The following is a 57,671-nucleotide window of genomic DNA, read 5'->3' on the forward strand; positions in this document are numbered from 1 at the left end:
CCGGAGGGGCGAGGGGATTGCTCAGTGCTCGCATTAATTTGTGGGGATCCCTCAGCCCATAGGGAGAGGGAACCGATCGAGCACGTAGGCCCGGTAAGCGCAGCGCCACCGGGCAATTACAGCGCTACTGATTCTCTATCAACAACGCTTCCAGCAGATCCAGATCGTGCAGCAGCTTTTGCAGCGTCTCGTTGCTGATCTGCCGCGTCGCGCGCAGGTGATACAGCTCGGCACGCTCGGAGCGCAGCGCCGCCAGGCGGAAACGGCGCTCGAGGTTCTCTTCCTGCAACGAACTTTCCACATCGTTACGTCCGTCAGCACGGCGACGCAAATTACCGATCACGCGTGAACTGACTTCCTTCAGCAGCTGGTTATCAATGTTCTCTTCGGCATCGGCGGCCAGACGCTCCTCCATCTTCTCGATGGCGACAATCGCTACTTCCGCCGTCGCCGCACGGGCAATCCGCTCTTCCTTATGCTGCTGCGAGGTGTCACCCGCATCAATATGCTGCAGCAGAATCGGCAGCATAATTACGCCGACAAACAGGGAGAAGAGGATCACGCCCGCCGCCAGGAACACCAGCTCGTAGCGCGCCGGGAAGACGTCGCCCGTCGGCAGAAGCAGAGGAATGGAGAGCACACCAGCAAGGGTGATCGCCCCGCGAACGCCCGCGAAAGAGGCAATCAGCAGCTCGCGCGTGGTCCAGGAGCCGAACTCCATCGGCTTTTTGGTCAGGAAGCGAACGCTGAACTTCTTCATCGTCCACAGCCAGCCGAAACGCACCAGCATCAGCGAAAGGTAGATGAGTACGATATCGGTAAACAGCATCCAGACTTCAACGTTTGGATCCGCTTCGGCCGCTATCAGCGAAGATTCCATAATGCCCGGCAGTTGCAGGCCCAACAGCAGGAACACCATGCCGTTAAAGACAAACTCGAGCATCGCCCAGGTACTGTTCGCGCGCAGACGCATCGCCAGTGGCGCCCGGCGCATCACGCCGGAGCGGGTGATGGTCATCCCCGCAGCTACCGCCGCCAGAATGCCCGACACGCCGATATGTTCGGCAATCAGGTAAGAGGCGAACGGCAGCAGGAACAGCAGGACGATCTGCGTCGCCGGTTCATCGCCGCCCCAGCGGCTGAGGAAGCGCAGCGAACGACCGTACAGCCAGCTTACAACAAAGCCTGCGAGGATACCGCCAATAGCCACCTTGAAGAATTCGAGGGTTGCACCGCCGACGGTAAAGACCATGGTGCCCATGGCTACCGCCACGGCAAACTTCAGGGCGACCAGGCCGGAAGCGTCGTTCATCAGCGCCTCGCCCTGCAAAATGCCCATGATTTTCTTAGGAATGCGCCCTTCGCCCACAATGCCGGACAGCGCCACGGCGTCGGTCGGCGACAGCACGGCAGCCAGCGCAAAGGCGGGTATAAGCGGGATCCCCGGTACGGCCCAGTAGATCAGGAAACCAATCCCGACCACGGTAACGACCACCAGCGCCAGCGCCAGACCGAAGATCTCTCGCCCGTGCTCAAGAAATTCGCGCGTCGGCGTTTTCCAGCCATCGGCAAACAGCAGCGGCGGGATAAACAGCACGAGGAACAGTTCCGGATCGAACTCCACGTGCAGACCGAACGTCGGCCACGCCAGCAGCGCGCCGATAGCTATTTGCATTAAAGGCAGGGGGACCTGGAAGGGCAGTACGCGTGTAACCACCCCGGATAATGAGACCACAAGGGTCATGATGAGTATTGTGAAGAAAATTTCCATGCGTTCCCTGTTTGCTGTGTTTCTTTTTAAGCCAAACCTGAGGCGTCGTGCCTCTTATTCTATCCTCTCCAGAGTAACGTAAAAGACAACGGGATGAGTCCTGAAAATAAAAACGGGCGGCCTGAGCCACCCGTTTTCGCATCAATGGATAACTTAAATTGCCCAGCCGCCCGCGTAGAACGCCACCAGCGCAACGGCGATGACAACGGTACCGATGTTCAGCTTGCGCCACTCACCGGAGACCAGACGCCCAATCACCAGCGAGGCGAAACCGATCATAATGCCGGTCACGATGTTACAGGTCAGCACGATAAAGACCGCGGTGATCAGACCGGACATGGCATCAACAAAGTCAGCAAAGTCGATTTTCGCCACGTTGCTCAGCATCAGCAGGCCGACGTACATCAGCGCAGGTGCGGTCGCGTAAGCTGGCACCAGATAAGAGAGCGGAGAGAGGAACAGGATCAGCAGGAACAGTACGCCAACGGTAATAGCCGTCAGGCCGGTTTTGCCGCCTGCCGCCGTACCCGCTGCGGACTCAATGTACACTGCCGCTGGCGCTGCACCCACCAGGCCAGAGAAAACGCTGCTCAGGGAGTCGGTGGTCAGCGCTTTGCCGCCGTCAATGATCTGGCCGTCTTTGTCCAGCAGGTTAGCCTGCCCCGCCACCGCGCGGATGGTCCCGGTGGCGTCAAACACCGCGGTCATTACCAGCGCCAGCACGCTTGGCAGGATCACCGGGTTCAGCGCGCCCACAATATCCAGGCTGCCAATCAGGGAGTTACCGTTGTCATCGCTCAGCGACGGCATGGCGAAAATCCCGGAGAAATGAACGGACGGGTCGAAGATCAGACCGACGATGGACACGCCGATAATGGTCAGCAGAATGCCGCCCGGCACTTTCAGTTTTTCCAGGCCAATGATCACCGCCAGACCCACCAGCGACATAATTACCGGGAAGCTCGCGAAGTTACCCAGCGCAACCGGCAGGCCGTCCAGCGGGTTCTTGATGACCAGACCCACGCCGTTGGCGGCAATCAGCAGCAGGAACAGGCCGATGCCGATACCGGTGCCGTGCGCCACGCCCTGCGGCAGGTTGCGCAAAATCCAGCTACGGATGCCGGTAGCAGAGATCACGGTGAACAGTACACCCATCAGGAACACCGCGCCGAGCGCTACCGGGACGCTGATATGCTGGCCCAGCACCAGGCTGAAGGCGGTAAACGCGGTCAGGGAGATGGCGCACCCGATCGCCAGCGGCAGGTTCGCCCACAGGCCCATCACAATCGAACCCACACCCGCAACCAGGCAGGTGGCAACGAAGACCGCCGCTGGCGGGAAACCGGCTTTGCCGAGCATGCCCGGCACCACGATGACGGAGTACACCATCGCCAGAAACGTCGTCAGACCGGCAACAACTTCCTGGCGCACGGTGCTGCCGCGAGCAGAAATTTTAAACATGGCGTCAAGTGAACCGCCGGTACGCGCAGATGGCGTAGACATAGAAAACATCCCCTGAAAATTTTTATTGAAAGTCCGTAAGCGTGGTGGAGACTCCACTGCCAGCGAAACGTCAAATCCTTGTGCTGCGTTTGCGACGAAAGGGGCGTCACAAAAAAAGCAAACGTTTAGCTCCGCGCTTACAAAACGGGTGGTCAAATGTAGGCAAACGATTATCTAGCCTAATACCCGCCCTTTTCAACTGAACTTTCTCGTTTTTCGCTAAAATTGCCTCATGACGATGAAGAATTAAGCAGAGGATGCGCAAACGTTATCGTCCATGCGCAATTTCGTTACATTTCATCCCCCGCCGGGTATCGTCAGCGGGCCGCCTTTCGCAAGCGTTGTCTGCCAGCCCGGACGTGCCTCCACTCTCTGTTTCCACGCCGCTATGTGGTCGAGATTGTCGATGCCGCCTCTCGCCAGCAGGGCGAAGAGGGGAAAACTCATCTGGATGTCCGCCATGGTCAGCGTGTCGCCGGCAAACCAGCTGTTTTCGGCAAGATGATCGTTAATAAAGCGCGCATGCGTTTCCAGCTGGCGGTTGAGATACGCTTTTTGCACCCCCTGCCCCAGCGCCTTACCCAGCGTGCGCAGGCCAAACGGGACGGGGGGTTTGCCGAGGCTGTTAAATACCAGCTTCATTAACAGCAGCGGCATCAAAGATCCTTCGGCGTAATGCAGCCAGAAGCGATACTGCACTTTATGAGCGGGATCTAACGGTTTGAATCGTGACGCCGAATCGTACGTTTCCTGAAGATATTCCAGAATCGCGCCTGATTCAGCCAGAACCAGTCCGTTATCTTCCAGTACCGGGGATTTTCCCAGCGGATGCACTTTTTTGAGCGCGTCTGGTGCGAGCATGGTTTTTTCGCGCTGGTAGCGCACAATCTCATATGTCAGACCCAGCTCTTCCAGCGCCCAGAGGACGCGATGGGAACGAGACTGGTTAAGGTGGTGGACCGTTAGCATGATGTTCTCCGGTGATTCATACTTTTTAACTATAGAAAACTGAACAACTTCACGAAAAAAATTCGGCTAAAATCTCATCATCTCCGGTGGCAAAAACGGCGGCCGGGCATAGAATTAAAGTGTCAGTACAAACCGGAACCTCCTCCATAAGCTCGACACGAGGAGTACTGATGTCGGGGGAAACCCTCCCGTGAGCCAGCGGGATAGAGAGAAAGACAAAGACCGGAAAAAACTAAAGCGCCCTTAGTGGCGCTTTAGTTCTTTATGCTTGTTGCCGGGTGGCGGCTGCGCCTTACCCGGCAAACACCTTTCAATCCTCCTCCAGCAACCGCGCCCCTGTTCCCTGCTCGCCCAGCCTGTCACCCGGGTTACGCAGCGGACAATCACTACGTGATAAACACCCGCAACCAATGCAGCCATCCAGTTCATCGCGCAGGGCCACCAGCGTGTGAATACGACGATCCAGTTCTTCTCGCCACTGGGACGACAGCTGCTTCCACTCTTTCGCGCTCAGCGAGTGCCCTTCCGGCAATACGCCGAACGCGTCGCCGATGGTAGCCAGGGGGATGCCGATACGTTGCGCAATTTTGATAATCGCCACGTAGCGGAGCACATCGCGGGTATAGCGCCGCTGGTTTCCGGCGTTACGGATACTTTTTATTAACCCTTTGCTTTCATAGAAGTGGAGCGCCGACACCGCCACGCCGCTTCGTTTCGCCACTTCACCTGGGGTTAACAGCGCTTTGATGCGCGGTAATCTCTTTTCCATAAAACCTCTTTACCTCAAGTTAACTTGAGGAATTATACTCCCCCGCAGAGAAAACGACGAATCAACTAGGACAGATGTCTCCACAGAGGGGTAACCTTATGTCGCATCAGCAAATTATTCAGACGCTTATTGAATGGATTGATGAACATATCGACCAGCCGTTGAACATTGATGTGGTCGCTAAGAAGTCGGGCTATTCGAAATGGTATTTACAGAGAATGTTCCGCACCGTAATGCATCAAACGCTGGGTGACTACATTCGCCAGCGCAGGCTCCTGCTGGCGGCGCAGGCGTTACGCTCAACGCAGCGGCCCATTTTTGATATCGCAATGGATCTGGGCTATGTGTCGCAGCAGACCTTTTCCCGCGTCTTCCGCCGCGAGTTTGACCGTACGCCGAGCGACTACCGCCATCAGCTCAATTAATGCGTGTTAACGCAAGGGTTGCTGCTGCCAGGCCATAAATGCCTGGGGCGGCATCGCTTTCGCGAAGTGCCATCCCTGACAATACTGCACGCCACGCTTCAGCAGCCAGCTCACCTGCTCCCCCGTCTCGACCCCTTCCGCAATGGTTTTCAGCCGCAGGCTTTGCGCCATCTCAATGATGTGCTCGGCAATCAGGTGGCTGGTGCTGTTGGTGGTTAAGGTATCGATAAAAGATTTGTCGATTTTCAGGATATCGACGTTCAGCGAATAGAGGTTATGCAGGTTAGAGTAGCCGGTTCCGAAATCATCAATCGCCACTTCATACCCCGCCTGGCGAAACGCCTGAATGACCGGCGTGGTTTTCGGCACGTCAATAAACCCCCGCTCCGTCACCTCAATTTTTATTTGCTGCGCGCGAACCGAGTAAAAGCGGGCTTTGTCGGAGATCAGGGCGATAAGACGCGAAGAGTGAAAATCCGACGCCGACAGGTTAATCGAGACATACAGATCGGGGTGAGCGGCAAGAAAATGCCCCAGATCGGTGAACACCTCCTCCACGACGTAATCCGTAATGCGCTCAATCATCCCCTCTTTTTCGGCCAGGGGAATAAATTCCGCCGGGCTCATAACCTGACCGTTGAATCCTGGCCAGCGCAACAACGCCTCTGCTCCCACGCACTGGTTATTTTTTATATCAATAATGGGCTGATAATGGACGCACAGCTGGCGTTTGTTTAGCGCCCGGTGCAGAAGTCGGCCAGGCGAATTGAATTCACGGTGTGTTCGCGACCACACCAGCAAAATAATAATGCTGCAAATCATCCCCAGCGGTAGCGTCAGAGTAGCCTGATGATAAAGCGTTTTATAAAAACGGGCATTGGACGTTGAAACAATAGCCGCAATGGGACGCTGCTCAGATTTCACGATCGTATAAAAACGGTCGCCTTTCTGAAAAGTCGTTTCCTGATGTCGGAGCATCGAATGCAATAAAGAAATATTGGCTTTCTGACTCACAGAAAAGAATGCATTGCTGACGGTGTCATACACTCCCCACGACAGGGAACGATCGTCTGACATCACCTCACTGTACGAAAGCGGGTTGACCACTGCGACATAATTTCCGCGCTGCATATATATCATTTTATAACCATTAAAAAATGGCGTATCGCGAAAATAATAGATAGCAACGTCGGGTTTACGTGTGTAATTGGCAGCGGGGATGATGTAAGGATGATCCGGCGTAAAAAGGGTCGAGCAGAGAAAGTCCTGGCCTTCAGCATAAATTAAATCGGCAACAAAAAGGCGACCGCGGGAAACGTTCAACATATATTGACGATGCTCCGGCGTACACACTTTACCCTGATATTTTTCCGCGTCTTCCCGGGCCATATCAACCTGTTGAATAACCCGTTCAGTTTTGTTTAAAGCAAGTTCAGCAAACGTGCGCAGCTGAGCGCTGATTTCCGACACGGCTCTAAGCTGGGCAAACCATAGCGCAAGCATCACCGGCAGCATAACTACCATGATAATCCCGACCGCTTTGAGCATTTTGCGCCGCGCGCTACGATTCATTTCCCGCTCTGTATCCCTGCATGTTGTACGCCTGTAGCAATGAAGACCGGCTGCTTTGATAAACAGGTGATTACGTTGCATGAATCATGGGAAGTTAGCAACTGACTTTTGGTATTAAAAATCCTAAAATTCGTGATGCCGATAATATTTTCCCGTAAGCCAAACTAAAAGTATTCATTTCGTTTCTGATAAGGATAATAATTACCCGCGACAGGTGTGGAAAATTCGTTGGCTGAAATAGCCTGCTCTTTGTTCTTATACTGATTTATAAATAATCAGACGCCAGAACCGTTTTTCCTCTTCCCGTACGCTTGGCGTCATATAATGCCTTATCAGCACGCATCAGTATGGCAGAAGTATCCCGTTGCCCCTGACAGACTTCAACCACCCCGGCGCTGAAAGAGAGTACCAGCGTTTTATCGCCCACACGCAGCGGTTTTGAGATCAGCGCGGCACGCAGCCGGGAAGAGAGCAACGTAGCGGCCATACCATCCGTACGCGCCAGCAGAAGAACAAACTCTTCGCCCCCTACCCGTCCCAGTGCTGACCCGGCCGGGCTCACTTCGCGAATACGGTCGCAAAAGTGAATCAATGCCGCATCGCCAACCTGATGTCCCCACCGATCGTTGATCTGCTTGAAATAATCGAGGTCGAACATCAGGAGACAGAAATGGCTACTGACATCCTGCGGCGAACTGGCTGCCAGCGCCACTTTGAGCCGCTGTAAAATTGTCGAGCGATTCAGACAGCCCGTCAGATCGTCCGTGGTGGCTTTGACGGTCAGCTGCTGTTCTGCTTTTTTACGTTCGGTGATATCGAGGCCAATATTGAGAATGGAGTTATCCGGTAAAAGGATGTTTGACCAGAGGATGGTTAACGGCGTCCCGTCTTTACGCACCGGGTGCCATTCGTACATATCCTTAAGTGGTGCGAAACGAACCGACTCCTGCACGCGCTGTCGCTCCTCGGGATCCGGGTAAAACAGGGCCAGCGGATCGGGGTGCTCGCCGATTTCAGTCATACTCCAGCCAAAGACTTTTTCGCATTCGGCGTTCCACAATACACACCGGTTATGTCTGTCAAAGGCGTTCATCAATACCGGAGCACGTTCAAATAAAGTTTTATATTGCGTGACGACGCGCTGCATCTCTTGCGCTGTTTTTTCCCGCACGATGATGTCATCAAAATAATCTTTTAGCTTCTCGACCAATACCACCACGATATTTTTCAATATCGGCAACGAGGTCAGTTTTTCATTAAAAGCCAAAAAGAAATAACCACTGCACTGTCTGCCATGCGCTGAGAGTTTACACAGCACGCCGCTTTGCAGCCGCGCATAGCCCGGGTGCTGAGGGGAAAATACCGCCCGGCCAATATGCTCTTTCCAGTAGATAACGCGCCAGGCGCGGTGATGCCGCTGCAACAGGGTGCTGGCAAGAAAATCCGCCACGTTGAAGGCGTGACACGTCACGTCGCCGGCACAAACCACGCGCGGCCCGTCTGCGGATTCGACACTGACCCACGAGAGATTTGCCCCCAGTGCGCTGTTGATGATTTCCAGCATTTCAACCGGCGAACACTGCGCGTTGAGTTGTGGCATCAGCTTCGCCAGGGCGTGCAGAGCCTGCATGCTGTCGTTAATAATCTCGCGTCTTTTTTCTTTCATTATCTTTTCGCAGGTCATTAATCGAGAGAGCAACCGCAATAACTCATATCTGAATAAAAGAATAAGACCACGAAATCAAAGAGTATGCTGAGTGTTAAAAAAAAATAAAAATCCAAATAATTCAATGTGATGAATTATTTTTGCGGGTACATTTATTGTTCCACACAAGCATAATCCATAGACATACTGCTGTAAACGCTATACAGCCGAGGGTGTTTTGCAAAGGTTTTGCTATCTGAATGAATTAAAAATAAAAATTCCGGCTTAGCGCCGATCTGAACGAGGACGATATATTTTACCCGGTTATAAACCCACTTTTACCTCATACGATACTGGCGAATAAAACAGCAAATGTGATATAGTTCACACATCTTATGTAACGAGAAACATTGTTTCATTCCAGTTCGTCTGTTTTGTCGAGGATGGGTTTTATGGCAACCATTACCACCAGCATGGTGCTCCTGCGCTGGCCGTTGTTGAGCGCGGTTTTGATGTTCCTGGCCAGCACGTTAAACATTCAGTTCCGAAAGTCCGACTACGCAGGTCTTGCTGTGATTAGCACCCTGTTAGGGTTGGGTGCCGCATGCTGGTTCGCGACAGGTTTGCTCGGCATTACGCTGGTGGATATGGCCGCCGTCTGGGAAAACATTAAAGTGGTGATGGTTGAAGCCATGAGCCACACTCCGCCAGACTGGCCGATGGTGATTACCTGATAGCCTGTTATAAAAAACCCAGACATTGTCTGGGTTTTTTGTGTTTCACGCGTCTGGATATCAGAACGGGATATCGTCGTCGAAGTCCATTGGCGGTTCGTTAGACGGTGCCGGAGCAGACTGCTGCTGCGGACGAGACTGCGCGCCGCCGCTGAACTGATTGCCGCCCTGAGGCTGTTGAGGCTGACCCCAACCGCCCTGCTGCTGGCCGCCACCTGCCGGTGCGCCACCGCCCTGACGACCACCCAGCATCTGCATGGTGCCGCCTACGTTGACCACCACTTCCGTGGTGTATTTTTCCTGACCGGATTGATCGGTCCATTTGCGGGTACGCAGCTGGCCTTCGATATAGACCTGAGAACCCTTACGCAGATACTCACCGGCCACTTCAGCCAGTTTGCCAAACAGCACAACGCGGTGCCATTCGGTCTGCTCTTTCATTTCACCGGTCGCTTTATCACGCCAGGATTCGGAAGTAGCCAGCGTAATGTTGGCAACTGCGCCACCACTCGGCATGTAGCGTACTTCCGGGTCCTGGCCCAGATTACCGACGAGAATCACCTTGTTTACGCCTCTGCTGGCCATGTTCGTGTCTCCTGAATACGTTTCTTAATAGTGTAAACGCGCGAGTGTACCATTTCCATGCGACACTTTGATAGTTGCGTAGCATGTTCCAGAGTTCTCTAGCGGACTCGACATTGTTACACAGTGAATCAGAAAATGCATTCCAATACTGTATATTCAAACAGGTCATTTTGTGTCATAATTAGCCGTTTCTGACAGCCGTTTGTCCTTCAAACAAATCAGGCAATCCGTGTTCCAACCGGGAAAGGTGAATGGATAAGATCGAAGTTCGGGGCGCCCGCACCCACAATCTCAAGAATATCAACCTCATAATCCCTCGCGACAAACTCATCGTCGTGACCGGGCTTTCGGGGTCTGGCAAATCCTCACTGGCTTTCGACACTTTGTATGCCGAAGGACAGCGTCGTTACGTTGAATCGCTCTCGGCGTACGCGCGTCAGTTCCTGTCGCTGATGGAAAAACCGGATGTCGACCACATTGAAGGGTTGTCTCCTGCTATCTCCATTGAGCAGAAATCCACATCGCATAACCCGCGTTCTACGGTCGGTACCATTACCGAAATCCATGACTACCTGCGTCTGCTGTATGCGCGCGTGGGCGAGCCGCGTTGTCCGGATCATGACGTTCCGCTGGCGGCCCAGACCGTCAGCCAGATGGTGGATAACGTGCTGTCTCAGCCGGAAGGCAAACGCCTGATGCTGCTGGCGCCAATCATTAAAGAGCGTAAGGGTGAACACACCAAAACGCTGGAAAACCTGGCAAGCCAGGGCTATATCCGCGCCCGTATCGATGGCGAAGTGTGTGACCTGTCCGATCCGCCAAAGCTGGAGCTGCAAAAGAAACACACCATCGAAGTGGTGATTGACCGCTTTAAGGTACGTGAAGATCTGGCGACGCGTCTGGCGGAATCCTTTGAAACGGCGCTGGAACTGTCGGGCGGCACGGCGGTGGTGTCAGACATGGACGATGCGAAAGCGGAAGAGCTGCTCTTCTCCGCCAACTTCGCCTGCCCGATTTGCGGCTACAGCATGCGCGAGCTGGAACCGCGGCTGTTCTCGTTCAACAACCCAGCGGGCGCGTGCCCGACCTGTGACGGCCTCGGCGTTCAGCAATATTTCGACCCGGACCGCGTGATCCAGAACCCGGAGCTGTCGCTGGCGGGTGGCGCCATTCGCGGCTGGGATAAGCGTAATTTTTACTACTTCCAGATGCTGAAATCGCTGGCAGAGCACTATAAGTTCGACGTTGAAGCCCCGTGGGCCAGCCTCAGCGCGAACGTACATAAAGTGATCCTGTTCGGTTCCGGCAAAGAGAACATCGAGTTCAAGTACATGAACGATCGCGGTGACACTTCCGTGCGTCGCCACCCGTTCGAAGGGGTGCTGCACAACATGGAGCGCCGCTACAAAGAGACCGAATCCAGCGCGGTGCGTGAGGAGCTGGCGAAGTTCATCAGCAACCGCTCCTGCGCCACCTGCGAGGGTACACGTCTGCGTCGCGAAGCGCGTCACGTGTTTGTTGAAAACACGGCGCTGCCGACCATCTCAGACATGAGCATCGGTCACGCAATGGACTTCTTCAACAACCTGAAGCTCTCCGGCCAGCGCGCAAAAATCGCTGAAAAAGTGCTGAAAGAGATCGGCGATCGCCTCAAGTTCCTCGTGAACGTCGGCCTGAACTACCTGACGCTTTCCCGATCGGCTGAAACGCTCTCCGGCGGTGAAGCCCAGCGTATCCGTCTGGCGAGCCAGATTGGCGCGGGCTTAGTCGGCGTGATGTACGTACTGGATGAGCCGTCTATCGGCCTGCACCAGCGCGACAACGAACGCCTGCTCGGCACGCTGGTTCACCTGCGTAACCTTGGCAACACGGTGATTGTGGTTGAGCACGACGAAGACGCCATTCGCGCCGCAGACCACGTGATCGACATCGGCCCGGGCGCTGGCGTGCACGGCGGACAGGTGGTGGCAGAAGGGACGCTGAAAGACATTATGGCGGTGCCCGAGTCGCTGACCGGCCAGTACATGAGCGGCAAGCGCAAAATTGAAGTGCCAAAACAACGCGTGGCGGCGAACCCGGAAAAAGTGCTGAAGCTAACCGGGGCGCGCGGCAACAACCTGAAAGACGTGACCCTGACGCTGCCTGTCGGGCTGTTTACCTGCATCACCGGCGTGTCCGGTTCCGGTAAATCGACGCTGATCAACGATACACTGTTCCCGATTGCGCAGACGGCGCTGAACGGCGCGACGCTGGCCGAGCCTGCACCGTACCGCGACATTCAGGGGCTGGAGCATTTCGACAAGGTTATCGATATCGATCAGAGCCCGATTGGCCGCACCCCACGTTCCAACCCGGCGACCTATACTGGCGTCTTTACGCCCGTCCGTGAACTCTTCGCGGGTGTACCGGAAGCGCGTTCGCGCGGCTACACGCCAGGACGTTTCAGCTTTAACGTGCGCGGCGGCCGCTGTGAAGCGTGCCAGGGCGACGGCGTAATCAAGGTTGAGATGCACTTCCTGCCGGATATCTACGTGCCGTGCGACCAGTGTAAAGGCAAGCGCTATAACCGCGAAACGCTGGAGATTAAGTACAAAGGCAAGACCATCCACGAAGTGCTGGATATGACTATCGAAGAGGCGCGCGAGTTCTTTGACGCCGTCCCTGCGCTGGCGCGTAAGCTGCAAACCCTGATGGATGTTGGTCTGACCTATATCCGTCTGGGGCAGTCAGCGACAACGCTGTCCGGTGGTGAAGCGCAGCGCGTGAAGCTGGCGCGTGAGCTGTCCAAACGCGGAACCGGTCAGACGCTGTATATTCTGGACGAGCCGACCACCGGCCTGCATTTTGCGGATATCCAGCAGCTGCTGGACGTGCTGCACCAGCTGCGCGATCAGGGCAACACCATCGTGGTGATTGAGCACAACCTGGACGTGATTAAAACCGCGGACTGGATTGTCGATCTCGGCCCGGAAGGCGGCAGCGGCGGCGGTGAAATCCTCGTCTCCGGTACGCCAGAGACTGTTGCAGAGTGCGAAGCCTCGCACACCGCGCGCTTCCTTAAACCGTTGCTGTAATCGTTACACGGAGAGCTGCTGTCGGATCGTTTCCGGCAGCAGTTCTACCGCCTGTTGATACGACGCATCTACCAGGTAGTAAATTTGCGAATCTGGCAGCGAGCCGTCGAGAAACACCGTACTCCAGTGTGCTTTATTCAGATGCTTGCTTGGCCTGACATCATCGTGCTGCTGGCGCAGTAAGTCGGCCAGTTCAGGACTGGTTTTCAGCGATGCCGCAGGACGTCCCTCCACCTCTTTTACCATCGCGAACAACACATCACCCACTTTGATCTGCGTGGCTTTCCAGTCGCTGTGAACGCTCTGTTCTGCGCCCGGCTTGCTCATGCAGTACTGAAGTATCTCCGAAATTGTCATCTTTATTCCCCTTGTAGCGTTGCGATAATTTTACGCGAACCACCGTGAATGCGATGTTCTCCCAGCCAGATCCCCTGCCACGTTCCCAGCAGTAGCCGTCCGTTGTGGACCGGCAGCATCAACGAGACGCCCAGCAAAGAGGATTTGATGTGCGAAGGCATATCATCCGCCCCCTCGTAATCATGGTCATACGGGGCGTTATCCGGGACGGTTTTCAGAAAATGCCGCTCCATGTCAGACCGGACGGTGGGATCGCAATTTTCATTGAGCGTGAGAGAAGCAGACGTGTGCTGAAGCAGCAGATGCAGCAAACCCGTTTTGACGCGCGACAGGTCGCGGATTTGCCCGATGACTTCGTCCGTCACCAGGTGAAATCCGCGTGGTTTTGCGCTTAAGGTCAGGGTCTGTTGATACCACATGTGCTGCTCCGTGTTGAAAGATGAATCTTTCTAAGTGTGCAGCAAGAAAGCGAAAGGTAAAACCCGCGCGGAGAGATTTGCTTAAAAAAGCATTCACCCCGCCGTTAATGCATCAGTATTCGGAGTTAACGATCACCTCTTCACCAAATTTTCCGGCCATTGGCAGCGGCCGGTAGGTGGAGTTCGAGGCGCGTAACACCCGGATGCCTCTGGCTCCCACATCGTGCGCCGCGGTGATGTCGTTATCTGAATCACCGTAGAACACCTTGATATTTTTCTTTTCCAGCCACTGGGTTTTGGTGTTTTGCCCTTCCTGGTCCCCGGCAAAAATGACCGGATTCATGCTGGCCGCCGGGATCAGAAAATCATCCTGTAGCGTTTTCGAGACGGTTTCGGTTTTGGTCTGGCTACGTCCTGTCACGAAGTAAATGCTGTCGCCGCGCTTTACGTGCATGGCGATCAGCGCGCGGGCAACCTCTTTCGGGATACTGAACTCATCCCAGCCGTTGTTCATCTTTTCCCAGAATTCCGGGTTTTTCAGATAGGCTTCGCTGTCCGGGGAGTACGTTTTTTTGCCGCGCCAGAAACCGGGGCTGGAGAAGAGAACGGTATCGTCAATATCGAAGCCCACGGCCATCGGCGGGCGACCCGTCAGGCTGTTTTCGATTTGTGCCACTGAAACCCAGTGAATGGGGGCCTGTTCGGCAAGAATGGCGGCGGTGGTGCCGGTATAAAGCGGCGTGGGTGCAGAAGCCCGCGCAACAACGGTACTATTAAGCGAGAACAATAAGCAGGCGGCGCTGAGCGCCAGTGTGATCTTGCGCATGTTTTCCCCTGAATATTCAGTTTGTTATCTTTTTATTTTGAGCGGATGGTCAAAAACTATCCGACCATAACCCCAGCGGGAGGGGAAGAAAAGGAGTTTTTACTTATGAAGCTGAATAAAAAGAAGACGATCACAAAGCGCAGAAGAAACGTGTAGACCCGGTAAGCGAAGCACCGCCGGGCAATGACTGGCACCGGCGCGAACAAAAAAGCCGGGTGGCGGCTGCGCCTTACCCGGCCTACATATAGCATGCAAGTAAGTGAATACTTACATTACGGATGCAAACGCCTGCGCCACGCGCTGGACGTTGCCAGCATTCAGCCCCGCCACGCACATACGGCCGCTGGCGATCAGGTAGACGCCGAACTCTTCCCGCAGGCGATCGACCTGCGCCGCGCTCAGTCCGGTATAGCTGAACATCCCGCGCTGCTTGAGAAGATAATCAAAGTTATGTCCAGGCACGGCCTCTTTCAGAACGTTAACCAGCTCCTGACGCATCGACAGGATGCGCTCACGCATCGCTTCCACTTCCGCAAGCCAGGTGGCTTTCAGTGTTTCGTCACCGAGAACTGTCGCCACCACCTGCGCACCAAAGTTCGGCGGGCTGGAGTAGATACGGCGGACCGTCGCTTTCAGCTGACCGAGTACGCGTCCCGCGGCTTCGGCGTCTTCACACACCACGGACAGACCGCCGACGCGCTCGCCGTAGAGGGAGAAGATTTTTGAGAAAGAGTTGCTGACCAGCGCAGGCAGACCCGCGCTGGCAATCGCACGAATGGCGTAGGCGTCCTCCTCCATGCCCGCCCCAAAGCCCTGATAGGCGATGTCGAGGAACGGGATCAGGTTACGCGCCTTCAGTACCTCGATCACCGCATCCCACTGGGCATTGGTGAGGTCCGCACCGGTCGGGTTATGGCAGCACGGATGCAGCAATACGATACTGCGCTCCGGCAGGGTGTTCAGTTTTTCCAGCAGCGCATCAACGCGTACGCCGTTGGTTTCGCTGTCGAACCATGGATAGGTCGCAACCTTAAAGCCCGCGCCTTCAAAGATGGCCACGTGGTTTTCCCACGTCGGGTCGCTGACCCACACGCCGGAATCCGGGAAGTACTTTTTCAGGAAATCTGCGCCTACCTTCAGCGCACCCGAGCCACCCAGCGTCTGGATAGTCGCCACGCGCTTTTGCGCGAGCACCGCGTGATCCGCACCAAACAGCAGCGGCGCAATGGTATTACGGTAGGTATTTAACCCTTCCATCGGCAGATAAAGCGAAGCCCCGTGCGGGGTTGCGTTAAGACGCGCTTCGGCTTCGGCAACGGCTTTCAGTTGAGGAATGATGCCGTCCTCGTTGTAATAAAGACCGATGCTGAGGTTCACTTTGTCGCTGCGAGGATCTTCTTTGAAACGCTCCATCAAGGAGAGGATAGGGTCGCCGGCGTAGGCGTCTACTTTCTGAAACACGCGATGTTCTCCGGATTATTATGAGGCAGGATTTTCAACAATAAACCGGAAGCAGGAGAAGGTCGAGAAGGTTATGAAAACCGTTTCTGGATATGCCCACGAATTTGTTCGATACGTTCAGACGTCGACCCTGTGACGCGTAAATACGGGATATTTCGGCGCGCCAGTTCAGCGATATACCACGACTGCTGCCTGCGGCGAAACGCCGCGCCTTGCCTGGTACCGTCCTGTACAAAGGGAAATTCATCGCCGCACAGTACAACCAGCGAGTAGTCCCGCCCGGCTAAGTCGTACAGCGCCTGAGGCGCCGAGCCATACTGGTCGAGGGTATAAAACAGCGTGGTTAAGGGCGACGTATCACAAATCAGATAAGGCGCCGTGCTGGCTGCGTCCTCACGCCGCACCTGCTCGCGCGCAATATGCAGGAGATCGTCGCATTCCAGTACTCCGTTCTTTTCTTCCCAGTATTCGCGCCCGAACTCAGCGACATAGGGCGCGTTAAGCGCTGCTGCCAACGCCCGGGAAAGCGTGCTTTTGCCCGTCGACTCGCCGCCCAATAAGCAAATTCGAAAGACAAAACTCCGGTAAACCTCCGCCGAGAGCATCTCGCGGTAGCGATGAACATCAGAGCGAATAAGCGTTCCTGAGGGCGCATCAGGGCCCTCCGGGCGCTGAAGCCGCACGTGCGTGACCGGTTTGCCAAAACGCTGGCTTAATACGCGGGCAAAGCCATCGCCGTAATCCTCCGCAGTGAATACGGCGTCCGGTCGGCAGTGAAAGAAGCGTTCGCACAGGGTAGCCACGTAGTGTCGGTGGCGATCGGCATCTGCGTCGTTGGGCGGCGGCGGTTCAATATCATGGCCCGCCGCGATCTCTGGCGAAAACACCAGGTGACGACACCGCGGGAAACGCGTCTGTAGCCAATGAAGGCGCTTTTCGGGTTCGCACCCCGGCATTTCCGGTAGCGAATAGCTGATGATAAACACCGTCTCGCACCGGGCAAGCGCAGCGTTGATAAGCAATTCATGTCCTGCGTGTAAGGGCGCGAACTTGCCGACAATCAGACCCTCTGCGTAAGGTTTCATCGCGCGCGGATCTCCTTACGCCATTGATATAAACCGTGCCAGGCGTTAAACCAGAACACCAGATACAGAACCGCGGTCAAATGCAGGCCCCTCATCGCATACAGCGGCACGGCAAGGGTATTGACGGCAAGCCAGACGTACCAGTTCTCCAGGCGTCGGCCCATAAGCATGAACTGCGCCAGGATGCTGAAAGTTAAAATGATGGAGTCCAGCCAGGGCGCCCAGGCGTTGGTATACCGATGCAATAAAAGCCCGTACAGCGCCGCTACTGCCACGGCACAGGCCAGCAGAAGGAGAAAATGTCTGGGGTGGGTTCGCCGCACCGGCAATACCTCTCCGCGGTTTCCTTTCAGCCAGTGCACCCAACCCGTTATGCTCGTGATAATGAAAAAGAGCTGTAGGGTAACATCGGCATAGAGCTGCACTGAATAGAAGACCCAGGCGTATAGCCCGCTGCCGAGAATACCGATCCACCACGTGTTGATATTGTTTCTGGCCGCCAGCCAGACAGAGAGCGCATAGGCCAGACAAGCAGCCATTTCAGATGGTGACATATCCCTTCCCGGATACTGTGATTAGTCGACGTATTTCATCGCTACCCTTGAGGTTAGGCGCGTGATAAGTTCGTAAGCACTCACTTTTGTTATTTCAGCAATACGCTCTACCGGCAGGCCTTCGCCCCACATCACCGCATCGTCACCCGCTTTATCCTGCGCGTCGGGTCCCAGATCGACACAAACCATGTCCATCGCCACACGGCCGACAATCTTCACTTCGCGACCATTGACCAGTACCGGCGTACCCGTTGGCGCGGCGCGCGGATAGCCGTCGCCGTAGCCCATCGCTACCACGCCAAGCCGCGTGTCGCGCTCACTCGTCCAGGTGCCGCCATAACCTACCGGCTCGCCTGCTTTGTGCTCACGCACGGCAATCAGCTTTGAAACCAGCGACATCACCGGCTTAAAGCCGAAGTCCGGTCCCCAGGGTTTGTTCTCAAGCGGGGAAACGCCATACAGGATAATCCCCGGACGCGCCCAGTCGAAGTGCGACTGCGGCCACAGCAGAAGGCCGCCAGACGCCGCAATGGAGCGCATCCCCGGTTTGCCTTCGCAGAAGGTGGTGAAGATATCAAGCTGCTGTTCCGTTGCGCCGCATTCAGGCTCATCGGCGCGGGCAAAGTGGCTGACGATATTCACCGGCTGACGCACGTTCTGGCACTGGCACAGCCGCTGATAAAACGCTTCGGCATTCTCCGGGCGCACGCCCAGGCGGTGCATGCCCGTGTCGAGCTTCATCCACACGGTGACCGGCTCGCTCAGTTCGGCCGTTTCCAGCGCGGCCAGCTGTTCTTCGTTATGCACCGCCGTGTGCAGGTGCTGATCGGCAATGGTCGGCAGGTCCGAGGCTTCAAAAAAGCCTTCGAGGAGCAGAATCGGTTGCGTAATTCCACCTGCGCGCAGGCGGAGAGCTTCTTCGAGACGGGCGACGCCAAAAGCGTCGGCATCGGGGAGCGTTCGCGCGGTCTCAAGAAGACCGTGTCCGTAAGCGTTCGCTTTCACGACTGCAACGAGCTTACTGGCGGGCGCCAGTTCTCGCAGACGTTGCAGGTTGTGTCGCAGAGCGCGGCGGTTAATCACAACAGTTGCCGCTTGCATTTGAATTCCTTAGAAATTACTCATCATCATATTGAGGACCGGCATAGTTGTCGAAACGCGACCACTGGCCGTTAAAGGTCAGACGTACCGTACCGATGGGGCCGTTACGTTGCTTACCAATAATAATTTCGGCGATCCCTTTCAGATCGCTGTTCTCGTGATAAACCTCATCACGGTAGATGAACATGATTAAGTCGGCATCCTGCTCGATGGAGCCGGATTCACGCAGGTCGGAGTTGACCGGGCGCTTGTCTGCACGTTGTTCCAGAGAACGGTTTAGCTGCGACAGCGCCACCACCGGCACGTGCAGCTCTTTGGCTAACGCTTTGAGTGAGCGGGAAATTTCGGCAATCTCCAGCGTACGGTTGTCGGAAAGCGACGGAACGCGCATCAGCTGAAGGTAGTCGATCATGATGAGACCGATACCACCGTGTTCACGGGCGATACGGCGCGCGCGGGAGCGCACTTCCGTCGGCGTCAGGCCGGAGGAATCATCAATATAGATGTTCCGTTTTTCCAGCAAAATCCCCATGGTGCCGGAGATCCGCGCCCAGTCCTCATCGTCGAGCTGACCGGTACGGATGCGGGTCTGATCCACGCGCGACAGGGATGCCAGAGAACGCATCATGATCTGTTCTGAGGGCATTTCAAGACTGAAGATAAGAACCGGTTTATCCTGCAACATCGCCGCGTTTTCGACGAGGTTCATCGCAAATGTCGTTTTACCCATCGACGGACGCGCCGCGACGATAATCAAATCCGATGGCTGAAGACCTGCCGTTTTCTTGTTGAGATCGTCATAACCGGTGTTCACCCCCGTCACGCCATCGTGCGGCTGCTGGAAAAGCTGCTCAATACGCGCAACGGTGGCGTCGAGCACATCGGCGATGTTTTTCGGGCCTTCGTCTTTGTTCGCACGGCTTTCGGCGATTTTAAAGACGCGGGACTCGGCAAGATCAAGTAGATCTTCGCTGGTGCGCCCCTGGGGATCGAAACCGGCCTCGGCGATCTCATTCGCCACCGAGATCATCTCGCGGACAACGGCACGTTCACGGACGATATCAGCGTAAGCGCTGATGTTCGCGGCACTTGGCGTGTTTTTTGACAGTTCTGCCAGATAGGCAAACCCGCCGACACTGTCGAGCTGTCCCAGACGCTCCAGCGATTCTGCGAGTGTAATCAGGTCGATCGGGCTGCCCGACTCCTGCAAACGCGCCATTTCAGTAAAGATGTGGCGGTGCGGGCGGGTATAGAAGTCTTCCGCAACAACGCGCTCGGCGACGTCGTCCCAACGTTCGTTATCCAGCATTAAACCGCCCAACACCGACTGTTCCGCTTCAATCGAGTGCGGCGGGACTTTTAACCCGGCGACCTGATAATCACGTTCACGGGGTTCAGTCTGTTTGTTGAAGGGTTTGTTTCCTGCCATAGTGAATGGAGTTACCGAGATAAAGAGTGGGTCGAAAGATTACCATAATTTTCTAACGGAGGGAGCATGGCAACACGCATTGAGTTCCAGAAACATGGCGGGCCAGACGTACTGCAAGCCGTGGAGTTTACCCCCACGGCACCTGGCGAGAACGAAATCCAGGTTGAAAACAAAGCGATCGGCATTAACTACATCGATACCTATATTCGCGGCGGTCTCTATCCGCCTCCGTCGATGCCGAGCGGACTGGGCACCGAGGCGGCCGGTATCGTCAGCAAGGTGGGCAGCGCGGTTAAGCACATTAAGGAAGGCGATCGCGTGGTGTACGCGCAGTCGGCGCTGGGCGCTTACAGCTCCATCCATAACGTTCCGGCCGAGAAAGCGGCGCTTCTGCCAAATGCGATCGGCTTCGAGCAGGCTGCCGCCTCATTCCTGAAAGGGCTGACGGTCTATTATCTGCTGCGCAAAACCTACGAAATTAAGCCTGACGAGCAATTCCTGTTTCACGCAGCCGCAGGTGGCGTAGGGCTGATTGCCTGCCAGTGGGCGAAAGCCCTGGGGGCGAAGCTGATCGGCACCACAGGCAGCGCGCAAAAAGCGCAGCGCGCGCTGGACGCGGGCGCATGGCAGGTGATCAACTACCGGGAAGAGAGCATCGTTGAGCGGCTGAAAGAGATCACTGGCGGCAAAAAGGTACGCGTGGTGTATGACTCGGTGGGGAAAGACACCTGGGAATCTTCGCTGGACTGCCTGCAACGTCGCGGGCTGATGGTGAGCTTCGGTAACGCCTCCGGGGCTGTCACCGGCGTGAACCTGGGCATTCTGAATCAGAAAGGGTCGCTGTATGTCACCCGCCCTTCCCTGCAAGGTTACATCACTAATCGGGAAGAACTTGAGGAAGCCAGCAACGAGCTGTTCTCGCTGATCGCCAGCGGGGTGATCAAAGTGGATGTGGCAGAAGCGCAGAAATATCCGCTGACCGATGCGCAACGTGCGCATGAGGTGCTGGAGAGCCGGGCAACCCAGGGCTCAAGTCTGTTAATTCCCTGAGCCATAAAAAGAAATTGGGCTTCCCATGGGAAGCCCTTTCTTTTTTTTAGTTCGGCTGTATGTAGGGTACAGCTCGATGAATTCTTTAGCGGCAGCCATAGTGACAGATTCGATAAGTAAATCCTATTCTGTTCTAAAGATTGCTGCCGGAAAAGTTGCAGGTATGTGACGTACCCCTCAATACCTTAGTAACGGAAGCGGTTATTACGCTGATAAGTCGGCAGTTTTGGTGATTTAATCGCCCGTATGGCCCATACCACCGCAATCGCCAGAAGTAACCACGGCAAGAGTTTAATCGTCAGGGCAAATAATCCGCCGACAAACATCACCACCGTGGCCACAACGAGCGCGGCCAGAATACCGAGCAGCGACACGCCCGTGACCATCAGCATGATAAAGAAGCCAATCACAAAAAGTAGTTCCAGCATGGTGCTCTCCCACGAGTTCCCGAATGATGCTGCGATCATTACAAGAATCATGCCAAAAATAAGTTGTTGTTCTGAAAGCAAAACGCCCCGCAATGTGTTGCAGGGCGTGGCGTATTTGACCATCTTTTAGCGAAATTTAACGTTTATCCGCAACCAGACGCAGCGCGTGTTCCAGTACCTCAATATCCGCACCGGCTTTATGCGCGTTCTCGCTGAGATAACGACGCCACTGGCGCGCGCCAGGAATGCCCTGGAACAGGCCAAGCATATGGCGGGTAATGTGGCCCAGATACGTACCATGACTCAGCTCGCGCTCAATGTACGGATACATGGCGCGCACTACGGCCACGGGATCGGTGTCAGCACCCTCAACGCCAAAGATTTCCCGGTCAACCGTCGCCAGAATGCCCGGATTCTGATACGCCTCGCGTCCGACCATCACGCCATCCATATGTTCGAGGTGCGCTTTGGCCTCGTCCAGCGACTTAATACCGCCATTGATCGACATGGTCAGGTGTGGGAAGTCGCGTTTCAGCTGGTACACGCGCGGGTAGTCCAGCGGCGGGATCTCGCGGTTTTCTTTCGGGCTGAGGCCTGAGAGCCAGGCTTTACGGGCGTGGATGATAAACATCTCGCATTCACCCTTCCCTGATACCGTGTTGATGAAATCACACAGAAACTCATAGCTGTCCTGGTCGTCTATGCCGATACGGGTTTTGACCGTGACCGGGATAGAGACGACGTCGCGCATCGCTTTGATGCAGTCCGCCACCAGGTGCGCATTTCCCATCAGACACGCGCCGAACATGCCGTTTTGCACACGGTCGGACGGACAACCGACGTTGAGGTTAATCTCGTCATAGCCGCGTTCTTCGGCCAGCTTCGCGCACTGCGCCAGCGCAGCCGGATCGCTGCCACCGAGTTGCAGCGCAACCGGATGCTCCTCTTCGCTGTACGCCAGATAGTCGCCTTTGCCGTGAATAATTGCGCCGGTAGTGACCATTTCGGTGTATAGCAGCGTATGGCGGGAGAGCTGACGCAGGAAATAGCGGCAGTGTCTGTCCGTCCAGTCGAGCATTGGCGCAATGGAGAAACGATGTGCAGGGAAAGCGGTCTGAAATTCTGACGACATGGCGAACTTTTAAGCATCTGGTGGAAAAGGGGCGCTACTATAGCACAAAGAAAAGCCGGAGGCGCAGCGCCTCCGGTGTACTTTAGAACGTCATGCTCAACTGTGCCCCTGCGCCCCAGGTCTCGTCTTCGCCATAAAGCCCCATCAGGTCAACGTGGACGGAGTTGAACGGCGCGAAACCGACACCGCCGGTAAAGACGTTGCTGTCGTTCCCTTTCATATCCGCACGATAACCGGCGCGTACTGCCAGCCAGCTCAGCGGCGTGACTTCGGCACCGACGCCAACGTACTGGGAGGTGTCTTCGCTTTTAAAGCCCTTGGTTTCGGTCAGATCGCCATCTGCGGTCAGCGTGACCAGATCGTTGTGCCAGGCGGCCCCGGCAGTGACCAGCGGACGGATCTGATAGGTGTCTTTATAACTCACCACCTCTCCCGTGCGCCCGTTGCGAATGCGGATATCTTTGGTATCGATATCGCGCGACATCAGGTTTTGCCCGCTCACGCCGACCGTCCAGTTTTCACCGAAATCAGCAGCAATACCGGCATCGACGTTGAAGCCAGTGTCGTCGGTACGGTAGCGGCTGTCGTTCCACTTATTACTGTCGTAATCGTAGATTGAGGTAGTGTAGTTATAGAGCCAGGTTTTTTGCAGCTTCGGCGTGACGCCAACGGAAACCGGAACGCCGCCAAGATCGAACTGACGGGCTACCGCAATACCGTAGTCGGACACAATCGCCGCCCGACCAGACGCCGTAGAGTTAAGGTTTTTGGTGATCTGATCGGAACCGTTTAGCGCGGCATCCAGCGCCACACCGGCAGCCACCGCATCGCTTCGTTGTATACCGCGCAGATAATCAATGTCCTGCTGATCGATTGAAGAGCTGACGCGGCCATGTGCATAGCCTTTTGCCATAAAGGCCACGGAAAGTACATCGTTAGGGATACTGACGGCAATCCCCGCCCCTGCGGTGGCGTGTGCGGTTTTGCCTTTCAGGTAGTCCAGCTCATCAGCGAGATCTTTCGCTGCGCCCTGGAACTGATTGATCGAACCTAATGGATTCGTGATGATATCAATGGGGGTCAGACTATCAACCACGTCCTTGTAATGATTGATTTTATCGTTAATGGTATCAATCTCGTCCTGAAGATTGTCTTCATCGGTCACCTGCACGCCAACGGACGGCAAAATGACCGTCACATCATCCTCGGGCTTAGATTTTGCCAGTAACGCGGGGTTGATTAACGCCCCGCTGCCATAGCTGCCTGCTGCCACGCCCGTGCCGCCCATTGCGTCACTACGCGCTTCCGTCCAGGTATTGGCTGCTCCCGCCTGATTTGCCATAAAAAAGGAGACAGCGATGCTAACCATCGAAAATTTAAAATGTTTTTTCACAGTGTGCTCGTAAATAGTTTGTTATTAGTTAACCCTGTCTGTTATCACCCAAACAGGAACGAACTATTGCTGTGAATAAGTACAAAAAGACCCGCTATTTCCCTAAGTTAAATTCCATCCCGGCCTGTTCTAATGTGTGACGACCATCAATATTTATAGAAGAGGAAATTATTTTCGCCCAGGTTTTCCATCGTGCGGGCCAAAAAACTGAGGCGGATGGTCTACCCAGTGGTCTTCGCGCGTCACGGCATACACCGGATTGAGGGGATAGTAGATGCGGTTATGTTTTTTATTAGCCTCACCCACCACCAGTAAGCGCACCTCTTCATCGGTGTTGTTGATAAAGGTATGGCACCCCCCCGTGCCGGCAGGAAATCCCACGCTGTCTCCGGGTTCAAGCTTCCACAGATAACCATTGATCCAGGCCTCAGGGTAACCCTCCAGAACGTAAACAAACTCCTCTTCGTCGCTTTCCGCATGCGGATAAGAAGTACGGCGTCCGGGCGGCAGCCGTTCATGGTGAATACCAATGCGGCCGAGACCCAGCTTGCGGGCCAGCGGCGCGCCAATAGAAAACCGTTCATTGCTGTCCGGATACGTTGCGTCATCGGCGCCTTCCACGTCCCGCCAGTGCCGAATACAGTCAGGTCTTTTCATCATGCGATCTCCCGATTTGCGATGCGTCAGGTATAGCACAGCCCGGCGGATCTCGGTGTTTTTAGCAGAACATGATAAAGTGAGGGTTTTCTACCCTTTTCACATCCGAGGTGCCCGATGGACAAGTCCACAAAAGAGCTGTTAGCGCAAGCTGAAAAGCTGTGCGCGCAACGCAATGTGCGCCTGACCCCGCAGCGCCTTGAGGTACTGCGTCTGATGAGCCTGCAACAGGGTGCCATCAGCGCTTACGATCTGCTCGACCTGCTGCGTGAAAGCGAGCCGCAGGCAAAACCGCCGACCGTCTATCGGGCGCTGGATTTTCTGCTGGAGCAAGGGTTTGTGCATAAAGTGGAATCAACAAACAGCTATGTGCTGTGCCATCTTTTTGACCAGCCTACTCACACGTCCGCCATGTTTATCTGCGATCGCTGTGGCGTGGTGAAGGAAGAGTGTGCGGAAGGTGTGGAAGATATTATGCATACGCTGGCAGCCAGAATGGGCTTTGCGCTGCGCCATAACGTGATCGAAGCCCACGGCTTATGTTCTGCCTGCGTGGAGGTGGAGTCATGCCGTCATCAGGATGCCTGTCAGCACGATCACTCTATCCTGGTGAAGAAAAAGCCGCGTTAAGGCCAAAGAAAAAGGCGGCTCATGGCCGCCCTTTGGGGATAGTGCCGGTTACCAGCGGTAGTCGTTACGGGTTTCCCAGTCTTTGACTTCGTTTTCCGCCTGATCTTTTTCGTAACCGTAGCGCTCCTGGATTTTACCTACCAGCTGATCGCGCTTACCTTCAATGACGGTCATATCGTCATCTGTCAGCTTACCCCACTGTTCTTTCGCTTTACCTTTGAATTGCTTCCAGTTGCCGCCGATTTCGTCTTTATTCATAATCGTGTCCTCGTGTTAAGCGTCTATGAGTGTCGTCCGCTTCGTTCTATTCTGCTGGACGTGATTATTATTGTAGTTAAGGATTCGGCATTTATTTTTATATTCGGAATCTTTAACCGTTACGATATATCGTGCGGGGCTGGAAACCAGGTATTGTTTCGCCAGTGACGACGCCAGATAACGGCCAGCGAAAGGCCACGCAGTGAGAGAAACACCGCCAGCGCGAGCCACAGACCATGATTGCCGAGATACGGCAAGGTCAGCAGCGTCAGGCCGAACCCCGCCGCAGCGACGGCCATGCTGTTGCGCATCTCCGCCCCTCGCGTCGCACCAATAAACATGCCGTCCAGCAAATAGCACCACACACCCACCACCGGTAATACTACCTGCCAGAGGATGTAGCGATCGGCCAGCTCACGTAGCGCGGGCAACGAGGTGAGAAGCGCGACAATATGCCCACCAAAACAGGCGTAAACCAGAGCAAAGACCAGCGCCACCAGACCCGCCTGACGACAGGCAGCACGCCAGACTTCGCGTAACTGGCCGCTTTCACGCGCGCCATAAGCCTGCCCTGAATGCGCCTCGACGGCGTAAGCAAAACCATCCAGCGCGTAAGCGGTAAAGGTCAGTAACGTCATGAGCACTGCGTTGACGGCGACGATCTCAGGCCCAAGACGCGCACCAAAAACGGTTAATGCGCCGAAGCAGAGTTGCAGCAGGAGCGAACGGAGCATGATGTCGCGATTAAGCGCCAGCAGCTTACGCATATTGCCGCGCCAGGCCGATTTCAGCAGATCCAGGGTGATACCGCGCATCGCCAGCACGCGCCAGACCATCCCCAAACCGATCAGCAGCGTCCCGTACTCGGCAATTGCCGTAGCCAGCGCCGCGCCCCGGACGTTCATGTGCAGTCCCATCACCAGCCAGAGATCGAGGACAATATTGAAAAGGTTACCCACCACCAGCAGGATCACCGGCGCGCGGGCATACTGCACGCCCAGCAGCCAGCCCAGAAGGACCAGGTTTGCCAGTGAAGCGGGCGCGCTGAGCCAGCGAATTTCGAGGAACCGCCGGGCTTGTTCCAGTACGGCATCGCTGCCGCCTACAATATGGAGCGCAAGATCAATCAGCGGCGTACGCAACAGAACGATTAACGCGCCAGCACCGAACGCCAGAATGAGCGGCTGAACCAGCGCACGCGCCAGACGCAGGGGATCTTTTGCACCATACGCCTGGGCCGTAAGGCCTGTCGTACTCATGCGCAGAAAAAGTAGCAGCATAAAGAGGAAGCTGGTCGCCGTTGCGCCAATCGCGACGCCGCCCAGGTAAATCGGCGAATCGAGATGCCCGATAACTGCCGTATCCACCAGCCCCAGCAGAGGAACGGTAATATTGGAAAAAATCATCGGTAGCGCAAGACGCCACAACGCCTTATCGGCAGAAGTTAGCAATGCCATGGAAATTACCGGAATCAGAAAACAGGCCAGGCTGTAGAGGAACTACAGCCTGTCAGGAAGAGATTACAGCCATTCACCGTTGCGGATAACGCCGACCGCCAGCCCTTCAATAGAGAAGCTCTGCTCGCGGAGATCCACCACAATCGGGGAGAATTCATTGTTTTCAGGCAGAAGCTGCACGGTATTGCCTTGTTTTTTCAGGCGCTTAACCGTCACTTCATCATCAATGCGCGCCACCACGACTTGCCCGTTACGCACGTCCTGCGTTTTGTGTACCGCCAGCAGATCGCCATCCAGAATACCGATATCTTTCATGGACATTCCGCTAACGCGCAGCAGGAAATCGGCGCTCGGCTTGAACATGCCTGGGTCAACCTGATAGTGCCCTTCGATGTGCTGCTGCGCCAGCAGAGGTTCACCTGCGGCTACGCGACCCACCAGCGGAATACCGCTCTCTTCTTCCACCAGCAGACGGATGCCGCGTGAGGCGCCGGAAACAATCTCAATCACGCCCTTACGCGCAAGCGCCTTAAGGTGCTCTTCGGCAGCATTAGGAGAACGGAAGCCCAGACGCTGCGCAATTTCTGCACGCGTGGGTGGCATACCCGTCTGGCCGATATGATCCCGAATGAGATCAAACACCTCTTGCTGCCTGGTCGTTAACGCTTTCATACCGCCCCCTGGGTGTATATACAGTTATGCTGTGAGTATATACAGTCAAAGGCGATTTTGGAACCAAAAACTGCACAAAAAACCAGGGACTTAATTATTCCTCGAGGCTCATCGGAAATGCGACCAAAGTAGCGTGACCCATGTGATCGCCGCCGTGATAATCGACAGCAGTACGGCAGCGGAACCCATGTCTTTCGCCCGGCCAGACAGTTCATGGAATTCCGACCCGATTCGGTCAACAACGGCCTCAATAGCGCTATTCAGAATTTCCACTATCATCACCAGAAGGACAGATCCGATGAGCAGTACGCGGGTGATAGCATCAACATCAAGGAAGCAGGCGATGACAACGGCAACGATTGCGGCAACCGCTTCCTGGCGGAAAGCGGCTTCATTAACCCATGCGGCGCGGAAACCTTTCCATGAATAACCGGCAGCTTTAATGATTCGAGTTAACCCAGTGGTATTATTGGCCATTAAAAGAACCTTTTATGATAAATAGCGTCAGTAACTAAAGCCGCAGCGCGTTTTGCTGCGACCTGAAGTATGACGGGTAACAACAGAAATTTTGCGCGCTTTCTGTTATCCTTGCGCCGCAATTGCATTATTAACCAGAGGCTTTACATCGTTTATGTCCGGCTGGCCACGAATTTACTACAAATTACTTAATTTACCATTAAGCGTACTGGTAAAAAGTAAGTCTATCCCAGCAGAACCTGCGCTGGAATTAGGGCTCGATACGTCGCGCCCTATTATGTACGTTTTGCCTTATAACTCGAAGGCAGACCTGCTAACGCTTCGCGCTCAATGTCTGGCGCACGATTTACCTGACCCGCTTGAACCGCTGGAAGTCGACGGTACGCTGCTGCCGCGCTACGTGTTCATCCATGGCGGACCGCGCGTGTTCACCTATTACACGCCGAAAGAAGAGTCCATTAAGCTGTTCCATGATTACCTCGATCTGCACCGCAGCAACCCCGATCTGGACGTGCAGATGGTGCCGGTGTCGGTGATGTTTGGCCGTCGTCCGGGGCGTGAAAAAGGGGAAGAGAACCCGCCGCTGCGTATGCTCAACGGCATTCAGAAATTCTTCGCCGTCTCATGGCTGGGACGCGACAGCTTTGTTCGCTTCTCGCCTTCCGTTTCACTGCGCCGCATGGCGGATGAACACGGTACTGACAAAATCATTGCGCAAAAGCTGGCGCGCGTTGCGCGTATGCACTTTGCACGTCAGCGTCTGGCGGCCGTTGGGCCACGTCTCCCGGCGCGTCAGGATCTGTTTAACAAGCTGCTGGCTTCCAAAGCGATTGCCCGTGCCGTAGAAGACGAAGCGCGCAGCAAGAAGATTTCGCACGAGAAAGCGCAGCAGAACGCAATCGCGCTGATGGAAGAGATCGCCGCGAACTTCTCCTACGAGATGATTCGTCTCTCTGACCGTATCCTCGGTTTCACGTGGAACCGCCTCTATCAGGGGATTAACGTCCACAACGCCGAGCGCGTGCGTCAGTTAGCGCATGACGGCCACGAGATTGTCTATGTGCCCTGCCACCGCAGCCACATGGACTACCTGCTGCTCTCTTACGTGCTCTATCACCAGGGCCTGGTGCCGCCGCATATTGCTGCCGGTATCAACCTGAACTTCTGGCCAGCTGGTCCGATTTTCCGCCGTCTGGGTGCGTTCTTCATTCGTCGTACCTTCAAGGGTAACAAGCTCTACTCCACCGTCTTCAGGGAGTATCTGGGCGAGCTGTTCAGCCGCGGTTATTCCGTGGAGTACTTTGTTGAAGGCGGTCGCTCCCGTACCGGTCGTCTGCTCGATCCGAAGACCGGCACGCTGTCGATGACCATTCAGGCCATGCTGCGTGGCGGTACGCGTCCTATCACGCTGGTGCCTATTTACATCGGTTATGAACACGTGATGGAAGTGGGCACCTACGCGAAAGAGCTGCGCGGTGCGACCAAAGAGAAAGAGAGTCTGCCGCAGATGCTGCGTGGTCTGAGTAAATTGCGCAACCTCGGTCAGGGCTACGTGAACTTTGGCGAGCCCCTGCCCCTGATGACATATCTGAACCATCATGTTCCGGAGTGGCGCGAGTCTATTGATCCTATCGAAGCGGTACGTCCGGCCTGGCTGACGCCAACGGTCAACGGCATTGCATCCGAGCTGATGGTACGCATCAACAATGCTGGTGCGGCAAACGCCATGAACCTGTGTTGTACCGCGCTTCTGGCCTCTCGCCAGCGTTCACTGACCCGTGAACAGCTGACCGAGCAGATTGATTGCTATCTGGATATCATGCGCAACGTGCCGTATTCCGTGGATTCGACCGTGCCGTCTGCCACCGCCAGCGAATTGATCGATCACGCGTTGCAGATGAACAAGTTCGAAGTCGAGAAAGATACGATTGGTGACATCATCATTCTGCCGCGCGAGCAGGCCGTGCTGATGACCTACTACCGTAATAACATCACGCACATGCTGATGCTGCCGTCACTGATGGCAGCCATTATTACCCAGCACCGCCGTATTTCGCGTCAGGAGCTGCTGCGCCATATTCAGGCCATCTATCCGATGCTGAAAGCGGAGCTGTTCCTGCGCTGGAGTAACGATGAGCTGGCGGCAGAGCTCGATAAAATGTCCGCAGAGATGCGTCGTCAGGGGCTGATTACCATCAGTGATGACGAACTGCATATCAATCCGTCACGTTCCCGAACCTTGCAGCTCCTGGCTTCCGGTGCGCGTGAGACGTTGCAGCGCTACGCCATTACCTTCTGGTTATTGAGTGCTAACCCGTCAATCAACCGCGGTACGCTGGAAAAAGAGAGTCGGACACTGGCCCAGCGCCTGTCCGTTCTGCATGGCATTAACGCCCCGGAATTCTTCGACAAAGCGGTATTCAGCTCCCTGGTGCTGACGCTGCGCGACGAAGGTTACATTAGCGATACGGGCGATGCTGAGCCGGAAGAGACGATGAAGGTTTACCAGATGCTGGCAGAGCTGATTACCGCGGATGTGCGTTTAACGATTGAGAGTTCAACGCAGGGCGAGTGATGTTAAAGCCGGGTGGCGCTAACGCTTACCCGGCCTACATGTTCTGCTAAATCGTCGGCCGGGTAAGGCGAAGCCGCCACCCGGTTTTTTTATGACCAGTAACTCATCGCTAGCCCCATAAACAGCACCAGCCCGACGTAGTTATTATTCAGAAACGCTTTAAAGCAGGCTTCACGCTCGCGCTTCGCGATCAGCTTCTGCTGATACGCAAACAGCAGACCCGCCACCAGCACGGACCAGTAAAACTCCCAGTTCAGCCCGTTCAGGCTACCAATCGCCACCATCAGCGCCAGCACCGACACCTGCAATATGCCGATGATCAGTTTGTCGTGACGGCCAAACAGGATCGCCGTCGATTTGATGCCAATCTTGAGATCGTCATCGCGATCGACCATCGCGTATTGGGTATCGTACGCAACGGCCCAGAGAATATTCGCCAGGAACATCAGCCAGCAACTGAGCGGAACGGACTCGCTGACCGCGGCAAACGCCATGGGAATCGACCAGCCAAATGCCGCACCCAATACCACCTGCGGCAGATGGGTGTATCGCTTCATAAATGGGTAGACCCAGGCCAGCGCCAGAGCAGCGACGGACAGCAGAATGGTCATGGTGTTAAGGGTTAACACCAGCATGAAAGAGAGAAGCACCAGCACCACAAACAGGATGCGCGCCTCTTTCCCGGTCACCTGACCGCTCGGCAAAGGACGATTCGCGGTGCGCTTAACATGTCCATCAAATTTCCGGTCAGCATAGTCGTTGACCACACAGCCCGCAGCGCGCATCAGCCAGACACCCGCCACAAACACCGCCAGGATCCACAGCGGCGGTACGCCCGGCGTGGCAACCCACAGCGCCCATAAGGTCGGCCACAGCAGCAGCAGCGCGCCAATGGGTTTATCAGTACGCATCAGGCGGTGATAGGCCAGCAGCTTATTCTGCGTCAGACTCCACTCCATTTTTTCTCCCTCTTAATACAACGGCGATGCAGGCAAAAAGAGTTCCGTCAGTATTAACGGCTTGCCACTCAAACGAAGGCGGGAACGTCGCCCCCACAAATCGGCATCGCAACCAATTTCAATAAAATCACGGGTCAGTTCAGACGAGGTGAACAGATAGCGCCCCAGCGGCGTTTTGCCGAGGCGTTGCAGTGCCAGCTCCGGCCCGGAAAGTGTAGACTCAGGAACCACCGTTCGCCCGGCAAGCCACGGCTCGCCATCCGCACAGAGTAAAATTTCACGCAGCCAGTAGCGTTCTTCCTGCGGCAGCAGCGGCAGCTCGCTGGCAATCTCCGCAGGCGAGACAAACCCTTCCTGAATCATCGTCACCGTGACCGTTTTACCCTGTTGCTCAAAACGTTTTGTCATGGAATCTTCCAGCAGCAGCCAGTCCAGCTGTTCCGGGTCAAGCGCAGGGATGTGGTCGAAATAGCGTAGCGCACGCAGCTGCGTTAGCGCGGGGTGTGACATGCCAGACTCTCCGATACATAACGTAAAAGCATTGTATCGCAGATTGGCAAAATGAGGACGGACAAACAGAATTTAACGATCACTATCGCAACAAAGGTGCAACTTAGCCAAAAAAAGTGCGCCCGCGAAGGCGCACCAAACGACTAACAAAATCAGCACTGTGGGGAGACGGTTACCCCTTGCCTTTTACACTGCTGATAAAGGTGGAACGGGCAGTGGTTGAACCTAAACGCTCGGCTTCATCAAGCAGTTTCAGCGCTTTATCGACATCGCCGTTTTTAACTGCCTGCTTGATGGCGTTGTTAAAGTAAGTTTCAGTATCGTTAAGCACCGGCTCGGCTTTTTTCGCCGGGGCCGGGGCTGCGGCTGGTGCTGCGGCTGGCGCGGCATACACAGGCGCGGCAGTATTACCCACCGTTACCGGACCCGGGCCAGATGAGCCAAACAGTGGGCCTACGAGTACGCTGGAGCTGCTGTTGGTTTTCACCTTCAGCTTAAGCAGGCCGTCGGTGGTATGGCGCGCAATCGGATCGGGAATATCGGGAATGGCGTTACCAACCCCTTTGGCATAGGCTTTTGCCGGATCGAGCAGAGTGGTGGTTTGCTGCAAATCTTTTTCAGTGGTGAAGACCAGTACGTAGAGCTTTTGCTGCCCGAGCGCCGGGGTCAGACGCATTACCCCTTCCAGGCGGTCCGCGCTCATTACACCCGGCTCTTGATAGGTAAAATAGCTGCTGGGGAAATAGGCGGAAGGCGTCATGTTCTGATCGAGGATCAGAACGTTCGGCGCAAAAATGCTGGTCTGTTTGTTAACTTCACTGGATAAAGTCAACGTTAGCTCACCGATATTAGCCGGTACGCTATAGGCGGCTACCGGCCCGGTAATGCCAGCCACATTGAGCTGTTGGCCACCCGTCGCAAGCTGTGTGCTCTGCGTTTTGGACTGATCCACCGGCGTCCAGGTTAATTGCTGTAGAGCGGCTGTCGGAATGGCAGGCGCTGCGCTGGTATTCTGCGGTACATAATTGACGTCAGCGAGCGTAACGCCAGGCACACAGGCCAGCAGACCCGCTGTCAGGCACAGCGCGACGAGATTTTTCTTCATTTTCATTGTTATCACCTCAGAAAGCGTAAGCACTGCGGTGGCCAGGCAATAGCGCGCAGTACCTCAGGAATTGAGGGGCTCTCGCCCCCCAGATTACATCGTCAGATCAGGATGCGGTTACCACCAGATTTCCATCTGGGCGCCGAAGGAGAACTCATCGTCATCGCCGCGGCTGGTAGAGAATCGACCGTTACCGGTGGAGTCAGAGATCGCGTAACGGGTGGCATCGCCGTTACCGTTCTTCGCGTAGCCCCATTTCTCATCCCACTTCGCGTAGGTTGCGAAGACACGGATGGCCGGACGAGACCAGATGCTGTCGCCAGCCTGCCACTGTTGCGCCAGGGTGATTTTGTACTGGCTGTTGCGATCGCCGGTTTCCTGGGATTTGACGTTGTCGTAGCCCACTTCCAGCAGGGTGCTCATGATTGGCGTCCATTTGTACATCGGACGTACACCCACGGTCCACCAGTCACTCCCCTGGTTATCATCCATGTCGAGTTTCTGGTACATACCGACATACATCAGGTCCCACTTGTCGGCCAGGGTGATTGCACCGTGGTCCAGGATGCGCCAGAGGCTGCCGTTGTTGTTAATCACATCGTTGGCGTAATTGGTCGTCGTGCCATCAGGATTCGTGATGGTAAAGCTGGAAGAACCATAGGAACCCTGGCTCAGACCTTTACCCTGCGTGGTCATTGAGTCCATCGCATACTGCAGCACAAACTTGTTGTAGCCTTTCAGCATGCTCTGGGTATGTTCAGCGGTGAACATCCAGCCATCTTTCGACGCGCCGTCGGCAAGATCATAGCCGTCGGTCGTGTTCGCGCGGCCATAATCCACACCCAGTTCCAGCACGCCGTCCGGGTTAGTTTCCAGGCCCGCTAAACGCACGTCAAATACGTCGTTCGCGGTATCTTTGGTACGGTCATAGATGTTCTGGCTGCTGAAGGCATAAGAACCGCCAGCTTCCTGGGAACGCGTCGCTGCCAGAGACAGTTTACCGAAGCCCAGATCGATGTTTTCAATACCGGCACCAGGACCAGAGATATCCCAGTAGTAGAAGTCGATCATGTGTACGTCATGACGCTGATAGAAGCGCTTACCGGCCCAGATGGTAGAGCCAGGCAGCCATTCAATCAGGTTTTTACCCTGCACGTTAGCTTCACGGAACGCCGGATCGGTACCTTCCCAGTCATTCTGCTGTGCCACGGAGTACGCTACGTTGGTGTCGAAATAGAAGCTCTTGTCGCCTTCTTTCCACACTTCCTGGCCCAGTTTCAGTTCGGCGTAGGTTTCACATTCGTTACCGAGACGGTATTTACTTTGTGCGCCTGTTGCCTGGAAACATTGTTGTTCACCGCCACTACCCGTCCAGCCGATACCAGAACGAGCATAACCATGGAAATCCACTGCCAGTGCCTGAGCAGACATTACGCCCGCTGCGACGGCAACTGCCAAAGGAAGTTTGCGCAGAGTAATCATTATTCTATCTCCTGAGATCATTGCTTTTCTTTGTAATTGGAATGCTTAAACGCCTGGCTCTTTGTGCAACCGACGACATGCAGTGCCATCCTCACGGAACAGATGGCAACGCTCTGGCGGCAAACCGATAGCGAATGTGGCACCCTCTTCTACCAACACCACGTCATTCTGGCGGTAGACCAGGTTCTGACGGATGGCGGGGATCTGGATATGAATCTGTGTTTCGTGACCAAGCTGTTCGACGACCTGAACTTCACCTTCCAGCGTCACATCAGCGATGTGGCTCGGCAGTAAATGCTCAGGGCGGATACCGAGGGACATATTGGCCCCCACCTGTACATTGGCGCTGTCGACCGGCAGCCAGACTTGCTGACGGTTTGGCAGCTCCACCTGTACCTGTTCGATTGCCGTCGCGGTCACTTTTACGGGCAGGAAGTTCATCTTTGGCGAGCCAATGAAGCCCGCAACAAAGCGGTCTGCCGGATAGTGATACAGCTCCAGCGGTTTGCCCACCTGCGCCACGCGACCGGCGTCCAGTACCACGATTTTGTCGGCCAGCGTCATCGCTTCGACCTGATCGTGGGTGACGTAAATCATCGTGCGCCCCAGGCGCTTGTGCAGACGGGAGATTTCGATACGCATCTGGACGCGCAAGGCGGCATCCAGGTTAGAGAGAGGTTCATCGAGCAGGAATACGCGCGGCTCGGCCACCAGCGTACGGCCGATCGCCACACGCTGACGCTGACCACCGGAGAGCGCCTTCGGTTTACGCTCCAGCAGATGTGCCAGCTGGAGCACTTCCGCCACCTGGGTGACGCGCTGGTTAATGGTCTCTTTTTTCGCGCCGGCCAGCTTCAGGCCAAAGGACATGTTCTCGGCAACGGAAAGATGCGGATAAAGCGCATAAGACTGGAACACCATGCCCACGCCGCGTTCAGCTGGCGGGATGTCGTTCATTCGGGTATCACCAATAAATAAATCGCCACTGGTGATGGTTTCAAGACCGGCAATCATACGCAGCAGAGTAGATTTACCACAGCCTGATGGACCAACGAACACCACAAACTCACCTTCGTGGATGTCCAGATTGATGTCTTTTGACACCACAACGTCGCCCCAGGCTTTCGTTACATTACGCAGCTGTACGCTCGCCATGCCCTTCTCCCTTCGTTACAACCTGTCACCGACAGAAACATTCAAGATAAGTTCACTATGCGTGTTCCATTACTTTCGTGAATCCTCCACCCCCCGGCTTTTTTATGGGGGAGGAGGCGGGAGGATGAGAGAGCAGGCTCTGCGACCGCAGCGGAGGGGCTAAGGCGAAAATCGTGAAGCGGCCTGCAAAATTCAGTGGGTTTTTATGTGCGCCAGCACTCATAACTTAAATTTATGTTACAGGGATCACACAAACAGGGGGTGGGGCGTAGGGACTGGGAGGATGGAAAGAGGATGTCAAATAAGGAGACTGAGTCACGTTGAACCACCTTATGTATCCACGAGCACATCACCAATAAAGGATGGCAGATATGAAGATCAAGACTGGCGCACGCGTTTTCGCATTGTCCGCCCTCGCAGCAATGATGATTTCCGCACCGGCTCTCGCCAAAATTGAAGAAGGTAAGCTGGTTATCTGGATTAACGGCGACAAGGGCTATAACGGTCTGGCCGAAGTGGGCAAAAAATTCGAGAAAGACACTGGTATCAAAGTCACCGTAGAACACCCGGACAAACTGGAAGAGAAGTTCCCGCAGGTTGCGGCAACCGGCGATGGTCCGGACATTATCTTCTGGGCGCATGACCGTTTCGGGGGCTACGCGCAGTCTGGCCTGCTGGCAGAAGTCACGCCAGACAAAGCCTTCCAGGACAAACTGTTCCCGTTCACCTGGGACGCCGTTCGCTATAACGGCAAGCTGATCGCTTACCCAATCGCGGTTGAAGCCCTGTCACTGATTTACAACAAAGACCTGGTGCCAAATCCACCGAAAACCTGGGAAGAGATCCCTGCTCTGGATAAAGAGCTGAAGGCGAAAGGTAAATCCGCTCTGATGTTCAACCTGCAAGAGCCGTACTTCACCTGGCCGCTGATTGCTGCCGACGGCGGCTACGCGTTCAAGTTTGAAAACGGCAAATATGACGTGAAAGACGTGGGCGTGGACAACGCGGGCGCGAAAAAAGGCCTGACCTTCCTGGTTGACCTGATTAAGAACAAACACATGAATGCGGATACCGACTACTCCATCGCGGAAGCGGCGTTCAACAAAGGCGAAACCGCGATGACCATCAACGGTCCGTGGGCCTGGACCAATATCGACAAGAGCAAAGTCAACTACGGCGTGACCCTGCTGCCAACCTTCAACGGCAAGCCGTCTAAACCGTTTGTTGGCGTGCTGAGCGCGGGTATCAACGCCGCCAGCCCGAACAAAGAGCTGGCGAAAGAGTTCCTCGAAAACTACCTGCTGACCGATCAGGGTCTGGATGAAGTGAACAAGGACAAACCGCTGGGCGCCGTTGCGCTGAAATCCTTCCAGGATCAATTAGCGAAAGATCCACGCATTGCGGCCACCATGGATAACGCCCAGAAAGGCGAAATCATGCCGAACATCCCACAGATGGCTGCGTTCTGGTACGCCACCCGTACCGCCGTCATCAACGCGGCAAGCGGTCGCCAGACTGTTGATGCCGCGCTGAAAGATGCTCAGGGTCGTATTACTAAGTAAGTCTGAAAAACGGCGGGTGGCGAGTGCGCTTACCCGCCCTACGACTACGGCACGATCCGTAGGTCAGGTAAGCGCAGCGCCACCTGACGATAAGTTTCCACCGTTGTAGAGGAAGAACCCCATGGATGTCATTAAAAAGAAACGCTGGTGGCAAAGCGACGCACTGAAGTGGTCAGTGATAGGTCTGCTGTGTCTGCTGGTGGGTTACCTTGTTGTTTTAATGTACGTGCAAGGGGAATACCTTTTTGCCATCATGACGCTGATTTTAAGCTCGGTTGGCCTGTATATTTTCGCCAACCGTAAAGCGTATGCCTGGCGCTATGTCTACCCCGGTGTTGCCGGGATGGGGCTGTTTGTCCTCTTTCCGCTGATCTGCACCATCGCGATTGCCTTTACTAACTACAGCAGCACCAACCAGCTCGCGCAGGAGCGTGCCACCCAGGTGCTTCTGGATCGTTCTTATCAGGCGGGTAAAACCTTTAACTTCGGCCTGTATCCTGCGGGAGATGAGTGGAAGTTAGCGCTCACTGACGGTGAGAGCGGCAAAAACTATCTTTCCGACGCGTTCAAATTTGGCGGCGAGCAGAAGCTGGTCTTAAAAGAGGCCGCGGCCCTGCCGGAAGGTGAACGTGCCAACCTGCGTATCATCACTCAAAATCGCCAGGCGCTGACCCAGCTCACCGCCGTGCTGCCCGATGACAGCAAAGTAACCATGAGCTCGCTGCGCCAGTTTTCCGGCACGCAGCCGCTTTATACTCTGGCGGATGACGGCACGCTGACCAACAACCAGAGCGGCGTAAAATACCGCCCGAACAACGATATCGGTTTCTATCAGTCGGTGAATGCCGACGGCAGCTGGGGCGACGACAAGCTCAGCCCGGGCTATACCGTTACCATCGGCTGGGATAACTTTACCCGCGTGTTTACCGACGAAGGCATCCAGAAACCGTTCTTCGCCATCTTCGTCTGGACGGTAGTCTTCTCCATCCTGACCGTGATCCTGACCGTGGCCGTGGGCATGGTGCTGGCCTGTCTGGTCCAGTGGGAATCCCTGAAAGGGAAAGCGATTTACCGCGTGCTGCTGATTCTGCCGTACGCCGTGCCGTCGTTCATCTCGATTCTGATTTTCAAAGGGTTGTTTAACCAGAGCTTCGGTGAAATCAACATGATGCTGAGCGCGCTGTTCGGCATCAAACCGGCCTGGTTCAGCGACCCGACCACCGCTCGCTCGATGATTATCATCGTGAACACCTGGCTCGGTTATCCGTACATGATGATCCTGTGCATGGGGCTGCTGAAGGCCATCCCGGACGACCTGTACGAAGCCTCGGCGATGGACGGCGCGGGTCCGTTCCAGAACTTCTTCAAAATTACCCTGCCGCTGCTCATTAAGCCGCTGACGCCGCTGATGATTGCCAGCTTCGCCTTTAACTTTAACAACTTTGTGCTGATTCAGCTGTTGACCAACGGCGGTCCGGACCGTCTCGGCACCACCACGCCGGCAGGCTATACCGACCTGCTCGTGAGCTACACCTACCGTATCGCCTTCGAAGGCGGCGGCGGTCAGGACTTCGGACTGGCGGCGGCGATTGCCACCCTGATCTTCCTGCTGGTGGGCGCCCTGGCGATCGTGAACCTGAAAGCTACACGTATGAAATTTGACTAAGGAGGGCACTGAACATGGCTATGGTACAACCCAAATCTCAGAAACTGCGCCTCCTCGCGACGCACTTAGGCCTGCTGATTTTCATCGCGGCGATCATGTTCCCGCTGCTGATGGTTATCGCCATCTCCCTGCGTTCGGGGAACTTCGCCACCGGGAGCCTAATCCCGGATGAAATCTCCTGGGAGCACTGGAAACTCGCGCTGGGCTTCAGTGTGGAACACGCGGATGGCCGAGTCACTCCGCCGCCGTTCCCGGTGCTGCTGTGGTTGTGGAACTCGGTAAAAGTGGCGACCATTACTGCCATCGGCATCGTGACGCTCTCCACCACTTGTGCTTACGCCTTCGCCCGTATGCGTTTCCCGGGCAAAGCGACGCTGCTGAAAGGGATGCTGATTTTCCAGATGTTCCCGGCGGTGCTGTCACTGGTGGCGTTGTATGCCCTGTTTGATCGTCTTGGCCAGTACGTGCCGTTTATCGGCCTGAACACCCACGGCGGCGTGATCTTCGCCTATCTTGGCGGCATCGCCCTGCATGTGTGGACCATCAAGGGCTATTTCGAAACCATCGATGGTTCACTGGAAGAAGCCGCCGCGCTGGATGGCGCCACCCCGTGGCAGGCGTTCCGCCTGGTGCTGCTGCCGCTGTCGGTGCCGATTCTGGCGGTGGTGTTCATCCTGTCGTTTATCGCGGCGATCACCGAAGTACCGGTCGCCTCTCTGTTGCTGCGCGATGTGAACAGCTACACCCTGGCCGTCGGTATGCAGCAATACCTCAACCCGCAAAACTACCTGTGGGGCGACTTTGCCGCGGCGGCCGTACTCTCTGCCATCCCGATTACCGTGGTGTTCCTGCTGGCCCAGCGCTGGCTGGTCAACGGCCTGACGGCGGGCGGTGTGAAAGGTTAAGTTTCATCTGTTATGCCACTGCAACCCTCAACTTTAGACGTATTGTATTGAACCAACTTGTGACTGTTGTTAGGCGCTCTTCGGAGCGCCCTTTTTTTATTCGCGTTTCAGCCGCTTTGAGTTGCACAGCCAGAGGGTGATCACCAGCAGCAGGATCGCCGCCGAGTAGATCAGCACGTCGAGCGGGGATTTATGATCGACGATGATCAGCCGCACAATGGCGGTGATGCCAATATAGACAAAATAGCGCAGCGGGAAGTGAAAGCCGGACTGAAAGTACTTCACAATCAGGGCGATAAATTCAAAGTAGAGAAAGTAGACCACCAGGCCTTCCACCAGCGCGTATTTGCTGGTTTGCTCAGGTGCGAACAGCACATCCGCCAGATGCACCGTCTCTTTACCCAGAAACACGACCAGGATCAGGCCAAGGCTCAGCAGACCGAGGTTCAGCACGGTCTGGAGTATCGTTGAGATAAACTCAACACGCGGACGAGTCAGGGATGTCATACAGCACCTCATTCTCCAGGGCGAGGTTCCTGTATAACGCAAAAATGTGACGGGGATCTATATTTTTTGTTTATGTTTTGTCCACATGAACATTCTTGCCGGGCGGCACTGCGTTTGCCCGGCCTACAAAAATATTCTTGTAGGCCCGGTAAGCGCAGCGCCACCGGGCAAACAAGCATCAGCGGAAGTTAATGTTCTTATCGCTGGTCATATCATACAGCTGGAACTTACGTCCAAGCTGCTGACCGCCGTCGCGCGTCAGCGGCGTCCAGCCCACTGCCGCACGGCTGCGGGTTGGGCCTGACGAGAACAGATCCAGCGGAATCGACACGTACACCCCTTTGGTGAAGTCCCCTTCCCCGTACTCGTCTGGCGAAACGTTGGTGATGGTGGCATAACCGCCTACCACTACGCCGCTGTCGAAGTGTTTGGAGATATCCAGCGTGCCGCCCTTATCGCCCGCCAGGTACTGCCCGACGCTGGCTTTCACCAGCACATCCTGTGCGAACGACGGCGTCCAGTAGGCGGTCAGGTGGCCGGTTTTGACGCTGTAGTCGGTGAACTTCATCATGTCCTGCGCGCTGCGCCAGTCACGCTGTTTCACGTAGTTGGCATCAATCCCAAACGCCCAGTTGCTGTCGACGGGACGATAAAGCACCTCCGCCCCCGCGCCGCCGAACATGGTTTCCAGATAGCCACCGTAAACCTGGCCGTAGAAGCCGTTACCGAAGTACTGGAAGTAGTTGGCCTGCAGGTTATTCACGTAGATATCGTTCTGCACATATTCGCGAACGCGGGTACGCACGCGCGGCAGTTTTGAATCGTTCGGCGGGTTGGTGTAGTTAAATTTGTCGTAGTTGTTGGCAAGGTTGCCGAACAGACTACCGGTGGTCAACAGGTGGTCGGTCACCCACAGATCCGCCGTCGCCATCGCGCCCAGCTGATACATGTAGAAGTTTTCCGGCCCACCCACGGACTGGTTCAGCACCGGATCGATATGGAAATCGAAGCGGGATTTATCGATATACCAGCCCTGCTCGGTGCTCTCTGGCACCACCGGCTCAACGCGTTTTTGCACCAGCTCGGTTTCATGTCCCAGCGGTTCGCCTTCAAGATGACGCTTAAGGCTGGCAACATCGGTTTCAGTGGTGACCTGCGGCAGGTTGAGACGGTTCTCCGTCACGCGGATCGTGCGGATCCCCTCCGGCAGATCGTTCATGACGATCCGGTTGGCGCGCTCGATCCCTTCGCGGGAGTCGCGGTATTTTACCTGCTCGCCGGTGACGTACAGCGTATCGCCTTTGGTCTGGATCTTCGGATCCGCCAGGCCTGCGTTATATTTCAGCAGCGTCAGCTGGTTCGCTACTACGGAGTGCTGAATGATCGCATCCTGCGGCTCCGGCTGGTATTTGGGCCGCGGGTTATCATTGTAGCGCGGCCGCATGTCGTTAAAGTTGGTGCGCAGCGTAAAGCCAAACATCAGGGTATTACCGCGCTCATAGCTGAGGTTAACGTCGGCCCAGTCGGTGACGCGGTAAATGGCGCCGAGGTTAAACTTGCTCTTCTGCTCAATCTTGCCGGCAAAATCTTCGCTGTAGTTATTGCCTTCGTACTCCAGCTTCAGGCGCAGCGGCTGCCATGGCGTTTGATACTCTACGCCTCCAAACAGCGAGGCCGGGCCGTGGAACATCTGGTCGCCGTTGATGGAACCCGCTTTTTTATAGCTGTTATCGCGGTAGCAGTATTTGTCGCTGTAGGTACAGAACGGGTTGGTTACGTTGCCGCTGGTGCCGAGGTAGCCCCAGCCAAGACCCAGCGAGAAATCAAACGGTCCCCAGGCTTTGCTGGCAACGATGTATTCCGCATCAAACAGGCCGGTCCCGCCAATGTCTTTCGCCCCGACGGAGACCTGCGGCATCCAGTAGCTCTCTTCCCACAGGCGCAGCTTCACGTCGAAGGCTTTGTCTTTATAGGTCTGATCGCCGGAGAAGGCGTCCACGCTGCTGTACTGTTTTGTACGCACGTCGGTGTAACGCAGCGTGGTCTCCAGCCAGGGGAACAGCTGCACGGACGCAGAGTAGTAACGGTACTGATCGTTATCGCGATAGTTAAGGCTGATTTCCCCTTCGCGGGCCATACGCGCGGTCGGGGTTTGAAGTAAGCCCACGCCGCCAAAATCGGACTGCGACGGGCCGATGGGTGCCGGATACGTTTCTGCATGACAGGCGGCACTCACGCACAGTGCAAGCATGCTGTAGAGATAGGTTTTTTTCATTATTCCGGTATCCGCTGTATCAGGGAGCGAAGGATATCGGCATTAAGCCCGTCATACGCTTTCGTCCAGAAATGGTCGGCAAAACCGACAAAAATGATGCTGCCTGGCATAGGTTCGATATGGCGTTTATTCCAGTAAGCCACCGGCGCTTTTTGCGTCTGCCCGTCAGGATAGACCACCCAGGCATAGCTGTTATCCGCACCGCTGAGCAAGCTTTGCTCGTCGAGATAGCTCACGACGTCCCGGCCCGGCGTAAACGACTTTTTGCCAGGGCTGCTGATAAGCCCCATCACGGTGACGGTGGAAGGCTGAGCCGGCAGCCACAGGGTATAGTCCCCTTCCAGCGACGGATTGCCGTTTTCGGCGACGCGCACCTCATCCGGATCGAGATTCACCTTCTGGCGACCCGTCACCTTAACCGCCTGAAGCTGCTGACGCAGGCTAGTAATGGCCGCGGCATCGTCAGCATCTTCCTGTTGTGCCAGCCCGCTCAGTCGGGCGAGCAGCGCCTGATGTTTTTGTTCCGCTACAATCGTCGCCTGACGCTCGCTGATAACCGCCCCGGTCCACCAGCTTTTCGCCAGCCTCGGCTGCCCCACCAGATCGAGCAGATGCCCGGCATTGGTTAAGGTTTTAGGTTTTTCGCTGTCCGGGGTGTAGACCTGTACCGTTCCCGCAGACCACGCCAGCGGCGAGGCCAGGCTGGCGAGAAGCGCAACGTGAATGAACATTTTCATGATTTCGCCGCCTTGATCAGGGTGGTCTTCACCGGGAAGAAACCGGCACCGAGATACTGTAAGGACTGGCGGATTTGCCCCTCTTCGTCCACCCAGAAGCGGTTATGCCAGGTGGCCTGATCGGTTGTCACCTCTTCATCCAGCACGCGCACCTGCGTTTCGTCGCTGCCCACTTTGACGCTGTCCGTACCATCCCAGCGGAAGGTGGAGCGGGCCGTGGCGTAGCGCACCTGTTTGTGCTCGGTCCAGCCCATTGTGCGCGTCCAGCTTGCGCCATCGACGATATGATTCGGCTTGATGAGCGGATCTTCAGCCAGGTTGTTTACCTCAAGCAGGTTGTCGCCGCCGAGCAACGTTTTCACGATTCGGGAATGCTGAGTCACGATGGTGGCCTGATCCTGCGTCACCCATTTCTGCTGCCCGTTTTCATCGAAAGCGAGCACCACAAACAGTTGCGGACCATCGTTTAGCTGCATGTACTGGCTGGCATACGGCATGTTCTGAAGTTCGTCATCGGTCAGATGCACGCCCGGCGTGCCGAACATGCTGTCCCACAGTGAGTGGCCCAGCCCTTTGGTGGTAGCTGAGCACGCCTGCAACAGCAGGCAAATCAGGATGATTGCAGGTCGCTTCACGACTCTTCTCCGAAGGGGCGAAATAACCACACCGAAGTGTGGTTATGATTAAAACACCCGGTATTACTGGGTGCTGGTCGTCGTAGTGGTCGTGGTTCCGGTATTGGAGCCATCACCGCCACCGGTTGCCGCCAGCGCGACACCCACGGCTGAACTTACGGCGCTGGTGCTGGCTGCGGTAGAACTCCCCGCAGACGCAGACGTCGCTGCCGACCCTGCTGCTTCCCCGACCTGGACCGGAGCTGCATAGACAGACGTCGCCGCAAGCGCAGATATGGCAAAAATGCCATACAGTACTTTCTTCATAACAATTTCCCTTCAATGAATGAATGGAGATTTGCCCGAAAAGAAATTCAGGCGGATTCGAGTATACACAACTAAAGCAGTGGGTTTACCGTGGGGGTAAATAGGGATGAGGTTTTCAGACTAATGGTTAAAAATGAAAAGAAAAAATAATTATTGAAATAGATAACCATTCATTATCAAACAGTTATAATATAAACCCATTAAATTATCACTCCGTATTTTCTTAAAATAACCCTCAGCAATTAACGGGGTAACCGTGTTTTTCGGATTAAACTCAGATTCAGAATTTGAGATAACTAACAGACATCAGGAATTATCCGATAAAAAAATGCCGGCATATCGCCGGCATTGTTCATGACATATTTATTACGCACGCCATGCTTTATAACGGTTAATCAGACCATTGGTGGAGCTGTCGTGGCTGTCGATTGCTTTATCGTCACCCAGCTCTGGCAGAATGCGGTTTGCCAGCTGTTTGCCCAGCTCAACGCCCCACTGGTCAAAGGTGAAGATGTTCAGAATAGCGCCCTGAGTGAAGATCTTGTGCTCGTAGAGGGCAATCAGCGCGCCCAGGCTGAACGGCGTAATTTCACGCAGCAGAATGGAGTTAGTTGGACGGTTGCCTTCGAACACTTTGAACGGCACAACGTGTTCCAGGGTTGCCGGATCTTTACCCTGGTCACGGTACTCCTGCTCAACCACCTCGCGGGATTTACCGAACGCCAGCGCTTCGGTCTGGGCGAAGAAGTTAGACAGCAGCTTCGGATGGTGGTCGGACAGCGGGTTGTGCGTAATCGCCGGGGCGATGAAATCGCACGGTACCATTTTGGTGCCCTGATGGATCAGCTGGTAGAACGCGTGCTGACCGTTGGTGCCCGGCTCGCCCCAGATGATTGGGCCAGTCTGATAATCCACCGCGTTACCGTTACGGTCAACGTACTTGCCGTTGGATTCCATGTTGCCCTGCTGGAAGTAGGCCGCAAAGCGGTGCATATACTGGTCGTACGGCAGAATCGCTTCGGTTTCAGCGCCGAAGAAGTTGTTGTACCAGATCCCGATCAGCGCCAGCAGCACCGGCAGGTTTTTCTCAGGCGCGGTGGTGGAGAAGTGTTTGTCCATCGCGTGCGCGCCGGAGAGCAGCTCAACGAAGTTGTCGAAGCCGACGGACAGGATGATGGACAGACCGATCGCAGACCACAGTGAGTAGCGGCCACCCACCCAGTCCCAGAATTCAAACATGTTCGCAGTATCAATACCGAACTCACCCACCGCTTTACCGTTGGTGGACAGCGCCGCGAAGTGTTTCGCCACGTGCTTTTCGTCGCCCGCGGTTTTCAGGAACCAGTCGCGCGCGCTGTGGGCGTTGGTCATGGTTTCCTGAGTGGTGAAGGTTTTAGACGCCACCAGGAACAGCGTGGTTTCCGGGTTCACCTTTTTCAGCACTTCAGCGATGTGAGTCCCATCGACGTTGGACACGAAGTGCATGTTGAGATGGTTTTTGTACGGGCGCAGCGCCTCGGTCACCATGAACGGGCCGAGGTCAGAGCCGCCGATACCGATGTTTACGACGTCGGTGATCGCTTTGCCGGTGTAGCCTTTCCACTGACCTGAGATGATCGCTTCAGAGAAGGTTTTCATCTTTTCCAGCACCGCGTTCACTTCCGGCATCACATCTTTGCCGTCAACGATAATTGGAGTATTGCTACGGTTGCGCAGCGCCACGTGCAGCACGGCACGGTCTTCGGTGCGGTTGATCTTCTCACCGGAGAACATGGATTTGATGGCATCTGCCAGCTCAGTCTCTTTCGCCAGATCTTGCAGCTTCGCCAGCGTCTCTTCGGTGATACGGTTCTTGGAGAAATCCACCAGCATCAGGTCATCGAAGGTGGCGGAAAACTTGCTGAAACGATCGGCATCTTTCGCGAACAGATCCGCGATAGTGACGTCTTTCATTTCATCAAAATGTTTCTGTAGTGCCTGCCATGCAGCGGTCTGCGTTGGGTTGATGTTTTTCATAGCAATACTCTTCTGATTTGAGAATTGTGACTGCGGTCGATTGTAGCGCCTGCAAATAAAAATTGTGATGGTTTTTATGCCATTGCCCTGGTCTGCATCAAACGCAGGTGAAAAGACCCGAAAAGTATAGCTGCTGTCGCGCCCTTCCGGCGTGGCGAAATGTTGGTCAAAAAGGGGTAAAAAGGAGCATAAAATATGGGCCTGTTATAAGTCCTGTTTCTGAGGGGTACCCCCCCATGAAAAATCCGCATAATCCCAGCATTGACAGGACCTCCCCCGCATTTTATTTATAGGGCCGTATTTTGCGCCTGCACCTGTTCTCGCTTCATTCTTGTGCCAAGGTCGCTCTATTCATTCCCTGACACGAGGTTGTTATGACGAGTTTTGTGGTCGCCAAGTTTGGCGGCACCAGTGTGGCAGACTACGCTGCCATGAACCGCAGCGCCGATGTGGTGCTGGCCGATCCGAATACCCGCCTGGTGGTGCTCTCCGCCTCAGCCGGCGTGACGAACCTGCTGGTTTCTTTGTCTGAAGGACTGGAAGCGACCGAGCGTTTCGTGAAGCTGGATGCACTGCGCAAAATTCAGTTCGACATCCTTGAGCGTCTGCAAAACCCGAACGTCATTCGTGAGGAAGTGGAACGCCTGCTGGAAAATATCACTACCCTGGCAGAAGCCGCTTCACTGGCAACCTCTACCGCCCTAACCGATGAACTGGTCAGCCACGGCGAACTGATGTCCACCCTGCTGTTCGTTGAAATCATGCGCGAGCGCAATATTCAGGCGCAGTGGTTCGACGTGCGTAAAGTAATGCGCACCAGCGACCGCTTTGGCCGCGCCGAGCCGGACGTTGAAGCTTTGGCAGAGCTCACTAACCAGCAGCTTGCCCCGCGTCTGGATGAAGGCATAGTGATCACCCAGGGCTTTATCGGCAGCGAAGCCAAAGGGCGCACAACCACGCTGGGCCGTGGCGGCAGCGACTATACCGCCGCCCTGCTGGGTGAAGCCCTGCATGCCACCCGCGTGGATATCTGGACGGACGTGCCGGGCATTTACACCACCGACCCGCGCGTGGTCTCTGCGGCAAAACGCATTGACGTGATCGCCTTTGAAGAAGCGGCTGAAATGGCCACCTTCGGCGCAAAAGTGCTGCATCCGGCCACGCTGCTGCCTGCCGTGCGCAGCGACATTCCGGTCTTCGTTGGCTCCAGTAAAGATCCAAAGGCGGGCGGGACGCTGGTCTGCAAGAAAACCGAGAACCCGCCGCTTTTCCGCGCGCTGGCCCTGCGTCGTAAGCAGACGCTGGTTACCCTGCACAGCCATAATATGCTGCACTCCCGCGGATTCCTGGCGGAAGTGTTTGGCATCCTGGCGCGCCACAATATCTCCGTGGACCTGATCACCACGTCAGAAGTCAGCATTGCGCTGACGCTCGACACCACCGGTTCAACCTCAACGGGTGATACCCTGCTGACGCAGTCGCTGCTTATTGAGCTTTCCGAGCTGTGCCGCGTGGAGGTGGAAGAAGATCTGGCGCTGGTTGCCATCATCGGTAATAAGCTGTCGCGCGCGTGCGGCGTGGGCAAAGAGGTGTTCGGCGTGCTCGACCCGTTCAGCATCCGCATGATTTGCTACGGCGCGTCCAGCTACAACCTCTGCTTCCTGGTCCCTGCCGATCAGGCCGAGCAGGTTGTGCAGAAACTTCATCAGAATTTATTTGAATAAAATTCGTTAGCACGATAAACATTATCCATAAGCCGGGCACAGACCCGGCTTTTTTATAACAAAACAACACGACAATACTGCAAGGAATTCACTATGCTCTCCGCTATCACCCGGCTGTTCCCGTTATGGGCGCTGCTGCTCTCCGTACTCGCGTATTACACTCCCACCACGTTCACAGGCATTGGTCCGTGGGTCACCACGCTACTGATGCTGATTATGTTCGGCATGGGCGTGCATCTAAAAATTGACGATTTCAAACGCGTGCTGTCTCGCCCGGCACCGGTTGCCGCAGGGATTTTCCTGCACTACCTGGTGATGCCGCTCGCGGCCTGGCTGCTGGCGATGGCCTTTAAGATGCCGCCCGACCTTTCCGCCGGGATGGTGCTGGTGGGGAGCGTCGCCAGCGGCACGGCATCTAACGTCATGATCTATCTGGCGAAAGGCGACGTGGCGCTCTCCGTCACTATCTCTTCCGTTTCCACGCTGGTGGGCGTGATTGCCACGCCGCTGTTAACCCGCCTGTACGTGGACGCGCATATCCAGGTGGATGTGATGGGCATGCTGCTCAGCATTCTGCAAATCGTGGTGATCCCGATTGCGCTGGGACTGGTGATCCACCATCTCTTCCCGCGGGTGGTGAAAGCGGTTGAGCCGTATCTGCCCGCGTTTTCGATGGTCTGCATACTTGCCATTATCAGCGCCGTGGTAGCCGGTTCCGCATCGCACATTGCTTCAGTGGGCTTTGTAGTGATCGTCGCGGTTGTGCTGCATAACACCATTGGTCTGCTGGGCGGATACTGGGGTGGAAAGCTGTTTGGTTTCGACGAATCCACCTGCCGCACGCTGGCGATCGAAGTGGGGATGCAGAACTCTGGCCTGGCGGCGGCGCTGGGTAAAATTTACTTCTCACCGCTGGCGGCGCTACCGGGAGCGCTGTTCTCCGTCTGGCACAACCTGTCCGGTTCGCTGTTAGCAGGGTACTGGTCCGGTAAGCCGATTGATGACCAACCGAAAAAAGATGCGGTGAAACAGGGTTAATTGAGCCGGCTTGCTTTACACTGAAGCCTCCCCATCAGGAGGCTTCAGCAATGGCTACACCACGTTTGACCCAGAAAGACATGACCGAAGCCGAGCAGCGCGAACTTAAAACGCTTCTCGACCGCGCCCGCATCGCGCATGGCCGCACGCTGACGAACGCCGAAACCAATCAGGTTAAAAAAGAGTACATCGATAAGCTGATGGCGCAACGTGATGCCGCGGCGAAAAAAGCCCGCAAGCTGAAAAAAGAGCAGGCGTATAAACCCGACGCAGAGGCGACTTTTTCCTGGTCCGCCAGCACATCAACCCGTGGAAGGCGCTAATCAGCGCCCTTTCTTTTTGCGCCCCGGCTGGGTAAAGCGTTTTCCGTTGCCCGGCTTGCCTCGCCCTTTCTCTTCCGCCTGCGGTGCCTTCACCACCGGACGCTTAATCGCCTGCGTTTTCGGTTTGGCTTTAGCTTTCGGCTTCGCTTCGGACGAGGAGTTCTCGATAAGTTTGAACAGCTCGATCAGCTCGTCATCCGTTAAGTCACGCCACTCGCCCAGCGGGATGCCAGACAGGCTGACGTTCATGATGCGCGTGCGTTCCAGCTTCGTCACTTCATAACCGAAGTACTCGCACATGCGGCGGATCTGGCGGTTCAGGCCCTGAACCAGCGTGATGCGGAACGCGAACGGTGCTTCTTTTTTGACTTTACACTTCTTCGTCACGGTGCCCAGAATCGGCACGCCAGCGCCCATTCCGCGGATAAACTCGTCCGTCACCGGCTTGTTCACCGTCACGATGTACTCTTTCTCGTGGTCGTTACCGGCACGCAGAATTTTGTTGACCAGATCGCCGTGGTTGGTGAGGAAAATCAGCCCCTGAGAGTCTTTATCCAGACGGCCAATCGGGAAAATGCGGCTACTGTGGTTCACGAAATCAACAATGTTGTCCCGCTCGCCATCTTCCGTGGTGCTGACAATCCCAACCGGTTTGTTCAACGCGATAAACACCAGGTCTTCGGCATCACGCGGTTCGATGACCTGACCATTCACTTTCACCACATCGCCAGGTACCACCTGATCGCCAATGGTGGCGCGTTTGCCGTTAAGAAACACGTTACCCTGTTCAATGTAACGGTCAGCCTCGCGACGTGAGCAGATCCCGCTCTCGCTAATGTATTTGTTTAATCGGGTTGATTGAGTTGGCAGCATAGTTTCTCCTGTGAAGGGCGAAATATACCTTACCTTGCGCCTGACAAAAAAGTCCTAGTAACCGCTGATCAGAAAATCGAGTGCATCCCGCAATGAAGCACTGCTGTTAGTAAGATCGGCAACGCGTTCACCTAACTCTTTTAGCGATATGCCTGCCATCATGTGCATCATCACCACGTAGGGTTTTCCCGCGACCTCAACGGCGGGAGCGACCATAGAAGCTTTATTTTTCTTCAAGCCACTCTGCGCGCCGATGTTCACGAAATTGCTCCTGCAAAGCCGCCGTTAGCACGGCAGAAAGGTTAAGTTTAAGCCTTCGCGCCTCTTCAAGAATGTCCGGCGACAGGGAAACATTCACTGATTTTTTAATGCTATTAGCACCGCGCATGAGAACCCCCATTGGAATGCGCATGAACTGGCGAAGTGTAGCGTAATAATTGAGCACTTCCTATTCCCTTAAAAATGTAAGGGTTGAAGAATAAATTGCTCTTTATGGTAGTCACGCCTCACAAAACCGTTTTGCGAGGCGCTTTCAGAGATTAATACTCATCCCGCTCATCGTCTTCATCCGGCTGCTCCATCACGCTGTATGCCACCGCACAGAACAATGAGTTAAGACGCTTCATATCTCCCAGCAGCCCCAGGTGGAGCGAGCTGGTTTCGATACTCTGCACGTTCTGCTGGTGCAGACGCTCAACGTGGGCGTGCGAGTAGCGCCGGTTGAGGATGCGGAAACGGTGCTTGTTGCGGCGCAGGCGGCGCGCGCTCGGCACGTCGCTGGAGAAGAAGACCGACATCGCCAGCTTCAGGTTGCTGACCAGCTGTTCGTGGAGCGCTTCCAGCTCCTTCAGCCCTTCGACAGAAAACGCCCGACGTGCGGCCAGGGATTTGTCTGCGATTTCACTGCCCATACGCTCGACAATATCCGAAGCCTGCTCCAGGTTAAGCGACATCTCAATGATTTCCGCCCAGCGGCGCGACTCCTCTTCCGCCAGCTCGTCCTGCGGGATCCGCGCCAGATAGAGCTTGATGGCGGTATACAGCACGTTGATATCGTCCGCCAGCCTGCGCAGCTCTTTTTCTTCGCGCGGCTCGCCGTGCATCACCTTTTGCAACCCTTCCAGCATGGTTTCCATCGCGTCACCCATGCGCAGCGTTTCGCGGGCGGCATTGGCGATAGCCAGCGCGGGCGTGTCCAGCACCGAGGTGTCCAGATGCTTCGGTTTAAGGCGCGCGTCCAGCTCCGGTTCATCACGAATAAGCCGCTCGCAGAAGCGGGCCATCGGCGCGGCAAACGGCACCATCGCCAGACAGCGCACCAGGTTGTAGAAGACGTGAAAGTAGATCACCAGCTCCGCTTTCGGCAGAGAGAGGTTGTCCATCAGGTTCGCCAGCGGGTGCACAAACGGCAGAATGATCAGGCTACCCACCAGCTTGAAGAGCAAACTCCCCAGCGCCACCCGTCGGGCGGCAGCATTGGCTGCACTGTTGTTAAGCATCGCCAGCAGGCCAGAGCCAAGATTCGCACCGATGACCAGGCATAGCGCCACCGGGAAAGAGATCGCGCCCGCAGCGGTTAAGGTCGCCGTCAGGAGGACCGCTGCCAGGCTGGAGTAGCTGACAATGGCAAACACCGCGCCGATCAGCGCATCCAGCATAATATCGCCGGTTAACGAGGCGAAAATGACCTGCACACCGTTGGCCTGGGTAATCGGCGTAACTGCCTGCACAATCAGCTCCAGCGCTAGCAGGATCAGCCCGAGGCCAATACCGACGCGGCCAAGCTGCCCGGCACGGCTTTGCTTACGGCCGAGGAAGAAAATGACGCCAATAAAAATCAGCAGCGGCGACAGCCAGGAGAGATCGAAGGTCAGGATACGTGCCATCAGCGCGGTACCGACGTCGGCGCCAAGGACAATCACCAGCGCCGGGGCGAGCGCCACCAGATCCTGCGCCACGAACGAGGTGACGAGCATGGTGGTGGCGTTGCTGCTTTGCACCAGCGCCGTGACGCCAATACCCGCACAGAAGGCGAGCGGCTTCTTCTCAACGCTGCCGCTGAGAACGGTACGTAAACGTGCGCCAAACACGCGCATCACGCCGGTACGAACGATATGGGTGCCCCATACCAGCAGTGCGACTGCGGAGAGCAGGTGTAACAACGTCAACACAGTGGGTTTTCCTCCTTATCGTTATCTGTTTTCCTGAGGCTTGTTGCGCGTTATCTTGCCGGATGGCGGCTACGCCTTATCCGGCCTACGCGCAGGCCCGGTCAGCGCAGCGCCGCCGGGCAATGTAGTAAGAACTTTCTTCCAGTATAAGGGTTTAAACGTAAGAAAGAGACAAGGCACCATAGCGGTGCCCTGTTTGTTGTAAGGAAAAGTGACGTTAGTCTGCGTCGTAGCCTAAATTCGGCGCCAGCCAGCGTTCCACCTCAGACACGCTCATGCCTTTTCGCAGGGCGTAGTCTTCAATCTGATCCCGCTGAAGCTGTGCCACGGCGAAATACTTGCTGTCCGGGTGGCTGAAATACCAGCCGGAAACGGACGCGCCCGGCCACATGGCGAACGACTCGGTAAGTTTCATGCCGGTATGCGCTTCCACGTCGAGCAGTTTCCAGATAGTGCCCTTCTCGGTGTGTTCCGGGCAGGCCGGATACCCCGGCGCCGGACGAATGCCCTGGTAGTTTTCGCGGATCAGCTCCTCGTTGCTGAGATTCTCATTCGCCGCGTAGCCCCAGTGCACCTTACGTACGCGCTCGTGGAGGTACTCAGCAAAGGCTTCCGCCAGGCGATCGGCGATCGCTTTCACCATGATTTTGTTGTAATCATCGTGCTGTGCGTCGTACGCGTCCGCCAGCGCGTCTTCTTCCAGACCGCCGGTCACCGCAAAGGCGCCGATATAGTCGGCTTTACCGGAGAGTTTCGGTGCGACGAAATCCGCCAGGCAGTAGTTGGCAAAGCCCACTTTCTCGGTTTGCTGGCGCAGATGGTGGCTCACGGCCAGCACATGGGTGCGGGTTTCATCGCGGTAGATTTCTATGTCGTCGCCCACGCGGTTCGCCGGGAACAGCCCCACCACGCCGCGCGGGTTGAGGGCTTTCTCTGCGCTCAGTCTGTCGAGCATATCGTTGGCATCTTTAAACAGGCGTTTCGCCTCTTCGCCTACTACCTCATCTTCAAGAATGCGCGGATATTTGCCCGCCAGCGACCAGGTCATGAAGAATGGCGTCCAGTCGATGTAGTTACGCAGCGTTTCGATGCTGGCCGTCACGTCCTGCACGCCCAGACGGTGCGCGACCGGCGGCGTATAGCTGGACCAGTCGAACGCCAGATCGTTATCGCGTGCCGCCTGAAGCGAAACCGGCGGCGTGCGCGGTTTCTTACGTCCATGCTGAATGCGGACGGTTTCATACTCTTTGCGGGTGCGGGCGACAAAGTCATCGCGCTGGGTGTCAGACAGCAGCGCGGAGACCACGCCCACGGTGCGCGAGGCGTTTTGGACATACACCGTCGGCCCACTGTAGTTCTGCTCAATTTTCACTGCGGTGTGGGCTTTCGAGGTGGTTGCCCCGCCAATCAGCAGTGGAATAGTGAAGCCCTGGCGCTCCATCTCTTTTGCCACGTTGACCATTTCGTCCAGCGACGGCGTAATCAGCCCGGAAAGACCAATCAGATCCGCATTCACTTCGCGAGCGGTCCTGAGGATTTTATCCGCCGGGACCATCACGCCAAGATCGATAATTTCGTAGTTATTGCATTGCAGTACCACGCCGACAATGTTTTTGCCGATGTCGTGCACGTCGCCCTTCACGGTGGCAATGACCATCTTACCGTTACTGGAGCCCTTCTCTTTGCTGGCTTCGATAAACGGCTCAAGATAAGCCACGGCCTGCTTCATGACGCGGGCGGATTTCACCACCTGCGGCAGGAACATTTTGCCCTCGCCGAACAGATCGCCGACCACGTTCATGCCGTCCATCAGCGGCCCTTCGATCACTTCAATCGGACGGGCTGCCTGCTGACGCGCTTCCTCGGTATCCTGCTCAATGAACTCAGTAATGCCTTTTACCAGCGAGTATTCCAGACGCTTTCTCACATCCCAGGAACGCCATTCGGCCTGTTGAACATTGGCTGATTCGTCAGCTTTACTGCCGCGGTATTTTTCCGCCAGATCCAGCATGCGTTCGGTGGCGTCGTCGCGACGGTTGAGGATCACATCTTCTACTGCGTCGCGTAGTTCTGCGGGCAGGTCGTCGTAAATCGCCAGCTGTCCGGCGTTAACGATCCCCATGTCCATCCCGTTGCGGATGGCATAGTAGAGGAACACGGCGTGGATGGCCTCACGCACCGGGTCGTTGCCGCGGAACGAGAACGAGACGTTCGACACGCCGCCGGAAATTAGCGCATGCGGTAGCTCGCGTTTGATGTCTTCACACGCGCCGATAAAGTCCTGGGCGTAGTTGTTGTGCTCTTCAATGCCGGTTGCGACAGCAAAGATGTTCGGGTCGAAAATAATGTCTTCCGGCGGGAAGCCCACCTCTTCGGTCAAAATTTTGTACGCCCGGCGGCAAATCTCAATTTTGCGCTCGCGGGTATCGGCCTGGCCCACTTCATCGAAGGCCATCACCACCACGGCGGCCCCGTAGCGACGCACCAGCTTCGCGTGGTGGATAAAGGTATCGACGCCCTCTTTCATTGAGATGGAGTTAACGATGCCTTTGCCCTGAATGCACTTCAGCCCCTTTTCGATGACGTCCCATTTGGAAGAGTCAATCATGATCGGCACGCGGGCGATGTCCGGCTCGCCGGCAATCAGGTTGAGGAAGCGCACCATCGCCGCTTCGGCGTCGAGCATCCCCTCGTCCATGTTGATATCGATAATCTGCGCGCCGCTCTCCACCTGCTGGCGGGCAACGTCCAGCGCTTCGCTGTACTTCTCTTCTTTGATCAGGCGCTTGAACTTCGCAGAACCGGTGACGTTGGTACGTTCACCCACGTTCACAAACAGGCTGTCGTCGCCGATGGTCAACGGCTCAAGGCCGGACAGACGGCAGGCTACCGGAAGCTCGGGTAACTTGCGCGGTGCAAGCCCGGCGACGGCGCGGCTCATGGCGGCGATGTGCTCCGGCGTGGTGCCGCAGCAGCCGCCGACGATGTTGAGGAAGCCAGATTCGGCCCACTCGCGGATTTGCGCCGCCATGGTGTCGGCATCCAGATCGTACTCACCGAATGCATTCGGCAGACCGGCGTTCGGGTGGGCGGTGACGTAGCACTCTGCGATGCGCGAAAGCTCCTGCACGTACTGGCGCAGCTCGTCCGGCCCCAGCGCGCAGTTCAGGCCGAAGGAGAGCGCTTCGGCATGGCGCAGAGAGTTATAAAACGCTTCGGTTGTCTGGCCGGAAAGCGTGCGCCCCGAGGCATCGGTGATGGTGCCGGAAATCATGATCGGCAGGTCAACGCCCAGCGCCTCAAATTCCTCTTTCACCGCGTAAATTGCAGCTTTGGCGTTGAGAGTGTCGAATACGGTTTCAATCAGGATCAGGTCGGAACCGCCTTCCACCAGCGCTTTAGTGGACTCACGATACGCGGCCACCAGTTGGTCAAAGGTGATATTGCGGAAGGCTGGATCGTTCACGTCCGGAGAAATCGACGCGGTGCGGTTGGTCGGGCCCAGCACCCCGGCAACATAGCGCGGCTTGTCCGGCGTGCGGGCCGTCCACTCGTCGGCGCAGGCGCGGGCGAGTTTCGCCGCTTCAAAGTTGATCTCCGCCGACAGGGATTCCATCTGGTAATCCGCCATGGCGATGGTTGTCGAGTTGAAGGTGTTGGTTTCTACAATATCCGCACCCGCTTCGAAGTAGGCGTTGTGGATATCCCTGATGACAGAGGGTTTGCTCAACACCAGCAGGTCATTGTTTCCTTTCAGGTCACAAGGCCAGTCGGCAAAGCGCTCGCCGCGGAAATCGTCTTCACTCAGACGATAGCCCTGGATCATGGTGCCCATGCCGCCGTCCAGCACCAGAATTCGTTCATTTAACTGCGCACGCAGTTGCTCTACTTTGCTGCTCACACTTGCTCCCGACAACGTTCAACATGGCCAAAAGGCTGCGTTCCATACTGGCATAATCTCTAAGGGTCGAAAAGTCACACAGCGGTAACATGAGACATGTTCACAATCACTCCTCCGATCAGTCAGGAAAGCGGTTGCAAAACCACCAAATAAAACGAAAATGATTTCCACGATACAGAAAAAGGAGTTCGTCATGGTTACGACCGTTCCCGCTAAACGCGGCAGAAAACCTGCTGCAACCACCGCTGCACAACCTGGCGGACAGGTTCAATCCCTGACGCGCGGCCTGAAGCTGCTGGAATGGATAGCCGAATCGCATGGTAGCGTGGCCCTGACAGAGCTGGCGCAGCAGGCTGGCCTGCCGAATTCCACCACGCACCGTCTGCTGACCACCATGCAGCAGCTGGGCTTCGTGCGTCAGGTGGGCGAGCTGGGACACTGGGCGGTGGGCGCACATGCGTTTATTGTCGGCAGCAGCTTCCTGCAAAGCCGCAACCTGCTGGCGATTGTCCACCCGATTCTGCGCAAGCTGATGGAGGAGTCCGGCGAGACGGTAAACCTGGCCGTGCTGGATCAGAGCGATCATCAGGCGATTATCATCGACCAGGTGCAGTGTACGCAGCTGATGCGCATGTCCGCACCGATTGGCGGCAAGCTGCCGATGCATGCCTCTGGCGCAGGGAAAGCGTTTCTCTCGCAGCTTAGCGAAGAGCAGGTGACGGGTCTGCTGCACCGTAAAGGTCTGCACGCCTACACCCACGCCACCCTGGTGTCGCCGGTGCATCTGAAAGAAGATCTGGCTCTGACCCGCAA

General features: G+C 55.7%; 51 protein-coding genes and 1 pseudogene (1 of these 52 running past the window's edge). 13 read left to right on the forward strand and 39 right to left on the reverse strand.

What is annotated here, in order from left to right; translation table 11 throughout:
* Positions 1–124: 124 nt before the first annotated feature.
* The 4 genes from ACOT0L_RS20630 to soxR form a co-directional block, all read right to left on the reverse strand.
* A complete protein-coding gene (locus tag ACOT0L_RS20630) occupies positions 125–1,771 on the reverse strand; it encodes a Na+/H+ antiporter (protein WP_022646758.1) in 1,647 nt (548 codons plus the stop codon).
* Between the two features lie 153 nt (positions 1,772–1,924).
* Positions 1,925–3,274 (reverse strand): guanine/hypoxanthine transporter GhxP, encoded by a 1,350-nt coding sequence (gene ghxP / locus ACOT0L_RS20635; RefSeq protein WP_022646757.1) that lies wholly within the window; start codon positions 3,272–3,274, stop codon positions 1,925–1,927.
* 297 nt (positions 3,275–3,571) lie between these two features.
* On the reverse strand, positions 3,572–4,243 hold the full coding sequence (locus ACOT0L_RS20640) for a glutathione S-transferase family protein (RefSeq protein WP_022646756.1): 672 nt from the start codon (positions 4,241–4,243) through the stop codon (positions 3,572–3,574).
* Between the two features lie 310 nt (positions 4,244–4,553).
* Entirely contained in the window at positions 4,554–5,012 is a 459-nt protein-coding gene (gene soxR / locus ACOT0L_RS20645) for a redox-sensitive transcriptional activator SoxR (RefSeq protein WP_003860275.1), read from the reverse strand.
* A gap of 98 nt (positions 5,013–5,110) precedes the next feature.
* On the opposite strand from soxR, the gene soxS reads away from it, so the two are divergent.
* A complete protein-coding gene (soxS, locus tag ACOT0L_RS20650; protein ID WP_003860277.1) occupies positions 5,111–5,437 on the forward strand; it encodes a superoxide response transcriptional regulator SoxS in 327 nt (108 codons plus the stop codon).
* Between the two features lie 6 nt (positions 5,438–5,443).
* On the opposite strand, the gene ACOT0L_RS20655 is transcribed toward soxS, so the two are convergent.
* Both ACOT0L_RS20655 and ACOT0L_RS20660 read right to left on the reverse strand, forming a co-directional pair.
* A complete protein-coding gene (locus tag ACOT0L_RS20655; RefSeq protein WP_126504149.1) occupies positions 5,444–7,009 on the reverse strand; it encodes an EAL domain-containing protein in 1,566 nt (521 codons plus the stop codon).
* 265 nt (positions 7,010–7,274) lie between these two features.
* The gene (locus tag ACOT0L_RS20660; protein WP_126504147.1) at positions 7,275–8,675 is read right to left on the reverse strand and encodes a sensor domain-containing diguanylate cyclase; all 1,401 of its coding nucleotides are present in this window, start codon (positions 8,673–8,675) and stop codon (positions 7,275–7,277) included.
* 431 nt (positions 8,676–9,106) lie between these two features.
* Here ACOT0L_RS20660 and ACOT0L_RS20665 point away from each other — a divergent pair, with 431 nt between their 5' ends.
* Complete coding sequence (locus ACOT0L_RS20665; RefSeq protein WP_022646751.1) at positions 9,107–9,388, forward strand: YjcB family protein; 282 nt, start codon at positions 9,107–9,109, stop codon at positions 9,386–9,388.
* Between the two features lie 60 nt (positions 9,389–9,448).
* Here ACOT0L_RS20665 and ssb1 read toward each other — a convergent pair whose 3' ends face one another.
* Entirely contained in the window at positions 9,449–9,973 is a 525-nt protein-coding gene (ssb1, locus tag ACOT0L_RS20670) for a single-stranded DNA-binding protein SSB1 (protein ID WP_003860284.1), read from the reverse strand.
* 251 nt (positions 9,974–10,224) lie between these two features.
* On the opposite strand from ssb1, the gene uvrA reads away from it, so the two are divergent.
* On the forward strand, positions 10,225–13,047 hold the full coding sequence (uvrA, locus tag ACOT0L_RS20675; protein ID WP_003860287.1) for an excinuclease ABC subunit UvrA: 2,823 nt from the start codon (positions 10,225–10,227) through the stop codon (positions 13,045–13,047).
* Between the two features lie 3 nt (positions 13,048–13,050).
* Here the strand turns inward: uvrA and ACOT0L_RS20680 are convergent, their stop codons facing one another.
* The 8 genes from ACOT0L_RS20680 to dnaB all read right to left on the reverse strand — a co-directional run bounded on the left by ACOT0L_RS20680 (position 13,051) and on the right by dnaB (position 20,279).
* The gene (locus tag ACOT0L_RS20680; RefSeq protein WP_006810472.1) at positions 13,051–13,404 is read right to left on the reverse strand and encodes an MmcQ/YjbR family DNA-binding protein; all 354 of its coding nucleotides are present in this window, start codon (positions 13,402–13,404) and stop codon (positions 13,051–13,053) included.
* Between the two features lie 2 nt (positions 13,405–13,406).
* A complete protein-coding gene (locus ACOT0L_RS20685; RefSeq protein ID WP_023305263.1) occupies positions 13,407–13,823 on the reverse strand; it encodes a secondary thiamine-phosphate synthase enzyme YjbQ in 417 nt (138 codons plus the stop codon).
* Between the two features lie 112 nt (positions 13,824–13,935).
* A complete protein-coding gene (gene aphA, locus ACOT0L_RS20690; protein WP_003860292.1) occupies positions 13,936–14,649 on the reverse strand; it encodes an acid phosphatase AphA in 714 nt (237 codons plus the stop codon).
* A gap of 267 nt (positions 14,650–14,916) precedes the next feature.
* The gene (tyrB, locus tag ACOT0L_RS20695; RefSeq protein ID WP_126504145.1) at positions 14,917–16,110 is read right to left on the reverse strand and encodes an aromatic amino acid transaminase; all 1,194 of its coding nucleotides are present in this window, start codon (positions 16,108–16,110) and stop codon (positions 14,917–14,919) included.
* Positions 16,111–16,181: 71 nt separating this feature from the next.
* A complete protein-coding gene (locus ACOT0L_RS20700) occupies positions 16,182–17,195 on the reverse strand; it encodes an AAA family ATPase (RefSeq protein WP_126504143.1) in 1,014 nt (337 codons plus the stop codon).
* Positions 17,192–17,749 (reverse strand): nicotinamide riboside transporter PnuC, encoded by a 558-nt coding sequence (pnuC, locus tag ACOT0L_RS20705; RefSeq protein WP_032627030.1) that lies wholly within the window; start codon positions 17,747–17,749, stop codon positions 17,192–17,194. The genes ACOT0L_RS20700 and pnuC overlap by 4 nt, the downstream gene beginning before the upstream one ends.
* A 21-nt stretch (positions 17,750–17,770) precedes the next feature.
* Entirely contained in the window at positions 17,771–18,850 is a 1,080-nt protein-coding gene (gene alr / locus ACOT0L_RS20710) for an alanine racemase (RefSeq protein WP_126504141.1), read from the reverse strand.
* A 16-nt stretch (positions 18,851–18,866) separates the two neighbouring features.
* Positions 18,867–20,279 (reverse strand): replicative DNA helicase, encoded by a 1,413-nt coding sequence (gene dnaB / locus ACOT0L_RS20715; RefSeq protein WP_003860298.1) that lies wholly within the window; start codon positions 20,277–20,279, stop codon positions 18,867–18,869.
* A gap of 66 nt (positions 20,280–20,345) precedes the next feature.
* Here dnaB and ACOT0L_RS20720 point away from each other — a divergent pair, with 66 nt between their 5' ends.
* Complete coding sequence (locus ACOT0L_RS20720) at positions 20,346–21,329, forward strand: quinone oxidoreductase (protein WP_022646744.1); 984 nt, start codon at positions 20,346–20,348, stop codon at positions 21,327–21,329.
* 185 nt (positions 21,330–21,514) lie between these two features.
* Here ACOT0L_RS20720 and pspG read toward each other — a convergent pair whose 3' ends face one another.
* The 4 genes from pspG to ACOT0L_RS20740 all read right to left on the reverse strand — a co-directional run bounded on the left by pspG (position 21,515) and on the right by ACOT0L_RS20740 (position 24,939).
* Positions 21,515–21,757 (reverse strand): envelope stress response protein PspG, encoded by a 243-nt coding sequence (gene pspG / locus ACOT0L_RS20725; protein ID WP_017382623.1) that lies wholly within the window; start codon positions 21,755–21,757, stop codon positions 21,515–21,517.
* A gap of 136 nt (positions 21,758–21,893) precedes the next feature.
* A complete protein-coding gene (gene dusA / locus ACOT0L_RS20730; RefSeq protein WP_003860304.1) occupies positions 21,894–22,889 on the reverse strand; it encodes a tRNA dihydrouridine(20/20a) synthase DusA in 996 nt (331 codons plus the stop codon).
* 82 nt (positions 22,890–22,971) lie between these two features.
* Complete coding sequence (gene traF / locus ACOT0L_RS20735; RefSeq protein WP_227414713.1) at positions 22,972–24,258, reverse strand: conjugal transfer protein TraF; 1,287 nt, start codon at positions 24,256–24,258, stop codon at positions 22,972–22,974.
* A 192-nt stretch (positions 24,259–24,450) separates the two neighbouring features.
* Positions 24,451–24,939 carry a cupin domain-containing protein gene (locus tag ACOT0L_RS20740; protein WP_126504151.1) on the reverse strand — a complete coding sequence of 163 codons (489 nt, stop codon included), beginning with the start codon at positions 24,937–24,939 and terminating at the stop codon, positions 24,451–24,453.
* A 117-nt stretch (positions 24,940–25,056) separates the two neighbouring features.
* Here ACOT0L_RS20740 and zur point away from each other — a divergent pair, with 117 nt between their 5' ends.
* Positions 25,057–25,569, forward strand: a complete 513-nt coding sequence (gene zur / locus ACOT0L_RS20745) for a zinc uptake transcriptional repressor Zur (RefSeq protein WP_006810484.1) — start codon at positions 25,057–25,059, stop codon at positions 25,567–25,569.
* Between the two features lie 48 nt (positions 25,570–25,617).
* On the opposite strand, the gene ACOT0L_RS20750 is transcribed toward zur, so the two are convergent.
* The 4 genes from ACOT0L_RS20750 to ACOT0L_RS20765 all read right to left on the reverse strand — a co-directional run bounded on the left by ACOT0L_RS20750 (position 25,618) and on the right by ACOT0L_RS20765 (position 28,433).
* Positions 25,618–25,827, reverse strand: a complete 210-nt coding sequence (locus ACOT0L_RS20750; protein WP_003860314.1) for a CsbD family protein — start codon at positions 25,825–25,827, stop codon at positions 25,618–25,620.
* 119 nt (positions 25,828–25,946) lie between these two features.
* Positions 25,947–27,284 (reverse strand): MATE family efflux transporter DinF, encoded by a 1,338-nt coding sequence (gene dinF / locus ACOT0L_RS20755; RefSeq protein WP_126504139.1) that lies wholly within the window; start codon positions 27,282–27,284, stop codon positions 25,947–25,949.
* A gap of 63 nt (positions 27,285–27,347) precedes the next feature.
* Positions 27,348–27,956 carry a transcriptional repressor LexA gene (gene lexA, locus ACOT0L_RS20760; RefSeq protein WP_003860318.1) on the reverse strand — a complete coding sequence of 203 codons (609 nt, stop codon included), beginning with the start codon at positions 27,954–27,956 and terminating at the stop codon, positions 27,348–27,350.
* A gap of 108 nt (positions 27,957–28,064) precedes the next feature.
* A complete protein-coding gene (locus ACOT0L_RS20765) occupies positions 28,065–28,433 on the reverse strand; it encodes a diacylglycerol kinase (protein ID WP_006810487.1) in 369 nt (122 codons plus the stop codon).
* A gap of 154 nt (positions 28,434–28,587) precedes the next feature.
* Here ACOT0L_RS20765 and plsB point away from each other — a divergent pair, with 154 nt between their 5' ends.
* Positions 28,588–31,008, forward strand: coding sequence for a glycerol-3-phosphate 1-O-acyltransferase PlsB (plsB, locus tag ACOT0L_RS20770; RefSeq protein ID WP_022646738.1), 2,421 nt, complete (start codon positions 28,588–28,590; stop codon positions 31,006–31,008).
* An 89-nt stretch (positions 31,009–31,097) separates the two neighbouring features.
* Here the strand turns inward: plsB and ubiA are convergent, their stop codons facing one another.
* The 5 genes from ubiA to malK all read right to left on the reverse strand — a co-directional run bounded on the left by ubiA (position 31,098) and on the right by malK (position 36,219).
* Positions 31,098–31,967: a 4-hydroxybenzoate octaprenyltransferase gene (gene ubiA, locus ACOT0L_RS20775; RefSeq protein ID WP_063149602.1), complete on the reverse strand. Its 870-nt coding sequence runs from the start codon at positions 31,965–31,967 to the stop codon at positions 31,098–31,100.
* Between the two features lie 12 nt (positions 31,968–31,979).
* The gene (gene ubiC, locus ACOT0L_RS20780; protein ID WP_022646736.1) at positions 31,980–32,477 is read right to left on the reverse strand and encodes a chorismate lyase; all 498 of its coding nucleotides are present in this window, start codon (positions 32,475–32,477) and stop codon (positions 31,980–31,982) included.
* A 172-nt stretch (positions 32,478–32,649) separates the two neighbouring features.
* Positions 32,650–33,588: a maltose operon protein MalM gene (malM, locus tag ACOT0L_RS20785; RefSeq protein ID WP_126504137.1), complete on the reverse strand. Its 939-nt coding sequence runs from the start codon at positions 33,586–33,588 to the stop codon at positions 32,650–32,652.
* 111 nt (positions 33,589–33,699) lie between these two features.
* Positions 33,700–35,067 (reverse strand): maltoporin, encoded by a 1,368-nt coding sequence (locus ACOT0L_RS20790; protein WP_032621777.1) that lies wholly within the window; start codon positions 35,065–35,067, stop codon positions 33,700–33,702.
* 42 nt (positions 35,068–35,109) lie between these two features.
* The gene (malK, locus tag ACOT0L_RS20795; RefSeq protein WP_003860329.1) at positions 35,110–36,219 is read right to left on the reverse strand and encodes a maltose/maltodextrin ABC transporter ATP-binding protein MalK; all 1,110 of its coding nucleotides are present in this window, start codon (positions 36,217–36,219) and stop codon (positions 35,110–35,112) included.
* A 371-nt stretch (positions 36,220–36,590) separates the two neighbouring features.
* On the opposite strand from malK, the gene malE reads away from it, so the two are divergent.
* The 3 genes from malE (at position 36,591) to malG (ending at position 40,352) form a co-directional block, all read left to right on the forward strand.
* Positions 36,591–37,781: a maltose/maltodextrin ABC transporter substrate-binding protein MalE gene (malE, locus tag ACOT0L_RS20800; RefSeq protein ID WP_022646733.1), complete on the forward strand. Its 1,191-nt coding sequence runs from the start codon at positions 36,591–36,593 to the stop codon at positions 37,779–37,781.
* A 121-nt stretch (positions 37,782–37,902) separates the two neighbouring features.
* Entirely contained in the window at positions 37,903–39,447 is a 1,545-nt protein-coding gene (malF, locus tag ACOT0L_RS20805; RefSeq protein ID WP_023299085.1) for a maltose ABC transporter permease MalF, read from the forward strand.
* Between the two features lie 14 nt (positions 39,448–39,461).
* A complete protein-coding gene (gene malG / locus ACOT0L_RS20810) occupies positions 39,462–40,352 on the forward strand; it encodes a maltose ABC transporter permease MalG (protein WP_003860332.1) in 891 nt (296 codons plus the stop codon).
* Positions 40,353–40,448: 96 nt separating this feature from the next.
* On the opposite strand, the gene psiE is transcribed toward malG, so the two are convergent.
* The 6 genes from psiE to pgi form a co-directional block, all read right to left on the reverse strand.
* A complete protein-coding gene (gene psiE, locus ACOT0L_RS20815) occupies positions 40,449–40,859 on the reverse strand; it encodes a phosphate-starvation-inducible protein PsiE (protein WP_000202963.1) in 411 nt (136 codons plus the stop codon).
* Positions 40,860–41,037: 178 nt separating this feature from the next.
* A complete protein-coding gene (locus ACOT0L_RS20820) occupies positions 41,038–43,134 on the reverse strand; it encodes a YjbH domain-containing protein (protein ID WP_126504135.1) in 2,097 nt (698 codons plus the stop codon).
* Positions 43,134–43,871: a capsule biosynthesis GfcC D2 domain-containing protein gene (locus ACOT0L_RS20825; protein WP_126504133.1), complete on the reverse strand. Its 738-nt coding sequence runs from the start codon at positions 43,869–43,871 to the stop codon at positions 43,134–43,136. The genes ACOT0L_RS20820 and ACOT0L_RS20825 overlap by 1 nt, the downstream gene beginning before the upstream one ends.
* The gene (locus ACOT0L_RS20830; protein WP_126504131.1) at positions 43,868–44,506 is read right to left on the reverse strand and encodes a YjbF family lipoprotein; all 639 of its coding nucleotides are present in this window, start codon (positions 44,504–44,506) and stop codon (positions 43,868–43,870) included. The genes ACOT0L_RS20825 and ACOT0L_RS20830 overlap by 4 nt, the downstream gene beginning before the upstream one ends.
* A gap of 63 nt (positions 44,507–44,569) precedes the next feature.
* On the reverse strand, positions 44,570–44,812 hold the full coding sequence (yjbE, locus tag ACOT0L_RS20835; RefSeq protein WP_003860341.1) for an exopolysaccharide production protein YjbE: 243 nt from the start codon (positions 44,810–44,812) through the stop codon (positions 44,570–44,572).
* Between the two features lie 366 nt (positions 44,813–45,178).
* Positions 45,179–46,828 (reverse strand): glucose-6-phosphate isomerase, encoded by a 1,650-nt coding sequence (pgi, locus tag ACOT0L_RS20840; RefSeq protein ID WP_022646728.1) that lies wholly within the window; start codon positions 46,826–46,828, stop codon positions 45,179–45,181.
* Positions 46,829–47,202: 374 nt separating this feature from the next.
* On the opposite strand from pgi, the gene lysC reads away from it, so the two are divergent.
* From lysC to ACOT0L_RS20855, 3 genes are all read left to right on the forward strand, one after another.
* A complete protein-coding gene (lysC, locus tag ACOT0L_RS20845) occupies positions 47,203–48,552 on the forward strand; it encodes a lysine-sensitive aspartokinase 3 (RefSeq protein WP_022646727.1) in 1,350 nt (449 codons plus the stop codon).
* A 93-nt stretch (positions 48,553–48,645) separates the two neighbouring features.
* Entirely contained in the window at positions 48,646–49,590 is a 945-nt protein-coding gene (gene panS, locus ACOT0L_RS20850; RefSeq protein WP_023295757.1) for a ketopantoate/pantoate/pantothenate transporter PanS, read from the forward strand.
* Between the two features lie 50 nt (positions 49,591–49,640).
* On the forward strand, positions 49,641–49,913 hold the full coding sequence (locus ACOT0L_RS20855; protein ID WP_017382612.1) for a DUF3811 domain-containing protein: 273 nt from the start codon (positions 49,641–49,643) through the stop codon (positions 49,911–49,913).
* Here the strand turns inward: ACOT0L_RS20855 and rluF are convergent, their stop codons facing one another.
* The 5 genes and pseudogenes from rluF to metH all read right to left on the reverse strand — a co-directional run bounded on the left by rluF (position 49,914) and on the right by metH (position 56,858).
* Positions 49,914–50,786, reverse strand: coding sequence for a 23S rRNA pseudouridine(2604) synthase RluF (gene rluF, locus ACOT0L_RS20860; RefSeq protein WP_022646725.1), 873 nt, complete (start codon positions 50,784–50,786; stop codon positions 49,914–49,916).
* Between the two features lie 54 nt (positions 50,787–50,840).
* On the reverse strand, positions 50,841–51,002 hold the full coding sequence (locus ACOT0L_RS20865; protein WP_126292106.1) for a CcdB family protein: 162 nt from the start codon (positions 51,000–51,002) through the stop codon (positions 50,841–50,843).
* A 13-nt stretch (positions 51,003–51,015) separates the two neighbouring features.
* Positions 51,016–51,231, reverse strand: a pseudogene (locus ACOT0L_RS20870) (type II toxin-antitoxin system CcdA family antitoxin); the annotation flags it as partial.
* 94 nt (positions 51,232–51,325) lie between these two features.
* A complete protein-coding gene (locus ACOT0L_RS20875) occupies positions 51,326–52,957 on the reverse strand; it encodes a Na/Pi cotransporter family protein (protein ID WP_022646722.1) in 1,632 nt (543 codons plus the stop codon).
* A 217-nt stretch (positions 52,958–53,174) separates the two neighbouring features.
* Positions 53,175–56,858 carry a methionine synthase gene (gene metH / locus ACOT0L_RS20880; protein ID WP_022646721.1) on the reverse strand — a complete coding sequence of 1,228 codons (3,684 nt, stop codon included), beginning with the start codon at positions 56,856–56,858 and terminating at the stop codon, positions 53,175–53,177.
* Between the two features lie 193 nt (positions 56,859–57,051).
* Between metH and iclR the strand changes: the two genes are divergently transcribed.
* Positions 57,052–57,671 carry the 5' portion of a glyoxylate bypass operon transcriptional repressor IclR gene (gene iclR, locus ACOT0L_RS20885; RefSeq protein WP_022646720.1) on the forward strand. Its footprint extends 208 nt past the window's final position, so the window shows 620 of its 828 coding nt (coding positions 1–620); the start codon lies at positions 57,052–57,054; the stop codon falls past the right edge of the window.

The organism is Enterobacter cloacae complex sp. XAL002 (assembly GCF_049236805.1).
Taxonomy (GTDB): Bacteria; Pseudomonadota; Gammaproteobacteria; order Enterobacterales; family Enterobacteriaceae; genus Enterobacter; species Enterobacter intestinihominis.

Coding starts and splice junctions, on each gene's coding strand:
- aphA (WP_003860292.1), bottom strand. CDS start 14,649: ATGCGCAAGATCACACTGGCGCTCAGCGCCGCCTGCTTATTGTTCTCG.
- ACOT0L_RS20640 (WP_022646756.1), bottom strand. CDS start 4,243: ATGCTAACGGTCCACCACCTTAACCAGTCTCGTTCCCATCGCGTCCTC.
- ACOT0L_RS20825 (WP_126504133.1), bottom strand. CDS start 43,871: ATGAAAATGTTCATTCACGTTGCGCTTCTCGCCAGCCTGGCCTCGCCG.
- ubiC (WP_022646736.1), bottom strand. CDS start 32,477: ATGTCACACCCCGCGCTAACGCAGCTGCGTGCGCTACGCTATTTCGAC.
- ubiA (WP_063149602.1), bottom strand. CDS start 31,967: ATGGAGTGGAGTCTGACGCAGAATAAGCTGCTGGCCTATCACCGCCTG.
- malM (WP_126504137.1), bottom strand. CDS start 33,588: ATGAAAATGAAGAAAAATCTCGTCGCGCTGTGCCTGACAGCGGGTCTG.
- uvrA (WP_003860287.1), top strand. CDS start 10,225: ATGGATAAGATCGAAGTTCGGGGCGCCCGCACCCACAATCTCAAGAAT.
- malE (WP_022646733.1), top strand. CDS start 36,591: ATGAAGATCAAGACTGGCGCACGCGTTTTCGCATTGTCCGCCCTCGCA.
- ACOT0L_RS20865 (WP_126292106.1), bottom strand. CDS start 51,002: ATGGTCGCTCCCGCCGTTGAGGTCGCGGGAAAACCCTACGTGGTGATG.
- ACOT0L_RS20820 (WP_126504135.1), bottom strand. CDS start 43,134: ATGAAAAAAACCTATCTCTACAGCATGCTTGCACTGTGCGTGAGTGCC.
- malG (WP_003860332.1), top strand. CDS start 39,462: ATGGCTATGGTACAACCCAAATCTCAGAAACTGCGCCTCCTCGCGACG.
- ACOT0L_RS20740 (WP_126504151.1), bottom strand. CDS start 24,939: ATGAAAAGACCTGACTGTATTCGGCACTGGCGGGACGTGGAAGGCGCC.
- ssb1 (WP_003860284.1), bottom strand. CDS start 9,973: ATGGCCAGCAGAGGCGTAAACAAGGTGATTCTCGTCGGTAATCTGGGC.
- malK (WP_003860329.1), bottom strand. CDS start 36,219: ATGGCGAGCGTACAGCTGCGTAATGTAACGAAAGCCTGGGGCGACGTT.
- pgi (WP_022646728.1), bottom strand. CDS start 46,828: ATGAAAAACATCAACCCAACGCAGACCGCTGCATGGCAGGCACTACAG.
- pspG (WP_017382623.1), bottom strand. CDS start 21,757: ATGCTGGAACTACTTTTTGTGATTGGCTTCTTTATCATGCTGATGGTC.
- ghxP (WP_022646757.1), bottom strand. CDS start 3,274: ATGTCTACGCCATCTGCGCGTACCGGCGGTTCACTTGACGCCATGTTT.
- ACOT0L_RS20680 (WP_006810472.1), bottom strand. CDS start 13,404: ATGACAATTTCGGAGATACTTCAGTACTGCATGAGCAAGCCGGGCGCA.
- pnuC (WP_032627030.1), bottom strand. CDS start 17,749: ATGTCACCATCTGAAATGGCTGCTTGTCTGGCCTATGCGCTCTCTGTC.
- ACOT0L_RS20685 (WP_023305263.1), bottom strand. CDS start 13,823: ATGTGGTATCAACAGACCCTGACCTTAAGCGCAAAACCACGCGGATTT.
- ACOT0L_RS20855 (WP_017382612.1), top strand. CDS start 49,641: ATGGCTACACCACGTTTGACCCAGAAAGACATGACCGAAGCCGAGCAG.
- zur (WP_006810484.1), top strand. CDS start 25,057: ATGGACAAGTCCACAAAAGAGCTGTTAGCGCAAGCTGAAAAGCTGTGC.
- malF (WP_023299085.1), top strand. CDS start 37,903: ATGGATGTCATTAAAAAGAAACGCTGGTGGCAAAGCGACGCACTGAAG.
- lexA (WP_003860318.1), bottom strand. CDS start 27,956: ATGAAAGCGTTAACGACCAGGCAGCAAGAGGTGTTTGATCTCATTCGG.
- psiE (WP_000202963.1), bottom strand. CDS start 40,859: ATGACATCCCTGACTCGTCCGCGTGTTGAGTTTATCTCAACGATACTC.
- ACOT0L_RS20765 (WP_006810487.1), bottom strand. CDS start 28,433: ATGGCCAATAATACCACTGGGTTAACTCGAATCATTAAAGCTGCCGGT.
- yjbE (WP_003860341.1), bottom strand. CDS start 44,812: ATGAAGAAAGTACTGTATGGCATTTTTGCCATATCTGCGCTTGCGGCG.
- panS (WP_023295757.1), top strand. CDS start 48,646: ATGCTCTCCGCTATCACCCGGCTGTTCCCGTTATGGGCGCTGCTGCTC.
- ACOT0L_RS20720 (WP_022646744.1), top strand. CDS start 20,346: ATGGCAACACGCATTGAGTTCCAGAAACATGGCGGGCCAGACGTACTG.
- lysC (WP_022646727.1), top strand. CDS start 47,203: ATGACGAGTTTTGTGGTCGCCAAGTTTGGCGGCACCAGTGTGGCAGAC.
- ACOT0L_RS20655 (WP_126504149.1), bottom strand. CDS start 7,009: ATGAATCGTAGCGCGCGGCGCAAAATGCTCAAAGCGGTCGGGATTATC.
- dusA (WP_003860304.1), bottom strand. CDS start 22,889: ATGTCGTCAGAATTTCAGACCGCTTTCCCTGCACATCGTTTCTCCATT.
- ACOT0L_RS20630 (WP_022646758.1), bottom strand. CDS start 1,771: ATGGAAATTTTCTTCACAATACTCATCATGACCCTTGTGGTCTCATTA.
- traF (WP_227414713.1), bottom strand. CDS start 24,258: ATGGTTAGCATCGCTGTCTCCTTTTTTATGGCAAATCAGGCGGGAGCA.
- ACOT0L_RS20665 (WP_022646751.1), top strand. CDS start 9,107: ATGGCAACCATTACCACCAGCATGGTGCTCCTGCGCTGGCCGTTGTTG.
- dinF (WP_126504139.1), bottom strand. CDS start 27,284: ATGGCATTGCTAACTTCTGCCGATAAGGCGTTGTGGCGTCTTGCGCTA.
- ACOT0L_RS20660 (WP_126504147.1), bottom strand. CDS start 8,675: ATGAAAGAAAAAAGACGCGAGATTATTAACGACAGCATGCAGGCTCTG.
- soxR (WP_003860275.1), bottom strand. CDS start 5,012: ATGGAAAAGAGATTACCGCGCATCAAAGCGCTGTTAACCCCAGGTGAA.
- alr (WP_126504141.1), bottom strand. CDS start 18,850: ATGCAAGCGGCAACTGTTGTGATTAACCGCCGCGCTCTGCGACACAAC.
- soxS (WP_003860277.1), top strand. CDS start 5,111: ATGTCGCATCAGCAAATTATTCAGACGCTTATTGAATGGATTGATGAA.
- plsB (WP_022646738.1), top strand. CDS start 28,588: ATGTCCGGCTGGCCACGAATTTACTACAAATTACTTAATTTACCATTA.
- dnaB (WP_003860298.1), bottom strand. CDS start 20,279: ATGGCAGGAAACAAACCCTTCAACAAACAGACTGAACCCCGTGAACGT.
- rluF (WP_022646725.1), bottom strand. CDS start 50,786: ATGCTGCCAACTCAATCAACCCGATTAAACAAATACATTAGCGAGAGC.
- ACOT0L_RS20700 (WP_126504143.1), bottom strand. CDS start 17,195: ATGAAACCTTACGCAGAGGGTCTGATTGTCGGCAAGTTCGCGCCCTTA.
- ACOT0L_RS20750 (WP_003860314.1), bottom strand. CDS start 25,827: ATGAATAAAGACGAAATCGGCGGCAACTGGAAGCAATTCAAAGGTAAA.